The organism is Sphingobacterium sp. UBA7625 (genome assembly GCF_002484085.1).
Lineage (GTDB): Bacteria > Bacteroidota > Bacteroidia > Sphingobacteriales > Sphingobacteriaceae > Sphingobacterium > Sphingobacterium athyrii.
Genome location: NZ_DLJD01000023.1, coordinates 57,672 through 115,342, shown reverse-complemented (window position 1 = coordinate 115,342; position 57,671 = coordinate 57,672). Strand labels below are relative to the sequence as shown.

The 57,671-nt window shown below is 40.7% G+C and carries 51 protein-coding genes and 1 pseudogene (1 of these 52 only partly in view); 17 read left to right on the top strand and 35 right to left on the bottom strand.

Going from position 1 to position 57,671, the window contains the following annotated elements; genetic code table 11:
• On the bottom strand, window positions 1–1,791 hold the 5' portion of the coding sequence (locus B4G94_RS08835) for a SusC/RagA family TonB-linked outer membrane protein (protein WP_286858338.1). Its footprint begins 1,317 nt before the window's first position; 1,791 of the gene's 3,108 nt are visible here — the first part of the coding sequence; the start codon lies at window positions 1,789–1,791; its stop codon lies off the left edge, out of view.
• Between the two features lie 571 nt (window positions 1,792–2,362).
• Between B4G94_RS08835 and B4G94_RS08830 the strand changes: the two genes are divergently transcribed.
• Window positions 2,363–4,726, top strand: coding sequence for a glycoside hydrolase family 127 protein (locus tag B4G94_RS08830; protein WP_165307125.1), 2,364 nt, complete (start codon window positions 2,363–2,365; stop codon window positions 4,724–4,726).
• Between the two features lie 5 nt (window positions 4,727–4,731).
• Here the strand turns inward: B4G94_RS08830 and B4G94_RS08825 are convergent, their stop codons facing one another.
• The 7 genes from B4G94_RS08825 to B4G94_RS08795 all read right to left on the bottom strand — a co-directional run bounded on the left by B4G94_RS08825 (window position 4,732) and on the right by B4G94_RS08795 (window position 21,284).
• A complete protein-coding gene (locus tag B4G94_RS08825) occupies window positions 4,732–7,233 on the bottom strand; it encodes a sugar-binding domain-containing protein (protein WP_286858336.1) in 2,502 nt (833 codons plus the stop codon).
• Between the two features lie 33 nt (window positions 7,234–7,266).
• Complete coding sequence (locus tag B4G94_RS08820; RefSeq protein WP_286858334.1) at window positions 7,267–9,138, bottom strand: family 43 glycosylhydrolase; 1,872 nt, start codon at window positions 9,136–9,138, stop codon at window positions 7,267–7,269.
• Between the two features lie 131 nt (window positions 9,139–9,269).
• Complete coding sequence (locus B4G94_RS08815) at window positions 9,270–10,985, bottom strand: RagB/SusD family nutrient uptake outer membrane protein (protein WP_286858333.1); 1,716 nt, start codon at window positions 10,983–10,985, stop codon at window positions 9,270–9,272.
• Between the two features lie 15 nt (window positions 10,986–11,000).
• Window positions 11,001–14,090: a SusC/RagA family TonB-linked outer membrane protein gene (locus B4G94_RS08810; RefSeq protein ID WP_286858331.1), complete on the bottom strand. Its 3,090-nt coding sequence runs from the start codon at window positions 14,088–14,090 to the stop codon at window positions 11,001–11,003.
• Between the two features lie 348 nt (window positions 14,091–14,438).
• A complete protein-coding gene (locus B4G94_RS08805; protein ID WP_286858329.1) occupies window positions 14,439–18,455 on the bottom strand; it encodes a hybrid sensor histidine kinase/response regulator transcription factor in 4,017 nt (1,338 codons plus the stop codon).
• Between the two features lie 40 nt (window positions 18,456–18,495).
• Window positions 18,496–20,469 (bottom strand): glycoside hydrolase family 97 protein, encoded by a 1,974-nt coding sequence (locus B4G94_RS08800; RefSeq protein WP_286858327.1) that lies wholly within the window; start codon window positions 20,467–20,469, stop codon window positions 18,496–18,498.
• Between the two features lie 446 nt (window positions 20,470–20,915).
• Window positions 20,916–21,284 carry a MerR family DNA-binding protein gene (locus B4G94_RS08795; protein WP_108633858.1) on the bottom strand — a complete coding sequence of 123 codons (369 nt, stop codon included), beginning with the start codon at window positions 21,282–21,284 and terminating at the stop codon, window positions 20,916–20,918.
• Window positions 21,285–21,408: 124 nt separating this feature from the next.
• On the opposite strand from B4G94_RS08795, the gene B4G94_RS08790 reads away from it, so the two are divergent.
• The gene (locus tag B4G94_RS08790; protein WP_286858324.1) at window positions 21,409–22,293 is read left to right on the top strand and encodes an alpha/beta fold hydrolase; all 885 of its coding nucleotides are present in this window, start codon (window positions 21,409–21,411) and stop codon (window positions 22,291–22,293) included.
• 282 nt (window positions 22,294–22,575) lie between these two features.
• Here B4G94_RS08790 and B4G94_RS08785 read toward each other — a convergent pair whose 3' ends face one another.
• Window positions 22,576–24,690: a catalase gene (locus tag B4G94_RS08785; RefSeq protein WP_286858322.1), complete on the bottom strand. Its 2,115-nt coding sequence runs from the start codon at window positions 24,688–24,690 to the stop codon at window positions 22,576–22,578.
• A gap of 277 nt (window positions 24,691–24,967) precedes the next feature.
• On the opposite strand from B4G94_RS08785, the gene B4G94_RS08780 reads away from it, so the two are divergent.
• Window positions 24,968–25,348 (top strand): hypothetical protein, encoded by a 381-nt coding sequence (locus B4G94_RS08780; RefSeq protein ID WP_108633856.1) that lies wholly within the window; start codon window positions 24,968–24,970, stop codon window positions 25,346–25,348.
• Window positions 25,349–25,362: 14 nt separating this feature from the next.
• On the opposite strand, the gene B4G94_RS08775 is transcribed toward B4G94_RS08780, so the two are convergent.
• Both B4G94_RS08775 and B4G94_RS08770 read right to left on the bottom strand, forming a co-directional pair.
• On the bottom strand, window positions 25,363–25,725 hold the full coding sequence (locus B4G94_RS08775; RefSeq protein ID WP_286858320.1) for a hypothetical protein: 363 nt from the start codon (window positions 25,723–25,725) through the stop codon (window positions 25,363–25,365).
• Window positions 25,709–25,867 carry a hypothetical protein gene (locus B4G94_RS08770; RefSeq protein WP_165307134.1) on the bottom strand — a complete coding sequence of 53 codons (159 nt, stop codon included), beginning with the start codon at window positions 25,865–25,867 and terminating at the stop codon, window positions 25,709–25,711. Before B4G94_RS08770 ends, B4G94_RS08775 begins: the two co-directional genes overlap by 17 nt.
• A gap of 94 nt (window positions 25,868–25,961) precedes the next feature.
• Here B4G94_RS08770 and B4G94_RS08765 point away from each other — a divergent pair, with 94 nt between their 5' ends.
• Entirely contained in the window at window positions 25,962–26,345 is a 384-nt protein-coding gene (locus B4G94_RS08765; protein WP_165307135.1) for a TfoX/Sxy family protein, read from the top strand.
• A gap of 41 nt (window positions 26,346–26,386) precedes the next feature.
• Here the strand turns inward: B4G94_RS08765 and B4G94_RS08760 are convergent, their stop codons facing one another.
• The 4 genes from B4G94_RS08760 to B4G94_RS08745 all read right to left on the bottom strand — a co-directional run bounded on the left by B4G94_RS08760 (window position 26,387) and on the right by B4G94_RS08745 (window position 30,210).
• On the bottom strand, window positions 26,387–26,974 hold the full coding sequence (locus tag B4G94_RS08760) for a hypothetical protein (protein WP_165307137.1): 588 nt from the start codon (window positions 26,972–26,974) through the stop codon (window positions 26,387–26,389).
• Between the two features lie 85 nt (window positions 26,975–27,059).
• The gene (locus B4G94_RS08755) at window positions 27,060–27,623 is read right to left on the bottom strand and encodes a hypothetical protein (protein ID WP_286858317.1); all 564 of its coding nucleotides are present in this window, start codon (window positions 27,621–27,623) and stop codon (window positions 27,060–27,062) included.
• A 24-nt stretch (window positions 27,624–27,647) separates the two neighbouring features.
• Window positions 27,648–28,865: an enolase C-terminal domain-like protein gene (locus B4G94_RS08750; RefSeq protein ID WP_286858316.1), complete on the bottom strand. Its 1,218-nt coding sequence runs from the start codon at window positions 28,863–28,865 to the stop codon at window positions 27,648–27,650.
• Between the two features lie 439 nt (window positions 28,866–29,304).
• The gene (locus B4G94_RS08745; RefSeq protein ID WP_108633850.1) at window positions 29,305–30,210 is read right to left on the bottom strand and encodes an SPFH domain-containing protein; all 906 of its coding nucleotides are present in this window, start codon (window positions 30,208–30,210) and stop codon (window positions 29,305–29,307) included.
• Window positions 30,211–30,476: 266 nt separating this feature from the next.
• On the opposite strand from B4G94_RS08745, the gene B4G94_RS08740 reads away from it, so the two are divergent.
• From B4G94_RS08740 to B4G94_RS08730, 3 genes are all read left to right on the top strand, one after another.
• Complete coding sequence (locus tag B4G94_RS08740; RefSeq protein WP_286858314.1) at window positions 30,477–31,211, top strand: helix-turn-helix transcriptional regulator; 735 nt, start codon at window positions 30,477–30,479, stop codon at window positions 31,209–31,211.
• Window positions 31,212–31,284: 73 nt separating this feature from the next.
• Window positions 31,285–31,818, top strand: a complete 534-nt coding sequence (locus B4G94_RS08735) for a dihydrofolate reductase family protein (RefSeq protein WP_286858312.1) — start codon at window positions 31,285–31,287, stop codon at window positions 31,816–31,818.
• 87 nt (window positions 31,819–31,905) lie between these two features.
• On the top strand, window positions 31,906–32,133 hold the full coding sequence (locus B4G94_RS08730) for a hypothetical protein (RefSeq protein ID WP_108633847.1): 228 nt from the start codon (window positions 31,906–31,908) through the stop codon (window positions 32,131–32,133).
• A 47-nt stretch (window positions 32,134–32,180) separates the two neighbouring features.
• Here the strand turns inward: B4G94_RS08730 and B4G94_RS08725 are convergent, their stop codons facing one another.
• The 8 genes from B4G94_RS08725 to B4G94_RS08690 all read right to left on the bottom strand — a co-directional run bounded on the left by B4G94_RS08725 (window position 32,181) and on the right by B4G94_RS08690 (window position 38,617).
• Window positions 32,181–32,822 (bottom strand): hypothetical protein, encoded by a 642-nt coding sequence (locus tag B4G94_RS08725; protein WP_286858311.1) that lies wholly within the window; start codon window positions 32,820–32,822, stop codon window positions 32,181–32,183.
• A 1-nt stretch (window position 32,823) separates the two neighbouring features.
• Window positions 32,824–33,429, bottom strand: a complete 606-nt coding sequence (locus B4G94_RS08720; protein ID WP_286858309.1) for a hypothetical protein — start codon at window positions 33,427–33,429, stop codon at window positions 32,824–32,826.
• A gap of 345 nt (window positions 33,430–33,774) precedes the next feature.
• The gene (locus B4G94_RS08715; RefSeq protein ID WP_286858307.1) at window positions 33,775–34,110 is read right to left on the bottom strand and encodes a penicillin-binding transpeptidase domain-containing protein; all 336 of its coding nucleotides are present in this window, start codon (window positions 34,108–34,110) and stop codon (window positions 33,775–33,777) included.
• Complete coding sequence (locus B4G94_RS08710; protein ID WP_286858306.1) at window positions 34,077–34,595, bottom strand: ClbS/DfsB family four-helix bundle protein; 519 nt, start codon at window positions 34,593–34,595, stop codon at window positions 34,077–34,079. Before B4G94_RS08710 ends, B4G94_RS08715 begins: the two co-directional genes overlap by 34 nt.
• Before the next feature lie 145 nt (window positions 34,596–34,740).
• Window positions 34,741–35,214 (bottom strand): SRPBCC family protein, encoded by a 474-nt coding sequence (locus B4G94_RS08705; RefSeq protein ID WP_286858305.1) that lies wholly within the window; start codon window positions 35,212–35,214, stop codon window positions 34,741–34,743.
• Window positions 35,215–35,967: 753 nt separating this feature from the next.
• Window positions 35,968–36,957: a hypothetical protein gene (locus B4G94_RS08700; RefSeq protein ID WP_286858303.1), complete on the bottom strand. Its 990-nt coding sequence runs from the start codon at window positions 36,955–36,957 to the stop codon at window positions 35,968–35,970.
• A 77-nt stretch (window positions 36,958–37,034) separates the two neighbouring features.
• Window positions 37,035–37,736 carry a hypothetical protein gene (locus B4G94_RS08695; RefSeq protein ID WP_286858301.1) on the bottom strand — a complete coding sequence of 234 codons (702 nt, stop codon included), beginning with the start codon at window positions 37,734–37,736 and terminating at the stop codon, window positions 37,035–37,037.
• 245 nt (window positions 37,737–37,981) lie between these two features.
• Window positions 37,982–38,617, bottom strand: a complete 636-nt coding sequence (locus tag B4G94_RS08690; RefSeq protein WP_286858299.1) for a Pr6Pr family membrane protein — start codon at window positions 38,615–38,617, stop codon at window positions 37,982–37,984.
• A gap of 196 nt (window positions 38,618–38,813) precedes the next feature.
• Here B4G94_RS08690 and B4G94_RS08685 point away from each other — a divergent pair, with 196 nt between their 5' ends.
• The 5 genes from B4G94_RS08685 to B4G94_RS08665 all read left to right on the top strand — a co-directional run bounded on the left by B4G94_RS08685 (window position 38,814) and on the right by B4G94_RS08665 (window position 41,448).
• Window positions 38,814–39,560 carry a hypothetical protein gene (locus B4G94_RS08685; protein ID WP_286858297.1) on the top strand — a complete coding sequence of 249 codons (747 nt, stop codon included), beginning with the start codon at window positions 38,814–38,816 and terminating at the stop codon, window positions 39,558–39,560.
• Between the two features lie 67 nt (window positions 39,561–39,627).
• Window positions 39,628–39,744 carry a hypothetical protein gene (locus tag B4G94_RS27985; protein ID WP_342749295.1) on the top strand — a complete coding sequence of 39 codons (117 nt, stop codon included), beginning with the start codon at window positions 39,628–39,630 and terminating at the stop codon, window positions 39,742–39,744.
• Between the two features lie 221 nt (window positions 39,745–39,965).
• The gene (locus B4G94_RS08675) at window positions 39,966–40,499 is read left to right on the top strand and encodes an RNA polymerase sigma factor (RefSeq protein WP_286858296.1); all 534 of its coding nucleotides are present in this window, start codon (window positions 39,966–39,968) and stop codon (window positions 40,497–40,499) included.
• Complete coding sequence (locus B4G94_RS08670; RefSeq protein WP_146191024.1) at window positions 40,480–40,752, top strand: hypothetical protein; 273 nt, start codon at window positions 40,480–40,482, stop codon at window positions 40,750–40,752. The genes B4G94_RS08675 and B4G94_RS08670 overlap by 20 nt, the downstream gene beginning before the upstream one ends.
• A 12-nt stretch (window positions 40,753–40,764) precedes the next feature.
• Window positions 40,765–41,448, top strand: a complete 684-nt coding sequence (locus B4G94_RS08665; protein ID WP_108633833.1) for a ClpP family protease — start codon at window positions 40,765–40,767, stop codon at window positions 41,446–41,448.
• A 740-nt stretch (window positions 41,449–42,188) separates the two neighbouring features.
• On the opposite strand, the gene B4G94_RS08660 is transcribed toward B4G94_RS08665, so the two are convergent.
• A complete protein-coding gene (locus tag B4G94_RS08660; protein WP_286858295.1) occupies window positions 42,189–42,653 on the bottom strand; it encodes an NUDIX hydrolase in 465 nt (154 codons plus the stop codon).
• 90 nt (window positions 42,654–42,743) lie between these two features.
• Window positions 42,744–43,004, bottom strand: coding sequence for a hypothetical protein (locus B4G94_RS08655; RefSeq protein ID WP_241254750.1), 261 nt, complete (start codon window positions 43,002–43,004; stop codon window positions 42,744–42,746).
• 334 nt (window positions 43,005–43,338) lie between these two features.
• Between B4G94_RS08655 and B4G94_RS08650 the strand changes: the two genes are divergently transcribed.
• Window positions 43,339–44,916, top strand: a complete 1,578-nt coding sequence (locus B4G94_RS08650) for a Na+/H+ antiporter (RefSeq protein ID WP_108633829.1) — start codon at window positions 43,339–43,341, stop codon at window positions 44,914–44,916.
• A gap of 192 nt (window positions 44,917–45,108) precedes the next feature.
• On the opposite strand, the pseudogene B4G94_RS28080 reads toward B4G94_RS08650, so the two are convergent.
• Window positions 45,109–45,168, bottom strand: a pseudogene (locus tag B4G94_RS28080) (DUF202 domain-containing protein); the annotation flags it as partial.
• A gap of 478 nt (window positions 45,169–45,646) precedes the next feature.
• Here B4G94_RS28080 and B4G94_RS08645 point away from each other — a divergent pair.
• On the top strand, window positions 45,647–46,828 hold the full coding sequence (locus B4G94_RS08645; protein ID WP_108633828.1) for a glycosyltransferase: 1,182 nt from the start codon (window positions 45,647–45,649) through the stop codon (window positions 46,826–46,828).
• A 36-nt stretch (window positions 46,829–46,864) separates the two neighbouring features.
• Here B4G94_RS08645 and B4G94_RS08640 read toward each other — a convergent pair whose 3' ends face one another.
• Together B4G94_RS08640 and B4G94_RS08635 are read right to left on the bottom strand one after the other, a co-directional pair.
• On the bottom strand, window positions 46,865–47,386 hold the full coding sequence (locus B4G94_RS08640) for a CinA family protein (protein ID WP_286858293.1): 522 nt from the start codon (window positions 47,384–47,386) through the stop codon (window positions 46,865–46,867).
• A gap of 62 nt (window positions 47,387–47,448) precedes the next feature.
• Window positions 47,449–47,736 (bottom strand): hypothetical protein, encoded by a 288-nt coding sequence (locus tag B4G94_RS08635; protein WP_286858292.1) that lies wholly within the window; start codon window positions 47,734–47,736, stop codon window positions 47,449–47,451.
• A gap of 143 nt (window positions 47,737–47,879) precedes the next feature.
• On the opposite strand from B4G94_RS08635, the gene B4G94_RS08630 reads away from it, so the two are divergent.
• Complete coding sequence (locus B4G94_RS08630) at window positions 47,880–48,032, top strand: lmo0937 family membrane protein (protein ID WP_108633825.1); 153 nt, start codon at window positions 47,880–47,882, stop codon at window positions 48,030–48,032.
• Between the two features lie 115 nt (window positions 48,033–48,147).
• On the opposite strand, the gene B4G94_RS08625 is transcribed toward B4G94_RS08630, so the two are convergent.
• Window positions 48,148–48,519, bottom strand: coding sequence for a DoxX family protein (locus tag B4G94_RS08625; RefSeq protein WP_286858290.1), 372 nt, complete (start codon window positions 48,517–48,519; stop codon window positions 48,148–48,150).
• A gap of 93 nt (window positions 48,520–48,612) precedes the next feature.
• Between B4G94_RS08625 and B4G94_RS08620 the strand changes: the two genes are divergently transcribed.
• Entirely contained in the window at window positions 48,613–48,963 is a 351-nt protein-coding gene (locus tag B4G94_RS08620; protein WP_108633823.1) for a winged helix-turn-helix transcriptional regulator, read from the top strand.
• Between the two features lie 90 nt (window positions 48,964–49,053).
• Here the strand turns inward: B4G94_RS08620 and B4G94_RS08615 are convergent, their stop codons facing one another.
• From B4G94_RS08615 to B4G94_RS08600, 4 genes are all read right to left on the bottom strand, one after another.
• Window positions 49,054–50,151: a DUF2891 domain-containing protein gene (locus tag B4G94_RS08615; protein ID WP_286858288.1), complete on the bottom strand. Its 1,098-nt coding sequence runs from the start codon at window positions 50,149–50,151 to the stop codon at window positions 49,054–49,056.
• A gap of 64 nt (window positions 50,152–50,215) precedes the next feature.
• Window positions 50,216–50,923, bottom strand: a complete 708-nt coding sequence (locus B4G94_RS08610) for an SIR2 family NAD-dependent protein deacylase (RefSeq protein ID WP_108633821.1) — start codon at window positions 50,921–50,923, stop codon at window positions 50,216–50,218.
• 86 nt (window positions 50,924–51,009) lie between these two features.
• Window positions 51,010–51,468, bottom strand: coding sequence for a hypothetical protein (locus tag B4G94_RS08605; protein WP_286858285.1), 459 nt, complete (start codon window positions 51,466–51,468; stop codon window positions 51,010–51,012).
• 118 nt (window positions 51,469–51,586) lie between these two features.
• Window positions 51,587–53,422 carry an alpha-L-fucosidase gene (locus B4G94_RS08600; RefSeq protein ID WP_286858284.1) on the bottom strand — a complete coding sequence of 612 codons (1,836 nt, stop codon included), beginning with the start codon at window positions 53,420–53,422 and terminating at the stop codon, window positions 51,587–51,589.
• 209 nt (window positions 53,423–53,631) lie between these two features.
• Here B4G94_RS08600 and rnhA point away from each other — a divergent pair, with 209 nt between their 5' ends.
• Window positions 53,632–54,126 carry a ribonuclease HI gene (gene rnhA, locus B4G94_RS08595; RefSeq protein ID WP_165309656.1) on the top strand — a complete coding sequence of 165 codons (495 nt, stop codon included), beginning with the start codon at window positions 53,632–53,634 and terminating at the stop codon, window positions 54,124–54,126.
• Window positions 54,127–54,315: 189 nt separating this feature from the next.
• On the opposite strand, the gene B4G94_RS08590 is transcribed toward rnhA, so the two are convergent.
• Together B4G94_RS08590 and B4G94_RS08585 are read right to left on the bottom strand one after the other, a co-directional pair.
• Entirely contained in the window at window positions 54,316–55,938 is a 1,623-nt protein-coding gene (locus tag B4G94_RS08590) for an arylsulfatase (RefSeq protein ID WP_286858283.1), read from the bottom strand.
• Window positions 55,939–56,040: 102 nt separating this feature from the next.
• Complete coding sequence (locus B4G94_RS08585) at window positions 56,041–57,633, bottom strand: arylsulfatase (protein WP_286858282.1); 1,593 nt, start codon at window positions 57,631–57,633, stop codon at window positions 56,041–56,043.
• Window positions 57,634–57,671 lie beyond the last annotated feature (38 nt).

Sequence of the window (57,671 nt, the reverse complement as noted above, 5' to 3'; positions counted from 1 at the left end):
CCAGCCTGCTGATACCGAAGGAAAATTGCCGTAACGGTATTGGTTGCTAAAGTTGGCCGATCCATCCCGTCGCATATTAAATGTCAACAGGTAACGATTGTCATAATTATAGTTGATCCGACCCAACATCGAGTACATGGCCGATTGCCCTACACCTGATCCCACAAGACGGGAACTGGCCAAGGAAGCCGAATTGAGGATCAAAACATCTGGACTGGGCAAACCACGGGCACCCGCGTTTACAGCATTGTATCGCGACTCTTCCGAGGTGATCCCTGCCAAAGCAGAAATCGCATGTTTTCCAAAATTATTTTCATAAGTCAGCGTATTTTCAAATAACCAGCGGTTATTCTGACTGCTGGATATATTGAGCTCATCAGGACTATGGTTTTGATATTGACCGACCGAGTAGTTGCCGATATATCCCTCATTCCGCACACGGCTAAGGTCTATTCCCATGTTAAATTTATAAACCAGTCCTTTTATGATTTCATAGGTAGCCCAGGCATTGCCGTTTACCGAAAAATTGTCATTGACATTTTTGTTGAGATAAGCATTTGCCAAAGCACTCTGTACATCTGTTCCATTCCCTGCTCCTGCAAATCCTGTGCTGCTGTTCGCATCGTACAACGGTAATGTCGAGGACCACTTTTGTGCATCGATGATATTTTTATCGCTCCAGTTACGACGGGTATAGCCCAAGGATAGTGTTTCACCTATTTTGAGTTTTCCCTTGGTAAAATCAGAGATAAATTGGGCCCCATAATACTTGTTTTTATCCTGAATAATAATGGATTTGTCTGTAGCATAGATACCGCTCAGCCGAAAATTGGCATTTTGAGATCCGCCCGAAACCGAGAGATTATGCCTTTGGTAATTGCCAGTCTGCAACAATTCATTCATCATATTATACCCCTGCCCGATGGCGGACGGTTTGGACAAAGCGGCTAGATAGTCTTGGCGCGAAGGATCTTTATTGTACATTTCCTCATTAATCAGTTCGGCCAATTGTTGACCGTTCAGGAGGGGCACATTGTGAGAAATATTTTTGATGCCGGCGAAAGCATTGTAATCGAGCTTCACATCCCCTGCTTTACCCCGTTTTGTGGTGACCAAAATAACACCATTGGCCCCCCGGGCACCATAAATGGCACTTGAAGCAGCATCTTTCAGAACCTGGATGCTGGCAATATTATTTTCGTCGGGCATAGCTCCACCGATCATTCCGTCAACCACATAAAGCGGATCAGTTCCGTTAATGGATCCAACACCACGGATACGGATGGCACCATTGGTTACCTGCACCCCCGGCACAGCACTCTGAAGCGTGGCAATCGTTCCTCCGGGGACTTTCACAAGATCTTTGGTATCCACAACAGCAATAGAAGACGTCAGATCGACCTTCTTCTGCTTACCGTAGCCCACCACCACAACCTCATCTACCGCAATTTCTGAAGCCACAAGCGGGATACTGATTTCCGAAGAATTACCGATTACATATTCGACATGATTATATCCTACATTGGATACAATAATGGTTTCGCCTGGATTGAGCTTGAGTACAAATTCGCCTTTCTCATTTGTGGATGTACTGAGGGTTTTGTCCTTCACTTTGATCGATGCCCCGATAATCGGTTTCCCTTGATCGCTTACGATCTTTCCGTGAATGACTTTTTCTTGAGCAGACAGTCGCCCAATGGACATTAACATGGAAGCCATTAACAACCATTTTACTTTCCTGTTCCTTTCTTTAGGAAAACAAAAGAAAGAAGACACATAATTTCTGTTCATAATCTTATTTGAGATAAATGTCTTATTGCCCCTAGAGGCGAGTACCTGGTTATTTATTTACACGAATTGGTTGTTACTAGCATACTGACTGTAGGCACTAAAAGAATACAAGATGCATTGCTAAAAATCCATTGTTCCCATTCTCGGATCATTCATAAGAATGCGCTAGCGGTTCGCCAATTGGTTATTAAGCAAAGCTATAGGTTTCGAAAAAATGACCTTGCAACAAATAATTAAAAGAAGGGTAAAAATGTCTAAAACCAATAAATTAACAGGTTAATGCCAGGTGTCTTCAATACAAGTTCAGACCCTTCTTCCAAATTTCGATTCGCAGGAGGTATAATCAATATAACATCAATAAGACGTACGGCGGTATTCCTCCGATAAAATTGCTTCAAATCAAAGGATCAACAGGCATCTAAATATAGCAACATAATAAATGTTAAAAAAACATTTAAAAATAGTTTTGTAATTTATATCTTTGGTTTAACGATACAATACTTCGAATTATCCAATAACCAACTTGTTGCATACTTTGATCATGCAGCTGATTACATACCTTAAATTTGAAATGAAATTAAATAGTAGTCTTTCCCAAATAATCTTTGTATTCGCTTTTTGTTCATCTTTATTTGCACAGTCACCCAAACAGCTAAACTATTTCGATCTAAAGGATATTCGATTATTACCGGGCCCCTTTTATCATGCACAACAGCTTGATTTGCAATACCTATTGGCGATGGATCCTGATCGTCTACTTGCTCCGTTTTTAAGGGAAGCTGGCTTACCTGTCATTAAAGAATCTTACACGAACTGGGAAAACACTGGTTTGGACGGTCATATCGGCGGTCATTACCTTTCTGCACTCTCACATATGTACGCTTCTACTGACGATCCGCGGATCAAAGAACGACTTGATTATATGATTATAACCCTGCGGCACTGTCAGCAAGCAAATGGAAATGGCTATATTGGCGGTGTCCCGGGAGGTAAACGCATCTGGGAAGAAATTCATATGGGTAATATCCATTCAAGCACTTTTAGTCTAAATGGAAAGTGGGTTCCGCTTTATAATATTCATAAAACCTACGCCGGATTGCGCGATGTCTACTTGCTGACGGCTAATCAAACCGCTAAAACCATGCTTATTGAGATGACTGATTGGGCTCTTAGATTGGTTTCTCAACTGTCTGAGACTCAAATACAGGATATGTTGCGCAGTGAACATGGTGGTCTCAATGAAATTTTTGCAGATGTCGCTGCAATTACTCAAAACCCCAAATACCTGGATCTTGCGCGAAAATTTTCTCACCAATCCATCTTGGTCCCCTTAAAACAACATCAGGATAAATTAACGGGATTACATGCCAATACGCAGATCCCGAAAGTTCTGGGCTTCGCACGAATTGCAGAACTCTCCAAGGATGTGGAATGGACCGGGGCCGTACGCTACTTCTGGGATAATGTAGTATTGCATAGATCCATTGCCATCGGTGGGAATAGTGTCAGTGAACACTTTAATCCTACAAACGATTTTTCGAAGATGGTTCATAGCATCGAGGGCCCCGAGACCTGTAACACCTACAATATGCTCAGGCTCACAAAAATGCTGTACCGTACAGATCAACAGGCCAAGTATATGGATTTTTATGAAAAGGCATTATATAATCACATTTTATCTACCCAACATCCCGAACACGGTGGACTTGTCTACTTCACGCAAATCCGTCCGGGACATTATCGCGTCTACTCCCAACCACAGACGAGTATGTGGTGCTGCGTGGGGTCTGGAATGGAAAACCATGCCAAGTATGGCGAAATGATTTATGCACATACACAGGATGACTTGTACATCAATCTCTTTGTTCCCTCTCGACTAAATTGGAAAGAAAAGGGAGTCGAGATCATTCAGGACAACAATTTCCCGAAGGATCCATATACCTCGTTGATCATTAATTCAAAAAATAAACATGAATTTACTCTTTATCTACGTAAACCTAAATGGCTGAAGACTAAGCCAACTATATCAATAAACGAAAAATCTTATCCCATTACGGATTCCACGGAAACACATATTAAAATAAAACGTACCTGGAAGCCTGGAGATCGCCTGCGTATGGAATTACCAATGGAAATCCAGGCCGAACAGTTGCCTGACCAAAGTAATTATTATTGCATATCCTATGGTCCTGTTGTCCTCGCTGCACGCTCCGGAACAAATGATTTAACGGGACTCAAGGCCGACGATAGCCGGATGGGCCATATTGCATCTGGAAAGCAGGTCCCATTGCGCGATATCCCTATCCTAACAGGTGATCCCAAGGCCATCCCAACGCTTATCCATCCTGTTTCCTCCAAACCATTGCATTTTACACTCACAGGACTTCACCGAGGAAAAGACACACTAAAAATGGAACTTGAACCTTTCTATGGTATTCATGACAGTAGGTATATTCTTTATTGGCCACAAGCAACCTCTGCCCAACTTCAACAGCTGCAGGATAAAATTGAAAGGGATGAACGCGAAAGCCTTGCCCTCACTGCAATCACGGTGGACAAGGTTATTGCTGGAGAACAACAGCCGGAATCGGATCATTTCTTTCGGGAAGAAAGTAGCAAGGCCGGGAGCACTGACGATACGCGTTGGCGTGAAGCCAGCGGCTGGTTCAGTTACCAGCTAAAAAATACAGATGCTAGTGCACTATACCTGAAGTATATGACAGATACTGCGCTGCGGACCAGCGAAATCTGGATCAATGGAATCCTTGTTGAAACCCTAAAGAGCACTGATAGCAGTGCTGTTGTTAAAACCTCGCGCATAAAGCTTCCCAAAGGAAGTACCGCTATGTCGACAATAGAGGTAAAAATCAAGGGGACATCAACGTCCCCCAGTCATAAAATTTTAGAAATACGGACACTCCGCTCAGATGAATAGGCCCATCAGTTAAAGCTATAGGATACCGTGGCGGCTTTCAGCCAGGGTGAGGTCAGCCGAATGGTAATCTGGTCCCCCGATTTGCCCGTTGATTGTACATATACGATCATTTTGCCTTGATGGACCCGCTGTTTATTATCCGTATAATCACCCATATCGGCATTGTTTCCGGCCTCCATACCCAATAAACGTGCATTTCCGGTAATATCGCAGGTAATTTCATCTTCCGAAAGAACCACGGGAATGCCCTTTTCATCGACAAGCTGCACCATTAGCTGCAGCAGACCCCCCGCTTTAATCGACGGATCCCCAACAAGCACCGTCTGAATGGATGCCGGCCGTTGGCTGGATTGAATCGCATGGCGGACAACTTCTTTTCCATTGCTGTCCAGCCCGATCACTTCCAGCCTACCAGTGGCATAAGGGATATCCCAAAAGATAATTCCTGTTTTTGCATCGTATTTTTTCTCATCACCCACGGTCTGCCCATTCAGTGCTAGCCGGGCTGCAGCACTATTGGTATAGCAGACCACCCGGATCAGCTGACCGTCCTGATAATTCCAGATCGGCCAGGCATCCATCGAGGGTTTTTCGTTTTTTCGTTGTTGCTGCTCAGTTTCCGAAGCTGACCACACATCCGTCCTCGTGGTCGCTCCTGCCAATGGATAAGTTCCCAAATAAGCCATGGGTTTTTCTGCCCACAGAGATTGGCGAAAATATCCCCTGGGTTTGATAAAGCCAGCAAAATCAAGTAAGCCCGAATAAAAACCGCGTGAAGGCCAACGGCCCGATTCGCCTAGATAATCGATCCCCGTCCAAAGAAACTGTCCAAATATATGCGCATTATCGCGTACAGCCAGCCATGCAGGAAGATCATGCCTATTTTCGCTTCCAAAGATTACGCGCTTCGGGTAACGCTGATGATCTTCCTGATATCGGCTTTCGGTGTAATTATATCCCGCAATATCAAGTGCTCCGGGGTAGGCTGTTTCATTGGACATCGCCACACCCGCGAGGCCTGCCGTTACCGCTCGGCTTCGATCGTATTTTTTTACCACAGCAACCAGACGTTTGGCAATATCCCCCAAGCGCATGGCATCCGGCGCATCTGTTTTATAACCACCATATGAAGCTTGTGTAAAACCACCTTCTTTTTTTTCGCCATTCAAAATCGGATGCGAATAGGGATCATTGGGATAATCCACTTCATTGCCTATGCTCCAGGCAAATATTGAAAGGTGATTCCGGTCCCTTTGGACCATATCGGCCAAATCCCGCTCCCCCCACGCTTCAAAAAAGTCATAAGCTCCTTCAAAACCAGGTACACCGACATTCCAGCCCTGTAGCCACTTTCGCTTCGGAAATTCCCACTCATCAAACGCTTCATCCATAACCAGCAGACCAAGCTCATCACATAAAGTATAGAGTGAGGTAGCTTGCGGATTATGACTTGTACGTATAGCGTTAACACCCAACGATTTTAAAGTGAGTAAGCGACGCTTCCACACTTCGGTATAAACCTCGGCACCGAGGACACCGGCATCGTGATGCAAGCATACACCTTTCACTTTCATCCATTGGTTGTTTAAGGCAAAGCCTTTATCTGGATCAAAGGTAAAGGTCCTAAAACCGGTTTTTACTTCGGACTGATCTATCTGCTTGCCTTTTTGCCATACTGTCGTCCGCAATGTATATTGTATAGGTTGCGTTAAGCTCCACAGCTTTGGATTTGATGCTGTCAATTTCAGGTTTAGGCGTGCTTTATCGGCTGCAGCGACCGTAAGCTGCCCGGATTTTTTCTCAACAAGCCTACCTTCGGCATCGATGAGCTCCTGTTGCACGGTAACTGCGCTACGCTGGGACGAACTGTTTACAACTGTAATTTCAGTGTTTAGTATTCCTTTGCCGGCTTTGAGTTCCGGATAGGCATATACCCCCCATTGATCCAGATGAATCTGATTGGCCTTGACAACCCAAACATCCCGGTAGATTCCGGAACCTGTGTACCAGCGCGAATCTGCGCTTTTGCTATGGTCTACCATGACAGCTATGGTATTTTCCTTTCCGAATTCAATATACGGGCTGATATCGTAGGAAAATGATACATAGCCGTTGGGTCGCTTCCCGACAGATTTGCCGTTGACAAAAACTTCACTGCGGTTGTAAACACCTTCAAAATAAAGAAAGATCTTCTTTCCTTGGTCTGCAGCAGGTATGGACAGTTGTTTTCGGTACCACCCTATACCCCCGGGTAAATATCCCGTGGCGCTGGCGAGGTTTGGACTCAAAGGATACTTTACGCCCCAGTCATGCGGTAACCTGACCGATTTCCAGGCCTGCTCGTTTAGTGCTGTTGCACTTTGCGCTGCTCCTGCGGTTTCTAACTGGAACTGCCAGTCTGCGTTGATCCGCTGAGCGAACCCAAACCCCGGCTGGGCGTAGAGGGTACTCTGCCCAATTAAAACTGCCGTAGAAAGCATCGCTATATTTTTAATAATTGTTCTCATGTTATATAATGGTTTAGGTTGATTTGATTTATATTAATGGGTTGGAATGACAGGGACGATCTGACCATTCGCATCGAAATAAAGCCGATCCATGCATACTTCCCGGTGGAAACCTGCTGCATCCCCCATCCTGATCCCATTTGGGTAACTAAATCGATGGTAGACAATATACCATTCGTCGGTTCCGGGCACTTGCAAGATCGAATTATGACCAGTACCGTAGATTCCTTTCGCCGGATCTTTTTGTAAGATCAGATTGTTCTCGGGCACCCGGATCGGACCATAGGGAGAGGTTGATGTCCCATAGCGAACCCGGTAATTCTCGCTGCGGGTATCATCTTCTGACCAAAGAAAATAGTATATTCCATTGCGAAAGATCACATATACCCCTTCACGAAATGTTTTGTCAGGCGTCAATACCTTCATTGTATTCTTTTTGATGGAGACCATATCCTTATTTAGTTCGGCAACGGCAAGGTAACCGTTTCCCCAATACAAATAACTTTTACCTGACTTGGGGTCATTGAACACCGCCGGATCGATCTCCTGCCCGCCAGTTACGCCGGGAGGTTTGAAATCGATCAACGGTGTGCCCGAGTCCTTGAATGGTCCCGTTGGCTGGTCCGCTACGGCGACACCGATTTTCTGCGCCGCCGTAAAATAGTAGTAATATTTATAGTCGCCTTTGACTTTTTTCTCGGTGATCGCTGGTGCCCATGCATGGCGTGGTCCCCAGGGAACCTCTTTTTTAAGATCCAGGATGACACCCTCATCCTTCCAATGGATAAGATCGGCCGAAGAAAAGGTCTTAAAATAATAGCCGCCCCAGCCATCAAATCCATCACTTGTTGGATAGATATAATATCTTTTGGTTTTGTTGGCGTAAAGAATATCGGGATCTGCATAAAAGCCGTCCAGAATTGGATTCCTTTTCAGCGCAAGCGGTATATCCTTGGGTTTGCCCCAATGAGACGTCAACTGGGTCAGCTCATCTCTGGAAAGGGGTATGATGGTTCCATGACGGGGATGAAAATCCATATCAATCTCTTGGTCGATCACTTTAAAACGATCGAGATCATCGGATATACAGAATTGGTATTTTCCCTTACCATAAACATCATACATCAGGATATATTGATCCGACTGATTTCGCTTGAAGACGCTTGATCCCTCCACGGCCTCCTTTGTTTGCTGCTTATACCCAACCTGTTCGATCCATTTCCCCGAAGTCAGGGAATCGGTCATGGCAAGTTTGATTCCATTGCCATGTCCTTCCGTTTTGTAGAAGAGGTAAAAGAGTCCATTCTTTTTAATAATATCGCCATCAATACAAGATTTGCCGTTTTTAGGCACAAAGAGCACCTTTGGCTCCGTTTCAAAATCGGTGAAATCTTTATTGGCATAGGCATAATAAATGATATCCGGACCATTTCCATGTTGCATAGACCAATAGACCATATATTTTCCTGCTGCCGAATCAAAAATGGTCTGTGGCGCCCATACACGCTTCAGATCTTCCTGCCCAGTAAATCGCTGCTGGAAATCGATGGCCTGATGCGACCAGTGCAACAGATCCTGCGATTTTAGCAGGACCATACCGCGATTGGAATCCCAGCCTTTGGAGGAGGTCATATCGGTCAGTACCATATAGAATGTCTTTCCATCCTCAGCACGGAGAATATGCGGATCCCTAACACCTCCGGTTTTACTGATGGTCTTCGAATCCAGTACCGGACGATTACCGTTCAACGCACGGTAGGTATAACCATCGGTGCTGATGGCAAAACAGACAGCTTCATCTGCCACAGCATTGCCCTTAAAATAAGCGAATAAATAACCGGCAAAATCCTTTTCGGTCGGGCCCTGCCTATATTCCTGTGCGTATGCCGATGCCACAATATTCATCAATAAAAATGCTATAACCGTAAATCGCATGTATAAAATAATTTAGTAAAGGTTGCTTGATCTGACAAAGATGCGCTGGTTCCGAAAAGGGTCCCAGCGCATCGAGTAAGTCTTTTTTTTATTAACTAACATTAATAACCGGGATTTTGTTCCAGTTGTCCGTTCGAGGACAAAATCTCTGCACGTGGTATCGGGAGCCAATAATGTTTCTCTTCAAACCGGCGGCCCGATAATGCTTCTTTTCGCGTATAGGTAAGCCCATTATTTCCTTTTGTCACCGTCATTCCGGAGGCTGGAACATTCTCTGTTATGTTGGCGATTTTCCATCTTCTTACGTCATAAAAACGATGTTCCTCGAAGGCCAGCTCTATCCGGCGTTCGTAACGCAACAGTTTTCTAAATTCATCTTTTGATTGCCCAACAGGTATTTCAGGCATCTCTACAGAAGGTCTTGTCCGAACTAAATTTAATGCCTGTCTAGCTGTAAGACTACTACCTGCGGGTAGCATATCCGGACCGTAGGCCTCATTAGCCGCCTCTGCAAAATTTAACAGGATCTCAGCATAACGAAAATAATTCCATGGTTGAAATCCCGCATTTCCCCAAGGATTTTCCAACGGATACGCATCATTCATAAACTTACGCAGATAATAACCGGTTTTCGATGTGTTCCAATTATCCCTTCCCTCCCTGCTATCCTGTCCGCCCGGTATAAATGTTTCAACCGCGCGCCCTCTGTACATCGAACCATTATGTAGGATTGTTGCATCAAAGCGTGGATCACGATTGACATAGGGATTATTGGGATCGTATCCTGAAGCAGTGTTTACAGTTCCATCCTCATTCAACGGAGCTAGACCATTTTTCATCTGATAAGCGTCCACCAGATTCTGGTAAGGCGTATTTCCACCCCACCCCCCATAGCCGTTCGGTCCGTTTGCAATCTCTAAATGCACATGATTGGCATTTTTGGTATAATAACGGGCAAAGATAGTTTCCGGATTCCGGTCAGTCAAAAATAGAGACTGGTATCCGCCCGTATACAGGCTGTATTTATTTAACGAAATCAACTCTTGTGCTGCCTGAGCAGCGTCAGCCCAAGTACCCGCGTTATAGAGAGGGCTCGCTGCATACAGCAGTAGTCTTGATTTTAATGCCATTGCGGCAGCCTTGGTAGCCCGGCCGGTAACCCAGCTGTTGTCATTGTTATCCAGCGGCAGTTTTTCAATTGCTTCGTCCAATTCTCTTATCACATAATCCATTCCTTCCTGAATAGACTTCCGCTCAAAAAGGCTTGCAGTACTTAAGTCATCTTTCAAACCATACACGGTATCGCCCATCAAGACAACCCGGCCAAAGTTCCGAATGAGATCGTGATACCGAAATGCCCTGATAAACTGCAGTTCACCTTCAAGATGCCGTTTATGTGAAGAACTCATCTGAATTGTAGTCAGTACTTTCTTTGCATAATTACATTCACGGATACTGCGGTAGCTACGGGCCCAAAGCGATCCGGCGGCGCCTAAATTTTCAGGCGATAACTGCCCCCGGATAATGAGCCAAGTATTATCATCATTGGTATACATGGATTCATCAGAGAGTGAAGACCAAAGGGCGTATTCAAATCCACGTCCAAACCCCGGATTAGTCCCGTCAGCCTCACTTGATATAATTTTTTCACCGATGTATCTGTTGATAATAAAAGCTTCCAAGACAGCTGTATCTGACTCAATTGCTTCTGTTGATATCCGGTCTGTCGCCGTTACATCCAATAGATTTTTGTTACAAGCCGAAAAAACGGTCAATCCCAAGGCCAAAGGCACTATATATTTAGTTATAAATTTCATCGCTTAGGTTCCTCCTTAAAATTTCAAATTTGCACCTATATTAATAATACGTTGTTGCGGATAGAATTGACCACTACCGCTATTCCCTTCCGGATCGTAGTCCTTCACTTTTGTGATAGTCAAGAGATTAAATCCGTTGACATAAAATCGAAGTCCGCCCAATTTCAGCCTCGATAAGACCTCACTAGGCAATGTATAGCCTATCTCAACATTTTTCAAACGCAAAAAGGACGCATTATTCAACCAAAAGGTGTTATTATACAAGCCACCGCTCACAGCTGAAGAGGCGCGTTCAGGTACTTTCGGATAGTTTCCGTTCGGATTATTGACTTCATTAAATCGATTGTCGGCCCAGGTACTGTAGAAGTTTCCTACTGTTCCGGATTCCGGAAGCACGTGCTGGCTTACTTTAGCCTGCCCAGCAAAAAGAATGGAAATATCTACATTTTTATAAGCGGCATTCAGATTAAAGCCATACGTAATTTGAGGAATATTACCATATTTTGTCCGTATCATATCATCTGCCGTTATCTTACCATCTTGGTTATAGTCCTGATAAATTAAATCCCCAACCTGTGCTCCCGGTGCCTGTGGGGCCGCAGCGAGATCTGCTTCGGTCCGGTTTAATCCAATGGCGTTATAGAGCAGATAGGTTCCCAGCGGTCTCGATGTCTGGCGCTGATAATCCAGCGTACCGCTGGCCTCATCAATAAAGATAATTTTACTTTTGGCAAAGGTAAAATTACCGGATACTCCCCAGCTGAAATCGCCCGGTTTTTGATACGACAAAGTTCCTTCAAATCCTTCGCTATTCACCTTGCCAATATTCTCCGAAGGGACCAGCGGTTTGGAGCTGTTCTCTTTGTATGGATTGACAATACCTGAAGTTGCCGGAATCGACGCATTTCTTTCCGTCAGAATATCCGATCTCTTTTGTTTGAAATAAATGGCCTCTATCGTAAAATTCTTGAGAAATTGTGCATTTAATCCGACATCTAGCTTCTTGGACACCTCCCAAGTAATCGCCGGATTTGCTAATTTTGCCAATTTAACATTGGGTTCTATCTGGCTTTTATCATTTAGAAGCGCGACCAGACCATTTCCTACCAACGTATAGTTATCGTAGAATTGGAATCCGTCGACATTATCGTTACCAAGGGTACCATAAGAGGCGCGAAGTTTTAGATCATCTAAAAATCCGATCTTGTCTGCAAACCAGTCTTCTTTGCTGATACGCCACCCGGCGGATATGGAAGGGAAATATCCCCATCGCTTGCCTGAGGGGAAAATGGAAGAACCATCTGCCCTGAGCTGTCCTTCAAACAGGTATTTTTCATTATAATTATAAGCTATCCGGCTAATGATACTCTGTCTCGTATAATTAGAACTATAACCTGAATTAAGATAATCTGTCGCAGCGGATCCACCTTGTGATAATTCAGGCAGCTGGTTGGAGAGATAATTAAAACGCTGCGCGTCAAAATATTCCAAATGCCTTTTACTTTGCTCATAACCGACAAAAGCATTGATTGCGTGGGCACCAAAGGTACGTTCAAAATTCAGTTTTATATTGCTTGTGATTAAGGATTCATTGGTATGCGATTCGGTCAATGTAGCCTTATTGTTATTTCCGCCGACAATAGATTCTTCGTACGTATTTTTTGCCTGGTCATAAGCATTTAACACGTAGGGCACACTGAAGTTTTTGCTAAAATTTGCGGATTTGTCCACCGAAAGAAAACCATCTACGGATAGCCCTTCTACCCAAGGAAGCTGATAGCTTGCTTTGAGTATGCCATTGAAAACCTGTTTGGGATTATTCACGGTCCCACCGATATCCGTGACCATTAAGGCGGGATTGGATCCTTCAATGCCCCGCGTCGGTAAGCCATTTGGATAATATGCGCTTACCGTAGGATACGCTCTATACATGGAGCGAAAAATATCTCCGGCAGATGCGATGGGGAATTTACGGTCTTCCTGTCTTCCCGAGAGAGAGAGTCCGACCTTAAAGCGATCAGTTACATTGGCTTCAAGATTTGTTCTGAAATTATACTGCTTATATTTTGTTACCCCCTTTTGGTATAAGCCATCCTGATAAACCGAACCCAGAGACATAAAATATCGCACATCCTCGGTTCCACCAGCGACAGACAGATTATGCTGACTTTGTATTGCCGCTTTTTTCAAGGTGACATCTGCCCAATCGGTATTGGGGTATAGCAGTGGATCAGATCCGTCTCTAAATTTTTGAATCTGTTCTGCTGAATAAATCTGGTTCATTCCTCCGGAAGAACTATTTCCATAAGCAATTTCGTTCCTTAAAATAGCATAAGTAGCGGCATCAGCCATTTTAGGCAACCGTGTTGGTGAACTGACACCGAGATTTCCGCTATACGTGATAGAAGGTTTACCGCTTTTTCCACGTTTGGTCGTGACTAAAATAACCCCATTTGCTGCCCTGTTACCATAAATTGCCGCTGAGGCATCTTTTAAAACCGAAATACTTTCAATATCGTTTGGATCCAGACGCTCCAGGCCGCCTATTTGTCCGGGTACACCATCTACGACAACCAATACATCATTACTACCTGTAGTTGCCTGTCCACGCACCGTAATGGATGAACCGTCATAACCGGGCTCACCGCTCCGATTGTTGATTACCACGCCAGAAAAACGTCCAGCGAGTGAATTGGATAAATTAGGTTGTGGGCTTTTCACGATATCTTTGCCCTTCACTTCAGAAATAGATCCGGTTAATGTCGCTTTTCTTTGTGTGCCATATCCCACCACCACGACATCTTCCAGAACGCGCTCATCTTTTTCAAGCCGAATTATCAGATTTGTGGTTTCGTTTAGTGGGACTTTGTAGGTCATGTAGCCGATGAAAGAGACAACAAGCACACCTTTAGTGGCATTCAGTTCAAATTTTCCCGATTTGTCTGTTGAAGTTCCCTTACCTCCGCCCTCCATAATCACAGTCGCACCTGCGATAGGCTCGTTGGCCTTATTCAAGACCTGTCCCGAAATTTTCCCCTGGGCGTATAACAATGTTGGCGCAACGCTCAACACCGTATACAAAGAAACAATTTTTAGGTTGTTCATAAATTTCTATACGAATTAAACAGTAAATAATACAATCTGGCCAGAATAGACAGCGAAGATGATAAGCGATGGTTTACATAGGTTACATCAGATGCATTGCTACTTCCTGCGAGATTTATAATTGATTATACTGTCAAACTTAGGGGATTTTAAAGCTTCAGACCGTATACAAATCCGTCAAATACCATATAGTTTTCGGTCAAAAAGCGGCTTTTCAACAAAAATAAGTATGTTTTTCGGTTCATGACCTCATCCGTTAGCCCTGGTCACGATCACTTATATCGCGAATGTCCCACAAGATATTTGTTGAGTAATTAACATCAGAAAGAAGGTCAGATGATGCGCCCCTTAGCTCTTCGCTCCCGACTTTTGATATTCAGAAGGAAGCTGTCCGAACTCTTCTTTAAAGCATTGCCGAAAGTAAATAGCGCTATTGATGCCGACCATAAAAGAAACTTCGGTCACATTGTACGCTCCCGAACGTAACAGCTCAGCAGCTTTATGTATCCGTATTTTACGCACAAGTTGATTGATATTCCTCCCCGTAATACCTTTTAGTTTGCGATATAAGGTTGATTGGCTCATATTCATTTTTTCTGCCAGGGTAGCGGCATCCAATACCTCATCTTGCATATGTTGTTCTACGATTGCCACAAAATCCTGAACAAATGCGTTTTCACGCCATAACTCATCTTTTTCGGTTTGCCGGTTTTCTACAAAATCCGTTGGCTGATCCAATTTGATTTTCTGTAAAATAGCATTGTTCATGGCCTTCTGTTTGCGCAACAGGTTATCAATACGTTTGAGCAATAAAGCTGTACCGATCGGTTTTGTGAGATACGAATCTACTCCGAGGTCATACCCCCGTTGCCTGTCCAGATCCGTATCTTTCGCCGTCAACAGGATTAATGGTATATGGCTTGTCGAGCGCTCATCCTTCAATTTTTCAGCTAGTAGAAAACCATCCATATCAGGCATCATAATGTCGCTTATTAGAAGATCGGGTATCCTATTTTGTGCAATGTCCAATCCAACTGCTCCATTTTCAGCAAGCAAAACTTCGTAATTTGGGCATAAGGCATCTCCCAGATAGGCGCGTAAATCAGGATCATCTTCGACCAAAAGAATCAATGGGCGACTGAGATCCATAGCTACCTGATCAGATTCCGCGATCAATTCCACTGCTTTTGGAGTATCAACGTCGACTCTATTTGCTAAAAACCGGACTGATACCGTCGTTCCCATTCCCTCTGTGCTTTTAATTTCGATCTTACCTTGATGAATCGCCGTCAATTCTTTGACCAGGGCCAGACCTATACCCGTTCCATGGATTCCCCTGCCGGGAATCTGATAGAACTTATCGAAAATTCGATCCATTTGGTCCGCCGGAATCCCGCGACCCGTGTCTTCAATGGATAAAACTGCCCAATGGGTTAAATTTGATTGTTCATACTTAAGGCCCAGCCTAATATGGCCCGAATCGGTATATTTATAGGCGTTAGAAAGCAAATTATCTACGATCAACTGTATGATCTCTGCATCAAATAAAGTACGGTAATCTGTTTCGGGCAAATTTGCATATATCTCAACGTTTAGTTTGTTATTTAAGGTTCGATACTTATCCACGATATCAACAAGCATGTCACTCAAGGTCCCAGCTTCAAGTACAAGCGGTTTAAACTGCGATTCCACCTTCCTGAACTCCAAAAGCTGGCTAACCAAAGTAAAAAGCCGGTTGGCACTTTTTTGAACCGTATACACTAATCCTTTGTTTTTAGGAGATAATTGTTCATCGTGAGACAAATCGTCCAGCGGCCCCAATATGAGCGTCAATGGTGTACGGAGTTCATGCGTGATATGGGTATAGAAATTCATGCGCTCGTTATGCAAGCGTTCATCCTGAAGGTGCTGGCGTTCTTTCAGCTTCAGTTCAGACTCAGCCTTTATTCTTTTTATGTAAAAGAAAATAAGCACATAAATGACCAGCATAAAAATCAGAAAATAAGTAACTTTTGCGGGCAGACTTAGATAAAAAGGTGGTTTGATCTTAATCAGTAAACGTTGACAGGTTTGAGACCATTGCCCATTTTTCATGCGTGTGCGAATCAAAAGTTCATGATCTCCATAGGGTACATTCCGAAAATCAAGATTAGTTTCGTTGCCTAGGAAAATCCAGTCGTTATTAAGTCCCTGAAGCCGGTATCCAAACTCAACCAATCCATCCAGCGCATAGTCCATGACCGCAAGCTCGATACGAAAGCTATTCTCGTTATGATCAAGCCTGATCTCATCGGATGATGTAAGATATTTGTCTTCCTGTGCATTCGATTCGCCGGAGCGGAAAACAATAAATCGGCTCAGCCGAATCGGAGATTTTGGCAGTTTTGAGGGGATTTCATTCGGATCAAAATAACATATGCCGTCTTGCATCCCGAAATACAGGCGTCCTGCCAAATCCCGCCCCACACTTCCATTTATAAAACCTCCCAGTGGTAGGCCGAATGACTGATCGTATTGTAAAAAGCGGTTTTCTTTGGGTAAAAAGCGCAGTATACCTGACTTTGTAGAGCACCAGATATGCCCATTTTGATCTTCTGAAAGGCCATTGACAAACAGCCAGGCATCGTCACCCGGAGGCATTAAAGCTTTCAGTTCACCTATTCCGCGTTGAGCTTCCTGTAAAGCTATTCCCTGATTTGTCGCAATCCAGATATTATTATTTTTATCGCATAGCAAATGGTTGACAGTATTATTTCTCAATCCATTTCCGCTATCCATTTTCCGAATCAGCTGCCGACTATCATTATACACATACAACCCTTGTCCATACGTTCCTACCCACATATTATGCTTCCCGTCCTCGACAAGCGCTCGAGGAGCATAGTCTCCGAGCATCGGATTGTTGATCAGCAATTTTTGCACGCTATGATTGTGCGGGTCATAGATAAACAGACCCTGGTATGCAGCAATCCAGATTACACCGCTGTGATCTTCATAAATTGCGCGAACCTCCGACACTGGCTCTCCAAGATCTATCGTATGCCATGTTGTGGATCCGGCATAGCAAACTGCAACACCGCCTTTTCGTAAACCTAACCAGACATGCTGCTTATGATCCTTAAATGCAGCCAATATAAAATCATCAGGACTGCCGTTCTTTTGTGTCATCCATTTGAGTAATCTGCCATTTTTGCCCATCTCTACGATTCCGGAGCCTTCTGTCGTCAACCAGACCGCGTCTGTACCCCTGACGATAATATTACTCACTGTTGCCAGCTGATCCGGCAATAATGCGCCTGTTGGGAAAACATTAAAAAAGGGTTTGATATGGCTGATCACCCCCACACCACCGCCGTATAGCGCGAGCCAGAGATTCCCAAATTTGTCCGGTGTAATATGTTGGACCATTGAATTATTTCCCTTTCCCAAGTCAAAAAGCTGTATTTGCCGGACACCCTCGACCCTTTTGTCGTATCCATAGCCTGGTTGTATTACAAAAAGCTGAGACGATTCTGCTCCTATCCAAAGCTTACCGCCAAATTCCTTAATTGCATAAATAAAGGGCTCATTTCCATTTTTAGACGACGCAGACAAAGATATATGCTTTAGCTGACCACTCGAGGTATGGTAGACGGCAAGCCCTTTCCGGGTGCCGATCCAGATATTGTCATATTGATCACAAAATAAGACTTTAACCTCGTTGTCAGGTAATTCAGCACCGGAATTTTGGTAAGTCAAGCGTTTTAAAGATCGACGTATTGGATTCAGGATCGTCATTCCCTCTTTGACATGGCCGACATAGAGCATTCCTTTTCGGTCTTCGGCTAATGACCATATACTGTTTTCAGGGAAATCCGGTAAATTACTTTTATTGAGGTGTTGAAATTCTTTTCTGACAGGATCGAAGTGTTGAATCCCCTGGTGATAGGTCGCTAACCATAGGCCGCCATCCCTTGCACGAATCATATCTGTAATATCATTTGTAGCAATGGATTTTGGATCAGCTGGATCATGCACATAATAGCTGAATTTATTTGTCGTTAAATCAAGGACATTTAAACCATCAGCGCGCGTACCGATATACAACTTTTTATCGTCATGGAGCAGCGTATTGATCTCGTTGCTATTGACAGTGTGCCCGTCTTTCCTTTTAGAAGCATAGTAATGCTTAAATGACTTTCCTGCAAATCGGTTCAATCCAAGTTCTGTCGCAACCCACATGAAGCCTTCGTCATCATGTACAATATCAAGTACCTGCTGGTTTGTAAGGCCTTCGCGTAGCGAAAAAAAATGAGTCCGATCCGTTTGTCCAGATACTGGTAGGCATTGCCATATTAAGATGAGAACTATCAGCCATTTCTTCATAGGACAACAAAAAAAGGCAAAAAAAAGAGAAATAAAAAACCTATTTTCCAATCAATATGGCCCCACCACTCGATTGCAAGGTTAATCTGACTGTTTTCTCGCGGCTTAGGCTGATCGTTTTCTGCTCCGACCCGCGCAACTTATTGTCACTGATGCATTGCACCACGTTTTCAGAAAGCATGGGCAGGGTCACCTCAATCGTCTTTTCCTTCCCTTCGGCATTCACAGCAGCAATATACCACTGCTCTTTTTTGCGTCTCGCCAGCACCACATATTTTCCAGGATAACCATCCACAAACCGCGTCTCATCCCATACGGTGGGGACCTGCTTCATGAAGTCGATCACATGCGTGGGCATCTCAAGTAGATTGTTGGGTGTTAGTCCAAAATTCTGTACGGGAGTCTGGAATAATACCGCCGTGGCCAACTGAAATGTTTCTGTTGTCTTACGGACCGTGCCCCCATTGTTTTCACGATTATGTCGTTTGTTGAGCAGCACAGGACCGAAATCCATGGCCCCTACAGCATTACGTATAAAGGGATGCAAAGTAGCATTGAAAGCTTCGTTATCATTGGCGTCTTGTGTAAAGATGAGGTTCTCGGATGCCAATACCGCTTCACTTCCCACGAAGTTAGGATACATGCGTTCCCAACCACGGGGCAAGGTACATCCATGGAAGATCACGGTCAGCCCATAATCATTTGCATCCGCAAGAATATCTTCATAAAGCTGCAGTGTTTCCTGTTTGTCGCCACCAAAAAAATCGACTTTGATTCCTTTGATTCCGACAGCTTGCATCCAGGCCATTTCCTTTTTTCGCGCAACACCCGTATTCATCCGATTTTTAGGTGTCTGTGGTGCGTCGTTCCAATACCCGTTTGAGTTGTACCAAAGGCAGAGTCCCACACCTTTCTCTCGGCCATAGGCCGCAAGCTCTTCGATTTTACGGTGCCCGATCTCCTTGTCCCACCAATTGTCCACCAGGACAAATTCGTAACCCAAAGCAGCAGATAGGTCAACAAATTTTTTCTGATTTTCGAAATTAATACTTCCGTCCTGCCACTCCAGCCAGCTCCAAGTGGCACGTCCAAAGGTATAAGGCTTACTTGCCCTGTACTGCGGTTCGACTACATCGAAAGGAATCGTGGTCTCCACAATAGGTTTTAACGTACTGCCCACAGTGATTGTACGCCATGGTGTAAAGCCCGGTAGCGCCAGCGTTGGCCCCCGATCGCCAATGCCATTATTTTCACCTTGCTCGGGAAAGGCAATTTTGTAAAAACCCGATTTTGTGCCTTCGCTGAGCTTGGTGCCGCAGTAACTGCCATTCGATCCAGTTTCCGAAAGCAGTACCCAACCTCTGGACCCTACATGAAAAAGCGCCGGAAAGGTGTAACCAACGCCGTATTTCGACGGTACGCCCATCGCCTGATCCGGTACATAGGATTCTTCATAGCTCGGTTTTGTCTTCTTCCAGCCGATCATCGGTGTAGCTTGTGAGGTGAGAAAGGTGGTGGTTGAATGGGGAAATTTAAAACCGCTTATTTCTTCCTCGACCCGAAAATTTGCGGGTTCAGCCACCTGCGGGATACAATAGCGAAAAGCGATATCATTATTGCTGACCCTAAAAATCACAACAAGCTGTTGTTTTAAGTTATTCTCCAATGTACAAAGCAATTCGTTTGCCTGATAACGTACCAGTCTACGTTTGATTTTAGGTTCCTCATACTTTTGGTCGATTGTCTTTGTGTCGGAAGCAACCAAATGGAGATGACTGGCAAGATCCACCTTGTCGCCCCGTAAGCCCAAGGGCGAATTTTCTAACATCCCCTGTCCAGCTAGGTTCACGCGATAATAAAGTTTGCCCTTCTCTAACGATAAGTTTACTTCCAATTTCCCGTCTGGCCCAGTTACCCGCAGTTCCTGTGCACGCAGCCCCGAAAATAGCATTGTCAACAATGCACTAAGAGTTATTAGTTTCTTTATGGTCAATAAATTAATTTTATATTTCATACCTTTTATCAATCTATTTCATTAAAAGGACCTTCCGTGGTTGTATTAATCCATCTTATAGTACCATCTGCGCGATACTCCAGGTTGTTTATAAAGGTCGATCGGCTATAAATTTTCCCATTCGTATTGATGCCTCCATTATGGTAGACAAAATTAATTAGTGTCAAATTAACGTTTATTTTTTAAAATATAAAAGAATATTTTAATGTTTTAAAAATTGCACTGTCTTTCTCTCATCCAATCACGACAAATGCAATATGGATAGGTACGGGGTTAGTTAATAAAAGATATTCAAATCATAAGATCTTTTCCAAAAGGAAATGCAGACTTCGGAACAACTTGACATCCTGCGTGATGATCTGGCAAAAATTTTTATGGCGCAACAAGGGATAATGTGAAGTATATTTTACATAATCAGATCACGGCCTTAGACCGTTACAACCAAGTTATTGACTTAGGCCATTTTCGATATTGTATTTACATCGTGCTATTTGTTTTTTCATTGCCTTAAGTTCCCCTATCTTGGTGTCAATCTGTTCCAATTTAAGATTAAGCACTTCCATTTTACTGGCTTTAGTAAGCTCCTTTTGATACCATGCATCAATAACCTGTCTAATCTCTGCTAAGGTAAAGCCTACAGCCTTGGCCATTTTTATAAACCTAAGTTTTTCGGTTACTTCATCGTCATAATAAACGTAGTTATTGGATGTAACACCCTGCTTTGTCGTCCCCGAAATAAGGCCACTCTTTTCATAAAAGCGTATAGTTCCAATAGGTATGTTTGCTTCCCGAGACAGCTGACTAATTAATTTCATTGATAATCAATTATTTACAACAAATAACACAAGTGTATAGTATACTTCATACTTGTGGGTTGTAAAAATACAGGTTAAATTTGTCAATAGAAAATCAATCGCAATCACAAGTTATCTTTTCATCATGAAAACAGCATATTCAGACAAAGAGCTTATTAAACTAGTACCCGGCTTCACAAACAATTATACGGTAATAAATGATATATCCATGCATTATGTTAGCGGAGGCAAAGGGGAACCTTTAATACTCATCCCCGGTTACCCGGAAACATGGTGGGCATATCATCATATCATGCCGATATTGGCTGAAATTTACCAGGTAATTGTCGTCGAAATCCGGGGAATGGGCAGTTCGGATAAACCGGAAAATGGTTACGAAAAAAAGAACATAGCAAAGGATATATATGGACTAATCAATTATTTGGGTTTTGACAAAGTTTCTATCGCCGGTCATGATATCGGTGCACATGTTGCATTTAGTTTTGCCTGTAATTACCCTAAAGCAACCTGCAAATTAGTACTGCTAGATACACCACATCCAGACCCAAACATGTATCAGCTGCCCATGTTACCTGTTTTGGGGACCAGTTATCTATATCCCTGGTGGCTCGCTTTCAATCAGGTAAAAGAATTGCCCGAAAAGTTACTTGAGGGGCGCATGTCAATTGTCATTTCTTGGTTATTCGACAACCTTCTTGTCAATAAAGATAGCATAAGCCAATTTGATAAATCCGTTTATAGTGAGGCTTATGACAATAAAGATGGTACTCGTTGTTCTAATGCATGGTATCAGGCCTTTCCGCAAGATATTAAAGACTATGAGAGCTATAATAAATTGGAAATGCCGGTTCTGGCAATCGGTGCAAGTGGCTATGACTTACTTCATCATTCATTACCAGAGATCACAAGTGACTTAGTATTAAAAAAAATCGAAAACTGTGGCCATTTTATTCTTGCTGAAAAACCAATTGAAACAGCTGAATTGATCAAAGAGTTTTTAGCGAGCTAAAATGATATCAACTATCAACAGACTTGTTATATCGAAGGATGCAGATTCAACAGCATTATCTTTTTAATTTTCCTTCTTTATCGTACTTTAATGGATAAGTGTTAGGAACTGGCATCATATTTATCTCCAATCCGGATTGCTTTTTTGCAAAGGTCAGATCTTTTTACTTGCTACTTTTTCCATGCTACGTCTTTTGAATAACGACAAACAATATGCGATTTCCATAATGTGTAAAAAACAAATAGCCGTGCTTTCAAACGGCTATCTGTTTTATGCTAGATGTTAGGAAGGTACCTTTCTTGATTTTTCCCTCTCCCAAACACGATGCTCTTTCATGATCGCTATAAAATCCTCGGTGAGATTATCCTTGCTTTCGAAAATAACACCTTTATCTTTTTTAATAAATGATCGTTCAGCTAACTCTTCAGCATCTTGTGCAAATGCAAGCGTTTTACAGTGCCGGTAACCTTCATTGATAAATTGGAGGTAATCGGCATTTTGCGCAAGGGCTTTTACCGATTCACCTGCTGGTGTAAAGAATGCATCGTAACAAACGGATGCTTCAGTAAGATATGAATGCTGAATATCTTCTTCTGTTCCTTCCTTGAACCGGATCTTTCCTACATGAGATGAAATCAGAACGGCTTGTGCCCCTTCCCTTTCAAGTGCAGTTTTCATTTTATCTATGGATGATTTGCTAGCTCCATTATCAACAAGGAAAGCAACCTTTCTGGTTTTGATTGTTCCCTCGCCATCTTTTACTTTCATGCTCAAAACTGCAGACTTTTCAACTTCTGGCTCGACCGGTTTAAGAGGATATCCGGGGTGGTTCTGACGTGCAAATTTGAGAGTTAAGGGATCAAGTTCTTTTGGTGGGATAAGTCCGAGGTTTGTACCGACATTTTTTGCTAGTTCTTCGTCGATCTGATTCAAAATTGCCAGTTCTCGCGTTCGTATATTAACATCGTTCACTTTCGAAAGCTCAAAGCTCAAGGCATTAACCATATGGTCCTGTTCTTCTGGACTCTGTGAATTAAAAAACAGTCTTGCTTGTGTAAAGTGGTCTGCGAAGGAATCTGAGCGAGCTCTAACTTTTGAACCATTGATAGGCTGCTTGTGGGATTCAAACCCTACACCATCATTAAGCATTGCATGATAAGGACAGCCCACAGCCTTACTGTTAGGAAAATAACTCACAGCACCTTTGGGGATCTCAGTCCGCGCAAAACCATCTTTTTGGTTATTATGCTTACCCGTCACTGGACGATTGATAGGAAGCTCATGGAAATTAGGACCACCTAATCGATAGTTTTGGGTATCCATATAGGAAAATATCCGTCCTTGCAATAGCGGATCATCCGAAACATCTATACCCGGCACTAGCCTTCCGGGGTCGAAAGCGGCTTGTTCGGTCTCTGCAAAAAAATTCTCCGGGTTGCGGTTCAGTGTCATCGTTCCGATAATCTGAACTGGCACCAGCTCCTCTGGAATAATCTTGGTCGCATCAAGAATATCAAACGAATATTTCAGCTCATCTGCCTCTGGAATCAACTGAACACCGAGATCCCATTGTGGAAAATTTCCGTTCTCAATAGCTTCATAAAGATCCCTTCGATGAAAATCAGCATCAAATCCTGAAATCTTTTGGGCTTCGTTCCATGCGACCGAATGTACACCTAATCTCGGCTTCCAATGAAATTTAACGAATGTACCTACTCCTTCGGCATTCACAAATTTAAATGTATGAACGCCGAAACCTTCCATCATCCTGAAACTTCGGGGTATCGCACGATCTGACATAGTCCACATGATCATGTGTGCAGACTCGGGCATCAGCGATATAAAATCCCAAAAGGTGTCATGTGCCGATGCCGCCTGCGGCATTTCATTGTTCGGCTCTGGTTTTACAGCATGGACAAGATCTGGGAAGTTCATCGCATCCTGAATAAAAAAAACTGGAATGTTATTCCCCACGAGATCGTAATTGCCTTCTTCGGTATAGAATTTAACAGCGAAACCTCTTACATCTCTGGCAAGGTCTGTAGAGCCTTTGAAACCCGCAACAGTAGAAAATCTCGTAAAAAGAGGAGTTACTGTTCCTTTTTTTAAAAATGCTGCAGTTGTATATTGGGATAAGTCAGCAGTGGCTTCGAAAATACCATGGGCACCTGATCCGCGGGCATGAACGACACGTTCTGGTATACGCTCTCGGTCGAAATGCATCAACTTATCAAAATAAATATGATCCTGCTGTAATGATGGTCCCCTCTCACCTGCCTTCAATGTATTGTTGTTATCAGAAATAGGCACACCATCATTGGTGGTCATAATCTGTTCAATATTGTCTACTAAACGCTGATCAATCTCAGCAGTTTTTAAATTCTTTTCTTTTTTCATATCCGATTGTTCTCTGGTTTATACTATGTAAGGGGAAAAAATATCAATTCGTACAAAAACTAAATTTGAAATAATACTTCTATATTAGTGTAAGAATGAAATCACAACAATATAACTTACGGCAAACCACCCTGTGTAAATCAAGTTTTTGATTAATTGCATGCGGTAGAAAATATTCGTTCAGTAATTTCATATTTAAAACAAATGGTATCTTAAAAGCGTTTGAATTTTGCTTAAAAAAGATCAATAAGAGCGTAATTTCTTAGTATATAAAAACATGATAAAACGTATTGGATTAACAAAAGATTCAGGCTGGCAGTTCGGAATCAGAAAAACATTCCCATCAAATTTAGAAAGTATATGGAAACTCTTCTTTTCAGAAGAGGGCTTAAAATATTGGTCCGAAGGAGTTGAACAGGATTTTTCAACTTTTAAGGAATACTCTCATATACGCACAAAATGGAAACACGTTGGGTTCAAGGAACGCGCAAACTTGCAAATCAGGTTTATTCCTTCCCAAAAGAGTGATAAAACGACAATTTCTATTCATGTTGATCAATTAGAAAATGACAATCAACGTGAGGAGGCTAAGAAATATTGGACAAAAATAATTGAAAATATTCCGCTATTGCTGGCACCAAAGGTCGTAAAAGTATAATAATTTTAAATTGATTAACATTTTACATTTGGCTCTCCGTTTTGACGATTTAAAGATATTCTAAAAACAATCATACAAAATAGTGATCCCGCAAACAAACCTGCCAAGAGATAGAACTCTAGATGCATATCCTGAAAGCCAACACCGGGTATACCGCCATCCACAGCCAACTCGACTCTTCTCAAGAGGTCTCTTATTTGAGCAATTTCATATTTTAGATAAATCGCTCTCATAACACAGCCTATAAGTCCACAAGCAATGATAGTTAACAATGAAAGCAGTTGCTTTTTTGCGGAAGTGATTTTACAATAATTCTTGACAAACAGGTAAAGAAAAGGAATATGCGCTAGCGTCTGAAAATCATTTATAGTATTCAATTTTGGTCAATTCTGTATTCAGAAGTTTACCATTTTTAAACTCTTTCTTTTCAAATTCATCATACACGTACTCATTGGAATATGTATTCTTATCTTCAAATAAGATGAATTCCGATAGAAATTGACGTCCTTTCCAAAACATTTTTATTGTAGCGATGTTACTCCAAGAAATACCAAGAATAATCTGTTAAAAAGGGAAATGGACTTAGATTGTAACTGATAGAAAAACCCAAGAGATGGCTTATAATAATGAACTTGTCAACCGTGTCCGTGAAAGACTTTCAATAGAAGACAATATGGAAGTTGAGGAAAAGAAAATGTTCAGTGGATTATCTTTTCTTGTTAACGGGAAAATGTGTATCAATATTAGCCACGATAATCTGATGTGCCGTTATAACGCTGAACTAGAAGATGAGGTTTCCGAAAAAAAAGGCTTCTTGCCGATGATGATGAAAGGAAAGCAGCTCAAAGGATATTGTTATGTAGAACCCAGCGGATTTCAGAAATCTGATGATTTTGAGTACTGGATCAAAATATGTCTTGATTATAATCCGTCAGCAAAAGCGTCGAAGAAAAAAATTACAGGATCTCGTTTAAAAAAAATAAAAAACAGATCATAATGTCAGTTTTTTATTCATTGTACTTCCGTTTAGGATTTATCTTAATCCGCAGATGTTTGGGGAGAATGCAATCCCGGAGAAGTACTGTAAGTCATGATTTCCGTTCCGTTAGACTTTTTTACAATTTCTTTTGTATTTCTAAGTATTAAAGTATGATCACCAAGTTTGCTATAGGATACAAATTCTCCATCTGGAGTCTGTTTGCAGATGACAAACATATGCCAGCCCGCGTCTGCCGGAAGTGAAATAATCACTTTTCTCCCAGACTTCAATTCATTTTCTACCGTTTGAAAAAGGCTGTCTATCGGAAAGTTTGTATCCCGAGGCAAAACAAATTTTTGGGAGAAAGTAATGCCGTATAATTTTTTATTGTCAAAGTTGCGGAAAGAACCATCAGTTTTGTTCTGCCATTCATTTTGTAAGTCATAAAAATCAAAATCTACCAGGTTATAATACTTCAGTACCATTTCGACAGCCGATGGAATACAGGACATTTGAAAGATTTGATGATGATTATTTACCACAGTGTCAAAAAAATCGTCCTTATCATTTTCTTGTGTCTGAGCCTTCGCATGAAAAATAAGCGATGTGAATATTAATATGACTAAACTGAAGAGAATCTTTTTCATAATTTAAATTCTTTGTTTATAAACAAAGCCAACAATACAGTGTTTGACCGTCTGAACCTTGCTACAGAAAGCTGCTTGTATCCTGCTACGAACGAGAAAGAATGCTGTACGTCATGATTTCTGTACCGTTAGACTTTTTCACAATTTCTTTTGTATTTCTAAGTATCGTTGTATGGCTTCCTAGTTTACTGTAAGAAACAAACTCTCCATTCGGAGTCTGTTTATAGACGACAAAAATAGACCAGCCTGTTTCGACCTGAAGTGCGATAATTACCTTTTTACCAGATTTCAATTCATTTTCTATCGTTTGAAAAAGACTATCCATTGGAAAGCTTTCATCCCGGGGCAAATTAAATTTTTGGGAAAAAGTAATTCCGTATAATTCCTTCTTGTCAAAGTCACGAAAAGAACCATCCGTTTTATTTTGCCATTTAATTTGTAAGTTATAAAAATTAAAATCCACTGCTTTGCAATATTTCAGCACCATTTCGATAGCTGAAGGAATACCTGAAGGCGGAAAGATCTGGTTATGGTTGTTTACCACAGTGTCAAAAAAATCATAATTATTGTTTTTTTGCGCTTGAGCTTTCGCGTCAAAAATAACCAATGTGGATATGAACATGACCAAACTATAGAGCGTCTTTTTCATAATTAACTTATTTTCGATCATTCATCATATTTTCTTTAAAAGAGGCATCCCAAAACCTGCTGCTGGCGGTGGGATCAGTTTGCCGCCCTGGATCTTATAGCCTGAAAGATCAACCTCCTCTGACGTGCTCGTTACCCCTTCTATGGTAATCGTATTGCCCAGCCCTCCTGCCAAATGCGCCGTATAGTAAGACTTAAGCAGTGAGCCCCAGGCATGTGGGGAAGCTTGGACCCCGAGTTTCTTCAACTCTGGCATCAATCTTCTCCAGTTCGTGAAACCCAGTCCTTCGATATCTGTCAGATGTACGTCCAGTAGCTTCTTTTCAAAGAGTTCCTTAAGCAGAGCTGGATCGGGATCAGCTTCACCATCTGCCAATAAAGTGCCAATACCTGCTGTTTTTATGTAATTTCTCAATTTTTCATAATCGGAAACGGTTTCATGAAAAGGTTCTTCTATCCAGAATAAGTTGACCGATGGAATACCTTTTAGATATTGAATGAATTGATCCACTGTAAAGCCGTTATTCCCATCAACTAAAATGTCACAGTCAGGGAAGGCCTTGGCCACTGCATTGGTTACGTCAATATCACGCTGGAGCCCTTCCTTGAACGGCATCCATTTATGTCCCCTACCGATCTTAAGCTTAAATTGTCTATACCCCACCTCATAATCATATCGACATTCTTCCAGAATCCTGGCTATCCCCGATGGCTTTTCTGATGGCTCCAAATCGTCGAAATAGATCATACCGCTATAATAGTCAGTGACATAAGGTTTTTTACGGCCAAGTAGTTCATAAACTGGCTTCTGCAAGATTATCCCTGCAAGGTCGTGAAGAGCAATATCAAAAGCTATATACCTGTCATTCAAAGTACCAAAATTGGAAGCAAAAAGTTCAGATACTTTTTTACCGATGAGTTCCACTTCAATCTGCTCCGCATCTTTTCTGGACCCTCGCAACGAAGCCCAGCCCATGGCACCTTTGTCCGTTTTGATCACACAGATTTCTACATTGGGCCCATAGCCGTGCAGGTCCAGTCGGGCATTTTTCCCCACAAGGCGGGGATATTTCATCTGAACGGTTGAATATTTTATTTCCTGTATTCGGTGATACGAGAGTTCCCTATCCTGAATGTTGCCGCCCAAGATAGCTGTTAAGGACATTGCATTTCCCGCACCATGATATAATGTCGCTGATGCTATACCTAAATTTAAGGCCTGTAAAAATGTTCTTCTTTTCATTTTCGGCTTATGTTGATATTATTTGATTATCAATGATTTTCCTTTTTTTATTGCCGGGACGAGTTCTTGCTTACCCATCAACCTTCGCAAAATAATGTGCTCAATCCATAAAAACTGAATTGCCTACTTTTAAATTTTTAGTGATTATTTAATGCTTTTCTTAAGCATTATGGAATATAATTTAAAGGTTTACACAAGTTCTCGAAAAGTACGTCAAAAACAGAAAAAACACTAGCCTTTCTGTTTCAATTTACTGTCGAATTTTATCATTATGCAAAAAAATATCGGTTGCTTCGCCTCTCCTCTTTTATAATCGTAACCAAACGAATCCCATCAAGCAGCAAGCCATATAACACTATGACCTAAAGGAACTGGCAGATATCATTCGGCTTCATAAAAACAATAACATGTAAAAAGAGCAAAAGAAAAACAGGCATAATCATTTTATCTGCTCCTTATCAGATCCCATTTTTTGTGCTGCCGCCATTGAAACGACCAAATCATTCAGCATGGAGCTTGCTGCTGTTGGCGAGTTGGGAAGTAAAACCAAATTGCTTCTGCTATTGGCTCCGATAGCATTCAGTGTGTCATAATGTTGGGTAACCACGATTAAGGCAGAAGCTTCCTGAGCGTTGATATTGGCAGCGTTAAGCATTTTTACAGATTCTTCCAATCCTTTTGCAATCTCTCTTCTTTGGTCCGCAATTCCCTGTCCCTGAAGCTTCTTAGATTCAGCCTCGGCTTTTGCAACAGCAACAATTCGAATTCTTTGAGCTTCAGATTCGTATTCTGCAGCGGTTTTTTCACGTTCTGCAGCGTTAATTCTGTTCATGGCGTGTTTTACTTGTTCATCAGGATCAATATCTGTCACTAAAGCTTTGATAATATCATATCCATAGCTTTGCATCGCTTCCTGCAGTTCACTTTTTACAGCAATTGCAATATCATCTTTTCTTACAAAAACATCATCTAATTTTGTTTTTGGAACTTCAGCACGTACAACATCAAAAACATAAGATGTAATCTGGTTTTCAGGATTTTCCAAACGATAGTAAGCGTCTTTTACATTTTCTCTAATGACCTGATACTGAACAGAAACTTTCATCTTTATGAAAACATTATCCAATGTTTTAGTATCTATAATGACATCCAATTGCTTTATCCTTAGATTCAGACGTTTAGAGATCTGATCCAAAAACGGAATTTTTAAATGCAGTCCGGCGTGGCTTACTTTTAAAAATTTGCCTAGCCTTTCGACCACAGCTGCAGATTCTTGTTTTACGGTATAAAAAGAAGCGAATAATGTAATAAGTCCGAAGAAAATTAGAATTCCTAAATATATCATAACCTTAATTTTAGTATTGGTGAATCACAAACTTACGTCTTTACATTGTCATTCCTATAGCAATTCCTTTAATTTATCAAAGTTATTTTTTTGCCAAATTTACTCAAATTGAGGTGAGTCCGTTAATATTGTCAATTGCACCTAGAGCCTTCCGCTCAAGAGTAGCACAAAGAAATAAGAATTTGCCCTTTACAATATGCTTTAGTAATTTCACAAATAATGATCTGCCGGATGATCATCGGCTGACGAATCAATTGTAATAGTAGATGGAATACAAAAAAAGCAAACCTCACAAAGAATTAGAACCCTTCATCCATTTCTACTGGGAACTGAAAGGAAGTGAACTGGGCAAACAATGTGAGCGGGTCTTTCCCGATGGCTGTGCGGGTATTTTCTTAAATTCGGGAGAAAACTGTTTAACAGACAACGGCTCAGTTTCGATAGAATTTGGAAAAACGTATGTAGTGGGTGCGATGACTACTTTCAAAGACAGCTTCATCGAAAGCGACAGCTATTTAATCGGTGTTTGTTTTAAACCGGCCACTTTTGGCAACTTCTATAAATATGAGACACAACAGGTATTAACCAATAATACCATTGAATTTGAAAAATCCAGTTCATTTGACGTTGATAAGATCCTCCATAATCCCTTCGATTACCTTAACCGTTTTTATTTGGATAGAATAATAAATAAGAATAATCAATTACAAGCCACCATCAATGATATACATGCATCAAACGGGCGAATTAGCGTGCCTGACCTATCCAGACGCAATTTTACTACTGTTAGGCAACTGGAAAGAAGTTTTAAGAAGCATGTTGGATTATCACCGAAAGAATATTCAAATATTATTCGTTTTCAACATGCCTTGTGCATGATCAGAAATTCAGATGAAAATCGAAGTTTATCGGATATCGCTTTTGAATGTGGTTATTATGACCATTCACATCTCAGCAATGAAATCAAGAGGAATACAGGAATTCCGCCCTCACAAATTTAATTTTGTCGCATTTTTACAAGGAACGGGTGTCTGTTTAACACTACTTTTGTAGTATCATTAAAATTTAAGATAAATGCGAAAAATATCAATTTTCATTGCAATGAGCCTGGACGGTTACATTGCAAAGCCCAATGATGACCTCAGTTTTTTAAACCTTGTGGAAAAAGAAGGTGAAGATTATGGCTATGCCGAATTTACCGATTCAATTGACACAATAATCATCGGTCGGAAAACCTATGAATATGTCCTTAAAAATATCGGCTCCTCTCACTATGACAACGGAAATCGTGACGTTTATGTCATTACAGGAACTGAAAGACCAAATGTGGGAAGAACCGTCTTTTATACGGGAGATCTGACAAAATTGATCGAAAGGCTAAAATCCGAAAATGGAAAAAATATTTATTGCGACGGCGGAGCAGAAGTAATAAATGAATTGCTAAAGCAGGATTTAATAGATGAATTTGTAATTTCTGTAATACCAATCTTATTAGGTAATGGAACAAGGCTATTCAAAGACGGTAGACCTGAACAAACACTTAAGCTAATAACGGCAAAAGCTTTTGAAACAGGCCTTACACAATTACACTACAGTAAAGAAAAATAAACGATAAACAGGCCAATGGCGATCTTATTATGAAAACGGACAATTAAGCAAAACTGGAAATTCAATCAACGGCAAATCGATCGGAGGATGGAAATATTACTACGAAAATCGTCATCCGGAAGCAGCCGAAAATGGTATCACAACAATGGGCAAATAGAAATCACCGGACAATATGCCAACGGCGATAAGACCGATCAATGGAACTGGTATGGTAAAAATGGAAAGTTATTAAAAAAGGTCGGTATACTCGCGGAAAAAAACGGTAAATGGCGAGTCTACCGCATCGAAACGGAACAGTTAAAAAGCATTAGATAATTATAAAACAAATGATAGCTCCTTTGGACGAAGAAGATGGATCATAATCAATACAGATCTTTATCTGAAAATTTAAAATCCTGTATTTTGGGTAAAGGTCTTATTAAAACTCTTTTCTTCCTTACTTTCAATGCTTTATCCAAGCCTAATCTTTCATCGGTTTCAGTTCTAATCCCTGTAATCAGGTCAAATTTAGTTTCTGTAAATATGGTATTTTCATCAATGTAACCTTTAGTTGCGTCGTATGTGAGCTTATCAATATAGATCAATTCAAAACTGCCCTTATTATATTTGAAGTGGTAGGTAATATTTCCGCCTTTAATCTCGCTCCACATTTTTAAAATTCCTTTTTCTATAAAAAAATTAGGAATTTGAAAACCATTAAACTTGCCCCCGTTTTCAGCAGGATACTGTGGTTCGATGATTTTATCTGAGGATACCGCCAATGTTAACTTTCCACTTGGTTGAGACAGGAAAATTTGCAATCGTAACGGCCTTGTTTCAGTTACGGTATCCATTTTCACGGTTACTTTGTCCATTTTGCCATCATGATTTAGATCCCCACTTTCTTCTCTAACCTGATAAGTATAATTGTTTTTATTTTTAATACTCTGAGAGAATAGCATCATTGGGACTGAAATTAAAATGAATATAAAGCAGCGATAAAAATATTTATTAATTCTATTCATATTATTTGATTTTGACTTGCTTTCCCAATGCATTATATAGGCTGTCAAGAAACTTTTGCTGTCTATTATCTTCCTTAAAATAACGCTGATAGTTCACACTGCAATCGGCAATATCAGTAATGTTCTTCGTATTAAAAGTCCAGTCATCTGCGTCTTTGACCAACACGCCCAACTCACCCCCACAACGCCGCCATAATTCGGAAAATTTGGTTCTTTGTTCATCTCTCAATTGGCTAAAATCGGCGAAAACCGAGTATCCCGTCATTTCAGAATTGAAAAATTTAGTAATCGTATAAACAGGCACACCTCCCCACTCTATAGTTTTTCCTTCAGGTAAATGGATATCGGTAAGTTTTTTTTCATTCATTATTTTGTCCTGTTGTCCTTTCTTAAAAAACTGTTCTTCGTAAATCAGCTTTGTTCCTTTAGGAACAGCAATTTTTTTGACCGTTACTGACTCGGTTGTAATAAAATAAGGATAATCAGGCCCTCGTCCTCCGGTCGGGTTTCCAATTCCGCTCAAAGCACTGAGAAAAATGAGATATCCTATTCCTAATGCAGCGATAAATACTAAAACTCCTATGATGATTATGTATTTTTTCTTCATTAAATTTTATGATGTGCCTGACATTCTTTCTACTCTATTATTAATTACCAGCTGAAATTACCCTGATTACGGCTCTACTAATTTAATTTATTTTTATGATACAGCACTCACTATTTGAAAGTAAACCACGATTGTGCATTTCTCGCGATAAATATATCAGTATAGGATTCTATAGATTCCCAAAGGATTTGGCGACACAGAAATCAATTAAAACGATAAATGACTGTCTCAAATCCGATACATCAATCAAACAAATCACAATACTTTGTTTTGATGATGAAAACCTCAGGCTACTAACAGTTATTTGAGCTAATAAATACTTGTGATTACAGTATAAAGAGGCGATTAATTTTGGCGATATGCCGCAAGATCCTTTAACACCGACAGTGTTATCTCTTTCCTACAATTGCCAAAGGACGGCTTATTATTTTTACGATATTGTCGCAGTCTGGTCGCAAAGAAATAAACATTGTCATTCGTTGTTAAATAACCAATCCACCAGCCAGTATTGATTCGGTCCTGTCTTGTCCATCCTGTTTTGGACCGGATACTGTATCCTTTCTGTTGCTCGGTGAGCATGACCCGCCTCACAGTATCCATATTCCTTTTCGAGATAGGGATCCGTTTAGCGGAAAAAATCTCAACAGTTATTGATTGATAACATGAACTCCTTTTTTCCATTTTTTTATCCTGTTCCTCGCATTTGAATAAGGAGAGGAGGTATTGAACTGTATCATTCTACCGAGCGTCCATTTTTCGTACCAAGCGGTTTCATAAAGCTCATCATTTGATTTCTGAGCAACCAAATCTAAAATAGCAGATACGGTTTTATCAAGTTCTTGTAGAAGCATCTTAAAATCGAAGTCTTTATAATCCTGATAAAATTTTTGAGCTAGCTTGCCGAGTTCATTCCATTTATAGCCTCTTTCGGGGAAGTACACCACTTCGTTACTATCTTTGTCACGATTCCATTTTAGGACAAGTTCCCCCCACCCAATCAAATAGGCCAACAGATTATTAATGCTCATCCATGTACCCTTGCTATGCCCTTCCAGTTCAACTACCATAGTCTGTTGGTGAGGGATTGTAATTAACTCCTTCACTAATTTATCATAATTCGTTTTGATTGCCAATTGCAGTTCTGATTTATTTGTTGGTACAGCCATAGCGTATACTCTGGATAATTTGAGATTAATATATTCCTAATATACGAAATTATTGATGGTTGCCGAATGGTCTCGCCATTAAGGTACTTTTCAGCCGAACCTATTTTAGTGAGGCCTCATGAAAATAGCAAGATGTAATAAAACGCTATGGTTTGCTTTTCGTTTGATTAAATAATTCTTCCAAAACTCGATAACGATAGTCAAAAATTCGCCCTAACTTTCTTTTAACAAAAATTCCATGGGCAACAGTCCCTAAAAGTCCCATAGGCAGCTCATAATCGACCGTATCTTTCATTAATACTCCATTTCCATTTGGAATAAATTCATGGAAATGGTTCCAGTATGTATAAGGACCATGAACTTGAAAATCCGTAAAACTTTTATTTTTTTCGACCTGTGTTATTTTTGTCCTCCATTTCAACCGAATTCCGAGGATCGGTGATACAAAATAATCAATGATCAGACCTTCAACAATTTCATCCCGACCAAGGTCGGAGACCACAACAAAGCCCATCTCTTTTGGCGTTATTTCAGAAAGGTTCATCGGGGAAGAAAAAAAATTCCATGCAGTTTGGATATCGCACTTCAGTTGCTGTTCCCTATATAATTTATATCTCATTTTATCAATCAAAGCTTAGACCAATTTGGCCATCTGATTTGATAACAGTTTCACCATAATTTTGGTTTATTAAATACGCAAAAATAGCCAATTACTTTACATAACAACTATAAAACGGATTGCTTATTTAACAGAATAACAATTTATCCCACATACTGTTCTGAAGATCGAGCAGCAACAGATCATCATAACCATCATCGTTAACATATCATTTCTGATAAGAAAACTGGACTAACCAGCATCTATTTATTCGGCACAAAATAACAATTGGTTCATACCATGTTTTATAATAATAAGGTAATTACTGGGAGTTAACAGGGGGTTAACAGGGGTATAACAGGGGTAAATCCGTGCTAACTCACTACTATATCTCTGTTAAATTACTTTTACAACTCATCTAATATCGAATATGCTATTCAGTTAGTAGGAAGTTGGTTACCAGCAATCCATAAACAATACTGTCCAATCCTGATAATGATAAGCTGCTGTACACGACTCTTGTCGAATCTTGAAAAATTAAAGCAAAATGACATTTGGTGAATTAAGTGGGAAAAAGAAAGAAAAGATCAATTTTTATAGTCTTGCACAGTTTTTCAAGCAATCAGGGTGCGTAAATGCCCTATAACTAGACGGATACGTATCCAGAGTTTATCTGCCTGAAAAAAACTGGATCTAAAGCGATGGAAACTTAGGAGTTATAATTGCTGTCATTACACCTGCGCAATAATTGCAGATAACATATTCAGTTTTTGATTAATCCTGAAATTCCCGTTTTTCCAACAGCCCTTCCCGGTACACTTCAGTATAAATCAATTGTCCTTTTTGGCGTGTGTTTAATATGGACAATCCGGTCTCTTCATTATATTTCTGCAATAATTTATAAAATTTCCATTTCCCAACCGGCAAACCATTTTTATAGGTTGCTTCCAAATAGGTATATGGATCCGTAAATGTTGGATAATTTTTTAAATCGATACAGCTGTTTAATTTAAATTCTATCCACCTCCCTTCTCTACTATGATTTTTCACCATGCCCTGTTCTTCGTCATTTTTATAGAAACCATCATGATCATAGTATCTGGAAAATTTTCCTGAGGGTAGAATCCTGTATTTATGCAATGCTTTTATACGAAACGGATCTTCGCTAAATTCATAATCTCGAAGAGAAATAATATAATTCTTGTCTATATTAAATAATGTATAGTTTGTATTTCCCATTTCTCCCTCATGATGTAGAAAGATTCTCTTTATATCAATAAGTTGGCCTTCCTTCGTTGAAATTAAATACATCTTTTCAATAAATGGGTCGGTGTAGCGGACGGTATTATAAACAGCCATAAAATACATTGAATATGTTCCATAATACAGAAAACGGGAAGAAATTTTAATATTGTCATACTTTTCATTGACATGTTTGCTAAATGGCAGAAAAACATCGTATTCTTCCGGAAGCAACACAAGGTCTTTTTTGACTGGCTGATCAAATCTTAATGCATTGATTTCCTTTATCATATTACCATTTTCTACCATCGACAGAATGGAGTCGATGTTTAGTTCTTTTGAAATCGCTGAGTACCCAAACGGTAATGTTATACGATCCGCTTTATTTGTATTAAAGAAAATTGCTTCTTTAACCGCGGCATGTACCACAGTATCTAGTACGTTCCTTTTTGTCTGAGCTTTACTGTAACTAGAGAAAAGGAAAAGCAAAACAGCAAAACAAACGATATTAATTTTATGCATATACCCTAAAATAGTATTCTATATTACAATAAGTGAAAACAACGAATCCATAAACTACTGAAATGGCCTTATAAACTTTACTCTTGATGAAAACTATCTCTGGACCTATGCTTCTTGGTTAAATACCTGATCAGATAGGTACGAATATCCTTTGGAAGGTTTTTCAGTGTGGCCTGTAGTGTTCGCACGGGTTTACATTCCACGCCCTCTCCACAATAGTAATCCAAGTGGAAGATATAGCTTTTGTTTTCATAAAGAACGATATACGACACCTTCATGTCATAACTTTCATATCCCCCACAGTAGTAGAAAGGAACGATCACCGCCTTACGTCCATCAAGATCTTTAATATGTATTTCTTCCTGTATAAATTGGATGAGTGACATTTGGGGATAGGGATGCTTATAGGTTACCGAAGTCTTGCCTTTATTGTTTTTTAGTTGGACCTCGATATGGCTAAGTAGACCATCAAATCTGGACGAATCTGCATTACAAGGATTGGTGACTTTTACGTGTAGCATATTTTTGCCGTATATGTCCTGATAGCCCCGTTCTGTCACGATGGAATCAAGAGGTACCATCTTCACATAAACACTCGCCAATACATGGGATTGCGTATTTTTTTGTATACTCCTGTGATCGATCGTCTTCCGTGATGCACTGGCCGTAAATGCATATAAAATCAGTACTATAAACAAAACAACAATAGACATGGCAGTAGCACACTCTTGGTTGATTGCCGTAGCCCGCTTCATAGCTATATTTACCAGTCTAGTCATGTGTATAGGTTTATAAAAATATATGTTCAGTTATCAAAATAATAAAGCAAAAGTTGTTCCAGCATAACAGTTTTTTTTACTCCTGCTATTTTAGCTTATCAAAAAAGTTCGATACTTCTTTTTTTTCACTATGGTGACACGATTGTAAAAACATAACTATCGGTTTATATCAACAATTTCCGAAGCGTCGAAATCAATTCTCATCAACATATTTTGCTTGATCTTTTCCCGCGGAGATAACTTTGTTACCGGTTTTTAGCAAGTCGTCTATTTATTAAAATTAAAAGTAATCCGATAAACACAAAAACCAGAGCTACGATTAGGCTATTTGTCAGTACATGGTTCATTCCCAACACGGAAACATCAACAAAGGGATAGGGGTAAAATCCAGAAAATGAGCCATGCCACAAAGTATATAGCAGGTAAAAGAATGGATAAAGTAACCAGCTAAAAACAGATCGCCATTGTAGGACAGCTTTATCAAGCGAGCGCCACCAATGAATTAAAACCAAGATAGGAATAATGGAATGAAGCATTTCGTCAACAACCCTGGTTATCCCTACCGGTTGCCACAAGTAGCGCAAAACTGTATTATAGATGAGTCCGACAATCAGAATATATAATGTTATCGCTGTAACTACTGCTGGTTTGGCAAAAAATCGTCCGATGACATTCTGGGGGAAAAGTACGGCACTGCTGCAGCAAATTGCGACCATTAAATTCGTCAAAATGGTAAAGTAGCTAAAAAATCGTACGACCAGATCACCGATCGAAACCGTAGCATCACGCATACTAATCAAAAACTGCGCAATAATCGCAATCCAACTTAACAGCGCGATAAAAGCTACAAGGCTTTTCTTGGGTAAAATCATCGTATCCATTTACTATAGTAAAAATAGACAATTTATTAAACAAAGTCCAGCCTATTCTACCAAAGCATGTTTCTCGAACATTCAAGCATACTATTCATTTCTTCGAAAGTAGATATAGCCGTGATGCTTCATTTCCCACGACAATTTTGTAAATTCAATGGTTATAAAAGATCAATTCATAGCGTACCCTAAATTAATGCGACCTATGTCCAAAATAAGCGTAGCAATAACGATCATTTTTCTCCTTTTAATAAGAACCGCTTTGGGTCAAGCAGATAAGGAATTTGCTGTTGGCTATGCTGACAACTATGATAATCTTCCTACGATTCATTTTAAAACAGCTAAGGAAAAAGATTATAAAAAGTCAAGTGCAGTAAATCAGCTTACCCGCTCTATTCCCACTATCAATAGGAACAACATTATTATTCCTACAGGGAAAGGAAAGATCAAGCTGCAAAAATACAACGATTCTCCGAATCAGCCGGATGGATTCCGTGGCTGGGAGTACGAAGGCTATTTTCCCATCCTAAAATGTTACGCCCTGATCAGCCATAGTGTTTCGGAACATTTAGATTTCAGCGACTTGGTATTGATAGACAGCAATAGTGCGGTACAAAATACCATTATTTCCGTCGGTGATGCCGCAGTTGAGCTCCCTATTCCCTCTCCTAGCGGCCGTTTTTTGACTTACTACTACAATTATGACTATGAACGCAATAGCTGTTTTATAGGGCTTCTTAAAATACAGGATGGAGGGAACCGAAAAAAGGGACGTCTTTCAGAGCTCATGAGCTTTCAAACCAAGGATTGGGCTGTCGATGATATCAGGTGGTTAGATGATAATTCCTTTATCGTAAAAGCCTATGCCATGCAGGGCCAAGGCAATCAAAAAAAGAAGCGGGTTATTTACTACCTGACAAAGCTGAATACCGTCGTAAAACAAAACGATTGACAACCCTGAAGCATATAATTTAGCAAAAGGAGGAAAAATTCTGGTTGCTCTTAATAATAATGAGCCGTTGGGCGTTTGTTTGCTCATCAAAATGGATCACCCTGCATTTGATTACGAATTGGCAAAAATGGCAGTTTCCCCGAAAGCACAAGGTAGGTACTATACTGGGGCGCGCGATTATTGAGGAAGCGAAAACCCTGGGAGCGGCGAAATTATACCTGGAGAATCAACGCTGTAAGATCCAAGTGGTACTTGACCTTAGAAACAGCTAGTCAAGAAGAACATTGCTAAGACTAAAGCCTCCAAAGCTTCCTCTAAGGGGAAGCTGTTATTATTTGAATTATTTTTGAAAATAAAAGGTGATACTTTGACCATAATTGGTACATTGTTATAAAAGATAAATATATGCAAGGTGTTAGTAATTCAAATCAAGCAATGAGGCGACAGGCACTTTTTATGGATCTCTATAAAAGTGCGTTTCCTACGGTGGCCAAATATGTAAGCCGTATGGGGGGCGACTTTGACGAAGCGAAGGATGTATTTCAAGATGCTTTGATCATTTATTATGAAAAAGTTATCTTAAGTCCTACGGCATTGAAAAATGATATTGGTTACCTTATCGGTACGGCGAGGAATTTGTGGTTAAAACGTTATTACCAAACAAGCCAACATCTGCCATTGGACCATCTGGAGATCCCTTTAACCGATGAAGAGTCTCCGTCCAGCGGGCGGCTGTTGCGCTTTTTGGAAACTGCAGGGCGCAAATGTATGAATTTATTAAAAAGCTTTTATTATGACCGACTATCGCTCCAGGAAATCGCAGATGAATTTGGCTATTCAGGAACACGGAGTGCCACCGTTCAGAAGTATAAATGCCTGGAGAAAGTAAGAGAGACCATCAGAGAAAAATCGCTAGCATATGATGACTTCATGGAATGAGACCAAACAGATAGAAACCCATCTCTTGGGGACAGCGAATCCTGGCGAAGCACTGTTATTTGATGCACATTTGTTGCTAGACAATGAATTGGCTGATAAAGTAATCGCACAGCAAAAAGCTTACGAAATCGTAAAACAGTTTGGTCGCAAACAATTGAAACAAGAAATTGAAGCAATACAGCAAATACTGTTTACACAGCCACAACATATCCGTTTTAGCCAAAAAATAAGGCGGCTATTCAAAAAAATATAAATCAAAAAAATCATGAATATTGATAAAAATGAGTTCCGCAAATTTGCGGTCGGGCACTGCTATGTCCCAAAAGATCGGGTAGATAATTATTTAAGCAGCGTTGAACGCAATAATGTCCCTTTAGCGATGACGCCCTACATTACTGAGGAACGCGAATTAAGGGTATCGCAAATGGATGTATTTTCCAGATTGATGATGGATCGTATTATATTTATGGGGGCACCTGTCGAATCCAATATCGCCAACATTGTACAGGCTCAATTATTATTTCTACAATCTGTCGATCCCAAAAAAGATATACACATGTATATCAATTCTCCAGGAGGCGAAGTTTATGCGGGGTTGGGCATTTATGATACCATGCAATTAATCAGTCCTGACGTCGCAACAATCTGTACGGGTATGGCACTCTCCTTTGGCGCAATCTTATTATGCGGTGGTGCTGCGGGCAAGCGGAGTGCCCTGGCACACGCACGGGTCATGTTACATCAGCCTTTAGGCGGTGTCCAAGGGCAAGCCTCAGACATTGAAATTACAGCCAATCAAGTTTTGAAAATAAAAAAAGAACTTTATGACATTATCGTCAAACATAGCGGACAAGCTTATCAGAAGGTCCATGATGTCAGCGATAGAGATCATTGGATGGTTGCGGCTGAGGCAAAAGAATTCGGCATAATCGATGAAGTGCTGACCTAAGCGCCGATATGCTCCCGGCAGTAAACAATCGCTATTGATAATGTGATATCAATAGCGATTTGTTGGTTTGCTAAAAAAATCAGCTATATGTCTTTTCTACTTTTTTCCTGAATAACAAAAATTCGACAACTGTGCATGTTAAATAAACTATTGAAAAGAGCAGCAGCAGCTTTAGCGGCGGAAGTATGATATCATATCGATAATAGTTGATCAAAACCTCAGCTCCCAGAACAAGAACGCAGAAGAAGGGTATCCCTGAAAATGTCAAAAACGACAAAAGATAATTATACCTGATTTTTTCAATTTGATTGAGAAAAAATGATAGGGAACTAAAAACGATCACAACAAGGTACACCGTTGATAGCCCCAGATTTATCAATAGATCCAATATACTCATAAACCTTTCAAAAAGGGTATTATCAGCGGAGTTCAGGTCATTGATAACAATTCTATACAGAACGGATAGGGTAATGCTTATCAGAATATTGACCAGCCAAAATTGAAAGATAGTTTTTTTCATAACGTATAAATGCGCGACCTTTTATTATTTAACATATTATTTTAGCTCGGTTCAATTTCCTTCCCTACCCAAAAGATCTTATCTCGCAAAAATGATAAATTCCAATCTTCGGTATAGATATTATTTTTAAGTTCCGCGGACCAACCATCTGTAGTATCCCTCTTTCCTTTCCCCAAACATATTCGATACCGATTTCTGATTCGGGTATTCACCCCTTATTTCAACAAAAAATAGCCGCTATTTGTTCAAGGAAAGAAATTTGCTGCACATTGATTTTCCTCTTGGCCTCTTCCATTGTAAACCAGGCGCCACTGTCTATTTCCGGATATGTCTGTATCCTACCCGATTTTGGTGGCCATTCCAGCTCAAAATTATTACTGACAAGACCGTTTGTGTCGATGTCGCCCTCAACAGCCCAGCACTGTACAATTTTTCCACCTTTTTGCTTAACAGGATTTAATCGTATAAAATTCCCGTGGGGCAAATACCCAGTTTCCTCCTGAAACTCTCTCTTAGCTGCCTCCAGGTCACTTTCATTGTCTTCCTCCTCCCCCTTGGGCACGGTCCACCATCCTTCGTCTTTTTTTGCAAAAAAGGGACCGCCGGGATGAACCAGAAAAAAGGAAATTTCTGTTCCCTGAAATTTATACAGTAATATTCCAGCACTGAATCTCGTTTTTGTCATTTGAATAAGCGCATTATAAGCAAAGCTTTACCATTATTACTAATTTTCAATTTTCAGAATGCCGTTTCTTATTTTACACAAATATTCGACCTAATCTTCTTCTAAGTAGATCTTGTGAACGACAAACCTAACATTTTTACTAAATAATAGCATATCATCCACATCCTCAGAACCTATGGCATAAAGCGTATCTACCTCACCACCATCCAAAAGTTCAGCATCGGGTATCAGCTCAAAAAAAGTGATCCCCTCTATTGTAGATAGTTCCTCAACCTTAATATAGGATACTCCTTGATTTTTCCAGATGGACAGAATCCCGTCGGAAAATAATTGATACGTATTTGCTTGCATTGACATGTCGCAAATTAGGAAAAAAAAAGTCTTAATTGCTTTGTCGTTCCTAGAATTAATTTCGAGCATCTTTTTTTAACGCTGCTTCGCCTTGTCTTTCTGGCCGGCTTTCAGATAAGCTCGAGCTAAACTATCATATAGATTTTCGCTCGCAAGCAATCTATGTGTGCAGCCCGCCTGTTTTGCCTGTTGATAGGCTGTTACTCCAGTTTCAAGGTCAATTGACCATTGCTATCGAAACGGGTTGAACAACATTTAGGGTCGGCCTAAATTTTAGAAAGCCCCTACATGTTTTTAAAAATTTAATATATATTTATGTATCTAAAACTTATACATGTTAGAAAATTTCGCATTCTATCTTTTTTTGGTTCTATTGATCACCATGCTTATTATGCTGGCAAAAAAAATTCGGGTCGCCTATCCTGTTTTGCTTGTGGTGGCTGGACTTTTAATAAGTTTTATTCCGGGAGTACCACCCATAAAAATAGAACCTGAATTAATATTTATTATTTTTCTGCCACCTCTACTGTATGAAGCGGCCTGGTCAACCTCCTGGAAGGAGCTTTGGCGATGGCGCAGAATTATTTTCAGCTTCGCTTTTGTTGTCGTGTTTTTTACAGCATTATCGGTAGCGATTTTCGCAAACTATTTTATCCCCGGATTTTCTTTGGCCTTGGGCTTTTTATTGGGTGGAATTGTTTCTCCTCCCGATGCAGTAAGTGCAGGTGCAATTTTGAAATTTGTAAAAGTGCCGAAAAGATTGGCTTCCATTCTTGAAGGAGAAAGTTTGCTGAATGATGCTTCTTCGTTAATAATTTTCCGTTTTGCGATGATTGCAGCCGCAACAGGACAATTTGTATGGTATGAAGCGGCAGGAAACTTTGTGTGGATGTGTGTAGGCGGCGTAGGTATAGGAATCACAATGGCCTATATTTTCCTTAAAATGCACAAGATTTTGCCTACCGATCCAAATACAGATATATTATTGACTTTCATTGCGCCCTTCTCCATGTATTTGGTTACGGAAGAATTTCACGCTTCTGGGGTCTTGGCGGTAGTAAGCGGTGGCTTGTTTCTATCTTATCGAAGTCACGACTTTTTGAGTAGCGCCTCCAGAATTCGTACTGTAACGGTTTGGGAAAGCTTTTGTTTTCTGCTTAACGGAATTGTTTTCATGCTTATCGGTTTGGATCTACCCGAAATTGTTAATGGATTGGGCGACACTGATATTTATACAGCAATCGGTTATGGCCTGGCGGTTACCGCTGTACTAATTATTGTACGAATTCTCGCTGGTTATGCGGCGGTAATTACCACATTAATTATGAGAAATTTCATCACTGTGGCGGATGCGCAGTCTCCCGGATGGAAAACTCCCCTGATCATTGGCTGGACCGGAATGCGGGGTGTGGTTTCTTTGGCCGCCGCACTTTCAATACCCTTGACTTTGGCTGACGGCACACCTTTTCCACAAAGAAATCTGATTCTCTTTATCACATTTGTCACCATTCTTTTAACATTACTTGTCCAAGGACTTACCCTTCCCTTTTTATTGAAAAAATTCCCGCTTGTAGACCGGGATTTTGTGAGAACGGAAAAGGAAATAGATTACGAAATTCAAAACAAGCTCGCTCAGGTAGCAGTGGATAAAATCCGTCAGGACTATGCAGACAAAGTAGATAGCTTCCCTACATTGAAGGACCAATTGCAGAAATATGAAAATCAATTGATGAGTTCGGAAATCATCATTAATTACGCTGAATATCGAAAAATCTATATTGACATTCTGGAAACTCAACGGGTATGGCTGATCAATAAAAATCGTGAAGAGCTTTTGCTTGATGAGGAAATTATCCGAAAACACTTACGTCTGCTTGACCTTCAAGAAGAAAGAATGAATATGAAAAGCTAGTCAGCTGAGGCAAGGCCTGCACTAAATTTACTATTTTACCAAAAATTTCGCAAAAAAAACTTGAAGAAGGCCAATAATGAGAAAGCAGGATGTACGCCAATACTACGGTAACAGAACCGATAATAACAATCGAAATACCAAAAGCCCCAGAATTCTTATGTTCAATATCCATTGTCATTTTTGAATTGTGCATTAATGGATGATACCCAAACTCGTGGTTATCCAGGCTAAGAATGTACGCTCGTTGGCAAATGATCATTGATTTTATTTAGAGTTATTCTTTTCCATCATATTTAATAAAATACATTTTTAGGACTCTTCATAAGGCCCTTGTTATAATTCCGTAGATAAACCATAAGCCGGCGCATATTGTTTAGAATGAAGGCAAAAATAAATAGCTGTGGCAAATACTTTTTTAGGCGATGGAATAAATTTCTTTACTCGGGGAAAAATACCTGGTCAAAAAGTTTTTTTGCGGCAAATACACCATACTATACGGATTACGCATTTGAAAACTACGGTTATGTCATAAATACGGTCTTTTGGGTACAGCTTTTGATTTACGAAAGGAAAAAAAACTATAACACCTTAATCATAATACTTAATATGGAAAATATAGATCAAAAAGCAAAAAAAATGGGATTAGAAAAGGGATATTATCTATTATTGATGGCTATTTTGGATATTCCTGTTGATAACGAGAAAGAAGACAGCAAAAAAGCCTAAGTGTATGAGAAGAATCGTTATTATAAGTACCTATCCGCCCCAGGAATGTGGATTGGCAACTTTCACAAAAGATCTTAAACGAGGCATGAGTGCGGACGGGAATACCATCATAGATGTGATCGCTGTATCCAGATCCGGCGTTGAAGAATTCGATCCGTCTGTTCGCTTTGTTATTGACAAGGAAAGATTGGATAGCTATATTCAAGCCGCTCATATTATCAATGAAGAATATAACTACTGTATTATTCAACATGAGTATGGTATATTTGGTGGCGCTGACGGCCTATTTATTAATCAGCTTGCCAATAGTTTAAATATACCCTTGCTAACCATCTTTCATACCATATTGCAATCTCCCTCATTGCGTCAAAAGGAGATTATGGAATCGCTCCTCATAAAATCGCAGGCTGTGGTGTCCTTATCACCAAAAGGAAGTGAATTGTTAATGGAACTGTTCCCTATGGTTGACGATAAAAAAATTAAAGTGATTCCTCACGGCGTGCCACAATTTGATTACAACCAAGGATTAGCAAAATACAGATTAGGTTTTCAAGATAATTTTGTGATGATGACTTTCGGCTTAATTGGTCGAAGCAAAGGACTTGAATATGCAATCCGCTCCCTGGAAGGATTGGATTTAGCAAATTTCAAATACCTGATCGTGGGCAAAACACATCCGAATGTTCTTGCTCACGAAGGTGAATCCTATCGTTTTGAATTACAAAGCCTAGTGGCTCAGTTGAAATTACAAGATAAAGTAGTTTTTGTAGATGAATTTCTAAGTGATGAGCAACTTAAAGAATACTTAACAGCTTGTGATATCTATTTATCCCCCTATCAACATGAACAACAAATCAGTAGCGGGACATTATCATTTGCTGTCGGTGCGGGTGCTGCAGTCATTTCGACACCATATTGGCATGCAACAGATCTCTTGACAGACGAGCGGGGAATTCTCACTCCCTTCAACGATATTCAAACAATGAGCGAGAATATCCAATTGCTTTATAAATCTCGAAGACTGCTTGCTTGGCATCGTTTCAAAGCGCGTAGTTACGGCGAACAGACAACCTGGAAAATGGTTGCAAAGGTATATCTAGAGGTACTATCCAACTTATCAACGCCGATACGATCCTTAGTACATTACAAGAATTACCGTTCTTTTGATTTAAAACAGGAAGCATAAGGAATAGCGTCTCTCCAATTAGAGAGACGTTTCTATTTATACGCTGATAATTTCCGATCTACTCTGATTCTTTAGAGCCAAGTAAAATGCCCGAAGTGCCCTAATGACATAAATCCTTTGCGCCTCCTCGGCTTTGGTATTTGCTTCTAATTCCACTTTTTCAGTATGAACAATCCGTTCATGGTAAGCGATTGAAAAAAATGCGTATAATTTCCCTTTTGATTCGGGCACGATAGTCGCATAACCCGTCGTCGCGATTCCCCATTCCGTATGAAATAAAGTCGCTATCCTTACCGCCATTTGTTCAGCGATAAGCGGAGACACACAGTCATACTTTTGGGCTTCCTCTGCATCAACATCCAATAGACGGATTTTTTCTTCTAGAGTGTATGCTGTCATTCCTCCCCCATAGACATCCATCGCACTTTCCATTTGTGCACAGGCAAACTGTAGCAGGCCAGCAGTAACGCTCTCTGCTACTGCTAAACGTTCACGCTGAATCAGGAGCGAGTTTCTAATCTGTTTAAGTTGTGCCTTGAAAAATTGTATTTTGTTCATATCCTTTAGATTTGCGCTCCCTGAAATACAGATCCTATTTCGTTGTTTCCTTAAAACTGTTACTATAAGACAGCATATATACTGACCTGAGGTGTATCGACCATTAGGGATTTCAGGGCAAAAAGAATGTTATTATTATACAACTCCGTTGATAAAAATGCGTGTGCGTCTTCAACCGTATCAAAAACATGTAATAATTGGATATAACCATCCCCAATTAGCAATTCTATCGAAGTTGCACCTTTTATCTGATCAATAAATGAGTCCCGAAATTTGTCATATATGCCTGATACGGCACCTTTATCGCTATTATTAATTTTTAAGGTTACTTGTAAATAAGCTTTTGCCATGGTATTAGTTTTTATAATGATTAAACTTTCTCACAATGGTGATCTTTAACAGGCTAACAATAGCCAACAGAACATTGTTTGTTTTTTATTCCAAAACAATCATTAAACAGCTATTGTTATTAATAAAAAAATACATCAAAATTATGGGAAATTTATTATACATTATCGCCGTTATTTTAGTCATCATTTGGGCAATTAGTTTTTTGGGAGGGTATGCGACAGGAAATATCATTCACACATTGTTGGTTATCGCAATTATAGTGGTATTGTTGCGCGTTATCCGCGGTGCGGCATAAACGATTGTTTTCATAAAAGTTTTTCCTTCTATAACTATAAAAAGAATTAAAAAAATAGCACAGACCAGGAATATTTCAATAAAATAAAACATTCCTGATCTGTGCGATCAAAACGCTAAATAATAATTTTAAATTTTTTGTCCGTTGCCAGTAAAACAACGCTAAGAATACACATCACGAATGAATTGTAAAAATGTTGGTATTCTCCATGAGCCATATGTGCCGTAAAAGCGCCTATTGCAAATGGAAACAAAAGTAAAATCCCTACGGTTTTGAATTCTGGTTTATACAAACCAATCAGAAGGAGTAAAACCCCTAGCAACTCGCCTACGCCGATACCTAGTGTCCAGGTTTTATTAAAACCTAAAGAGTCCATGCTTTGCATCATGGACTGCTTCTGAAAAACTTTGAATAATGAGGCATATCCAAATACATAGAGGTAATAGGCATAACTCAACCAATGAACGACAAATTTTATAGTTTCCATTTTATACTTTATGAGGTGAGCTACAAATTTCTTTATTAAATTGCATGAATAACAGTACGCACGAAATTGTATGATACGAACAGAAAAGTAAGTATGAATAACAGAAAAGAAAACTCCACCAACACGATCAACGAAAGCTACTGGAAGGATCATTGTGGCATTGCTTTCACTTTATCTGCGATTGGAGGAAGATGGAAAATAAATATTCTTTCTTATCTCTTGCATGAGGACAAACTACGTTATGGTGAATTGCGAAAAAGGCTCGTCGGCATTTCAGAGCGTATGCTCATTGCTAAACTGAAGGAACTTGAACAGGACAAACTGGTCAACCGTATTGTCTATCAACAAGTCCCCCCGAAGGTGGAATATGAACTAACAGCATTGGGACGCTCATTGGAAAATATTTTAATCCTTATGGATGAATGGGGTGAGACAAATATGTAAAATAGAGTCCCTGTGTTTGAATATACAGGGACTCTATTTTGTTATTGTTACTCCAGACCTCAGTTCACGGCTTTCATTTGATTGTGGGCATTAATTTTTGGAAAGTGCATAGAGCGCAAAAGTACCCAACCAATGTGAACCCATATAATCGTCTTTGGAAGTAATATTGGGCAGTGAATATTTTAGATGTTTATTGGCTAAACCATGCAGATGATTTAGCTCAGGAAGTGCCTTTGCAATACCATTTAGACAAGTCGCCCGGCTAAAATTTAATCCATCCAGATGAACCAAGTGCCCGTCTGTACGGTCTTTCACAATGCCGGGTTCCAAGTTAAAATCCGGATTGAAAAGATCAGGCAGAAAATCCTTCAGCCATTTTCGATATTCATCCTGTCTTAAAACCGCACTCATGCAAAGTGCCTCTTCAAGACAGGGTGAAAGGAAGTCGCTTCCGCTAGGCTCAAAGGAGATATTACAATTTTTGTCATGGCTATACAGCCTTACAGCATTTGTCATTAATGATTTTTCGAAAGCAACCTGATTTGTTCCTCGCGCAAAATCCAATGCCAGCGATAGGCCAAAAGCAGAATTATCATGATAGCCGGTTCGAATTGGATAAACCAATTTTGGCAAATATTCCTGATAGGCTTTCATGATATGTTTTACCATCGGATCGAGAATTTTTGCCCAGCGTTCCGCATCTGGATCTTTCCAGGTTAGTAGTTCTTTCTGCAATTGTAATAACCAGGCCCAACCATAGGTGCGCTCAAAGTTTTTATTATTCTTATCCTGAAAAAAAGCTAATTCAGTTGCCGCATTTTCTGCAGTGATATTCCTGTTCAGCTGTTTCCGGATTACGCCGGACTTATCCAAATCAGGAAATTGCTTTAAAATTCGTACGATTGACCAATAACCATGGACTGAGGAATGCCAGTCAAAGCAACCGTAAAAAATCGGATGTAATGTACGCGGTCCCTTCAAATCCTGGTCACTTCCGAGTACTTGTCCCAATTTGTTCGGATATTCTATTTCAATACAATGCAATGGCAATGTAAGCAAATGTCTTGCTTGGGCACTATCCAATTGTATCGGGGCATTATTTGTACTATTATTTACCTTGATCTCTGCGTTATTGTGGCAAGAGATAGCCAATACTGAACTACAAATCAGTCCTATTATTCTTTTCATTTTTTTTGTTTTAATTCCATTTTTCAGGATGAGGTTTATTTGAAGTTTATAATCCGCTGCTACATTAATCTTTAACTGAAGCCTCCTGAAGCAACTGTTTGACCAAGATCGGAACCGCTACGGTGGCTGCTTCCTCAAAACACTTTATCCGACCTAATGTTGTACTGTTCGGAATTTGCTTGTCGATCAAAAAAGACCGGCAATAATGAGGCGCAAATTGCCGCAGCCCGGCGGCTGGATAAACCTGTAAGGAAGTTCCGATAATAATGAGGATATCTGCTCTTGAAACATAGGACATTGCGCGTTCAATCTCCGGAACAGCTTCACCAAACCACACGATATTCGGTCGCAGTTGACTTCCTTTTTCACAAAGATCTCCCATTTTTATTTCTTCGCCTTCTACCTGGTAAATCAAACGATCGTCAATGGATGACTTGGATTGATCCAACCGACCATGTAAATGTATAATCTTTGTAGAGCCAGCCTGCTCGTGCAACAAATCGACATTTTGTGTGACGATCGTGACCTGATAGGCCGATTCCAACTGGCGTAACGCGAGATGCGCCGCATTTGGCCTTGCAGCCAGCGCAGCCTTCCGCCTAAGGTTGTAAAATTCCTGAACAAGCGCCGGATTTTTTTTCCAGCCTTCAATAGAGGCTACAGCCATCACATCATGTCCCTCCCATAGTCCATTTGCATCCCTAAAAGTAGGTATGCCACTTTCGGCAGAAATCCCAGCTCCTGTTAATACAACGATATTTTTCTTTTCCATGTACTTGCTTAGTCCCTTAAAAATAAATAAATCTGATGAATCTATTGAGCTCAAAAGGATAACTTTTTTAACAAGAGACGAGTTCACTACTCGTTTATCAATTTAATAGCGTAGTTATCAGGAAGCTCCAGCCGAATGGAATCTTTGCTAGCGGCGGCCTTTCGGTTCATCTCATCGAAAGAACGCTGGTAATATACAAAGGCCTTATTGGGTATATGCAGATCTTTTGCCTGTTTTACTGCAAAATGATAACGGTTATCCGACAGCTTGACATGCTTATAAATACGATAGGTTACAATTTGAATCTGTACCTTATCAAACTTCGGTATCGTTTTCAAATCAGCCGCCTCGTGAAAGTATTTCTCATTGAAATACATAAATTCATCTGAATTGGCCAGCCATTCCAGATTTATTTTTCCCTCAACCACTTTATTCGCTAGCGAATCCGCACGTTGTCGTTCCATTTTATTTCCATCTCCGGCAGCACAGGACACGCTTAGTGCGACCACAGACAGGGATGCAAGAAAAATATGCAATAGACTCATCCGCCTAATTTAGTATAAAAATAATTCCCGCCATAACGGCGACATCAAAAATTATTTTTGATCGACAAAAAAGCCCGGGATACTAGCATCCCGGGCCAAATAATTTATTTGGCTACCATTAAAGATTATTTTCAATGGCGCCAACTTTCTCGCGATGCAATGCCAAAGGCGAATCCAATAACACCGCTATAACAGTCATATTTTTATCCAAGCGTTCCTTTGGTGCCTGAATATAAACAATCCCCGGAATACTGCTCCAGTAAAGTTTATTGAAAATCTCATGATTGATCATGGATCCTTCACCCACCAGTCGAATCCGAGCAATACCGTTTTTTATTCCTTTGAGCGCAATAGGGCCTGTTGGCGTCCCTTCGACAAAAAGGTAAAGGGTCTGACGATCCTTTGAAAGCGCACTTAAACCTTCATAATGTCCTTCAGGTAGTCCCTTTCCGGTATCATAAAGTGCTTCCGCATGCTTCTTAACCCAATCTAAAACAGCTGGATTTGTCAAATTTCCCACAGGCAGCTTTGACTCCATACCATCTATAGTTAAACCGGAATGATCGAAGATATTTTTTCCACTATGGAGCACTGATGCGATTTGATTTAATGCGGTATTGGTTTGCTTGTTATCAAGTACAGCTTGTAAACTAATAGCTTCTTCACGAGGTGTGTGCCACTGTACCTTGTCTTTGAATGTCAGGGCCAATACCGTGACGTCCTGATCAAAGTTAACTTTTGTCAGGTCCAATTGGACTTTTTCATCCAACGATACTGCAGTTACCTTAGACGTAGCATCTCCAACAACAGAAACCGTCTGAATAGCATCATTCAGCACCCCCTTTAACTGCAATTGTGGTTTTTGTTCATATAGGTAGAGATAGAGGGTTTTTCCATCTTTTGACAAAGCGGACTTCCCGTTGTAATTTTCGAATGGAATACCTGCTCTTGTACCATATATTGCCGAAGCGTGTTTATTCGTCCATCTTCCCAACTGCTTCAAAATATTCATCTGCTCTTCGGGGATGCTACCGTCAGCTTTTGGGCCGATATCCAGGAGGAGGTTTCCACCCATGGAAATACAGTCTACCAAAGTACGGATAATCATATTGGGTGACTTGTATTTCTTGTCAAAAGGCTGATACCCCCAAGAGTCATTCATGGTATAGCAAAGCTCCCAGAATTTAGCATCTGGCCGGCTTACAGGAATCCCCTGTTCAGGAGTCTCGTAATCGCCATGGTGGTTCAAGCGCGAATTAATAATGATATTCGGGTTGTATTTACGTAGAAGTGACATTGTTTCCTTGGACTTCCACTCTTCGGCGCTATGCTCCCAGTCGCCATCAAACCAGATCAATTCAGGTTTATATTGCTGGGATAATTCGCTGAGTTGTTTTTGATAATATTCGACATAGCGGTTCCAACGATTTGGCTCTTTGACAAGTTCGTAACGTTTTCTTGCACGTGTAAATACATCGTAATAAGGATGGCTCCAATCCGGCAGAGAATAATAGAGACCTGTATGCAGTCCCTCCTGCTGAATAGCCTGAACAAATGGTGTAATAACATCCTGTTCGGCAGCGGCATCTTTTAGGGTGGTAATCGCTTTATCCGCCTGAGTATTCCACAAGGAAATCCCATCATGATGTTTCGTTGTAATCACCGTATACTTTGCACCTGCTTGTTTAATCAGTTTAGCCCACTCCTTTGGCTTATAATTTTTGGCCGTAAAACCATCGAGCTGTTTGATGTAATTATCGTGGTTAATATAATTATTGAAGAATGACCAGGACTCGGAGATCCCGTCAACGGAGTAGATTCCCCAATGAATAAAAATCCCTAGCTTGGCGTCTTCAAACCAATCCATTTTTTGAGCTGAAATAGTGTTCTGAGCGCTGACGTTGAAACATGCCGACGCTAAAAGAACAAAAAGAGAAACCTTTTGAAACTTCATAGAGTTAAATTATCGATTACATAACGAGTTTAAGCCAGCAAAATACATATAAATCATTAGAATTTCATTGTGTAAGCGATAAATTACAGCGAAGACGCTCTTGCTAAACCGAATAACTCCTTGATATGATAGGCAGATTCTCAGAACATAGCATTGCAGCGCACAATTATAATTGTATTTCAACGCAAATTTATCTAAGTTTGGCGGGTATGATCGAATTATATACAGACGGGGCATCTAGTGGAAATCCAGGTCCGGGAGGGTATGGAACTATCTTAAGGACTATCTATACAGGCGACAATGAGGCGTTCAAGGGAAAATTAATTGAAAAGGAATTTTCAGGAGGATATAGAAAAACAACAAATAACCGTATGGAACTGATGGCCGTCATCGTAGGGCTCGAAGCATTAAAAAACTTAAACCAACCGGTTACAGTATACTCTGACTCCAAATATGTCATTGATGCCATTGACAAAAAATGGGTATACGGATGGATCCAAAAAGGCTTTGCCGGCAAAAAAAATAAAGACCTGTGGATGCGTTTAATGAATGTTTATAAACTACATAAAGTCAAATTGGTTTGGGTAAAAGGCCATGCTGGCCATCCTTTGAACGAACGTTGTGACCGCTTAGCTGTGGCCGCATCCAAAGATAAGTCCAATTGGAAAATCGACACGGTATTTGAAGTCGAAGAAAACAAGTAGCAAGATAAAATTCAATGGGCGATATTGAGAAATGAGGCAGATAAATTTGGATATTGCTCCAGTTAGCGAAAAGGCACCCGATTCATTGGAACTTGGTGCCTTTTTTATAAAATAATGTAAAGTAAAACGGTTCAACCGTAATCAATCCGAAGCCTAAAACGTCTGTTTCATTGTAAAAGGGTTTGCTTCTTAAAAACGAAATGCTGGTGCGGCGATCTCCTGCACCTTACTTTCCCGAAACTCCTTCATACTACTCGGTTCCTTGCTTTCTAATTCAGCAAAGTCCACCACCCCGTTATCCTTGGCCCAACGAAAATAAGCGGTAGATAGGCGCGATACTACATCGTGATGTTGTGCCGCAATATCTTTTCGTTCGCTCGGATCTAGTTCCAGATCATATAGTTCCCACTTGTAGGATGGCCAGGTGGACACCAACTTCCACTTCCCTATCCGTGCAGCACGGTTTCCAGCCCGCTCCCAAAAAAGACCTTCTTCACGCGTTACGGTATCCTGCTGATTGAACAGCACCGGAAGTAAACTTTTTCCGGGAAGCTTATTTGCCTGATGGCCTTGATATTCCTTGGGATAAATGGCTCCGGCAAGTTCATAGAAGGTTGGCGCCAGATCGATGATATGGCCAGTTCCTTTTTTGATGCCACGGGCGATTTTCCCTGGAAACCAGGCGATAAATGGAGCATTGATCCCACCCTCGTAGGTGTAATCTTTAAATGCCCTGAACGGCGTATTTGATGCATAAGACCAATTTTTACTTTGTGATTCAAATGAACCTACCGTACCCACTGGCCCACTGTTCAATCGGGCGCCATGGAACCAACGGACGAGGTCCTCTGCAGGTGCACCATTATCTGACAGAAACACAATTAAGGTATTGTCTAACTGGCCATTTTCTTTGAGTTTTTGCAACAATTTACCGATTGTCTGATCCAGGCGGTCGACCATCGCAGCGAAAACTTCCATTTTTCTGGCCCACTGCTGTCTTTGATCAAAGGATAAGCGTTCCCAGTCGTAGATATCTTCGTCAGCAATGGAAAGTGTGGTCGTATTGTCAACTATCCCCAGTTCTTTTTGGCGCTTAAACCGTGCCCTACGGATGCTCTCCCAACCTTTATCATAGTATCCCTTATACTTGGCAATATCCTGTGGTAGAGCTACTAAAGGCCAATGCGGTGCCGTATGCGCTAAATATAGGAAGAACGGTTTATCCTGACCCTTGATCTGATCTAGAAAACCTTCGGCCTTCCGATTGATCACTTCCGTAGAAAAAGAACTTTCCAAGGGGTAGCCTGCAGCATCTGTTGCTTCTTTAAATGTCGGGGCTCCTGAATCTGAATTCTTTTCTTCTCTTGGAAAAACGAAATCAAAACCACGGTCCCAAGGCAGGCTCTTGCCTTTACCAGACACATGCCATTTGCCTGATGTCGCGGTGACGTAGCCGTTGGCACGAAGAACTTCGGCAATCGTCAATGATTCAGCATTGAGATAACCTTGGTAAGCCGGTAAGCCCAAATCATTGGAAAAATACCCCACGCCAGCTTTATGCTGGTACTGACCTGTAATCAGGGATGCGCGTGTTGGCGCACAGATGGAGTTATTATAAAATTGTTTTAACCGTATTCCCTCGCTGGCCAGACGATCCAGATTGGGGGTTGCGATCTCCGATCCATAAGCACCCAAATCGGAGTATCCGAGGTCATCGGCAAGAATCAAGATAATATTCGGCTTGTTGCTTTGTGCCACAAGAGCACTTGCACCACCAAAAATAAGGGCAATACATAGTGTTAGTTTTTTCATTTGATAAGAATTTTTATATGTGTTTAGTCTCCACGATAAAGATGAACTCTCTTCACTCGGTACGAATACATCATCAGGGTTTTCATAGCCTATCTTTTATGCCTAGCGAAACTGACTGTTTATTTTCAGCAGTTTATAGTCCACTACCCCATTCTCTTTTGCCCAAAGCTTATAACGCGCTTCGAGATCTTCAACAATTTCCGGGTATTGATCTGCGACATTATTGTTTTCACCCCTGTCCGCATCGATATTGTACAGCTGTGGTTTATTCCCCTCTTTGAATAAAGACACGAGTTTCCATTTACCATACCGTACGGCTTTGTTGCCGGCTCGTTCCCAAAATAATGGAGTCGGACGCTCAACCTGATTTTTATCGGTATGCAATAAGGCTCTCAGACTAATGCCTGGTAAGGGATTGATGGGTAAGTTGCCCTCTTTTGACGGATATTTTGCCTGGGCAAAATCATATAATGTCGGGGCGATATCAATCAGGTGTCCCGTACCTTTCTTAACAACATTGGCTTTCACTTCCTTTGGAAACCAGACAATAAACGGCGCACCGATACCACCTTCATAAGGATTATCTTTATAGCTCCGCAGGGGCGAGTTGCCCGTTTGTGACCAATTGCTATTTTGCATATCATAGGAACCAGGCAACCCTACAGTCTCCGTATTCCGCGAGGTATAGATGCGGTTGCGATCACCGCCTTGTGCGCCGTTATCGGACAAAAAGATGATAATGGTATTCTTGTCTTTTTTCAGTTCCTTCAAGGTTTTTCGCACTTTTCCGATACTCTGGTCGACGCGATCGACCATGGCAGCGAACACCTGCTGTCGACGTTGCCAGTATTGCTGTTCGTCATAGGTGAGCTTGTTCCATTCCTGTACACTTGAATCCTTTGTCGAAATAGGCTGTCCTTTCGGAAAAACTCCACTTTGAACCGCATTTTCATAACGTTTCACACGCAGGCTATCCCAGCCCTGCCGGTATACGCCCTTGTATTTTTGGGTTTCTTCTTCCGGAGCCTGTAAAGGCCAATGTGGTGCGTTAAAGGCGAGATACAGAAAAAACGGTTTTTTATCCTGCTCTTGTTCACGCAGAAAGCCAATTGCCTGATCAGTAATCTCGTCCGTGAGGTAACGTCCTTGCGGTAGATAGAAAGGTTTATTATTTCGATACAAAGGCACGGTAGGATTTTCAGGTCCATTGATTTCATAAAAATTGGAAGCCCCACCCACAAAATTAAAGGAGCGTTCAAAACCACGTTGCGCAGGCCATTGGTCATAATCATCGCCAACATGCCATTTTCCGGAGATAATGGTAGAATAGCCCGCTCCTTTTAGTACTTCCGCCAGCGTCAGCGACTCGTGGTTTAAAAAGCCCTGGTATGCGGGCAGGCCAAGGTTAACATTAAAATACCCCATACCCGCGCGATGTGCATATTGTCCTGTCAATAATGTTGCTCGCGTCGGCGCACAGATCGAATTATTATAAAACTCCTGGAAACGTGTACCCTGTTTTGCCAGCTCCGTCAAATTTGGGGTATGAAAATCTGTTCCGCCATAAGGCGCTATGTCTGAAAAACCCAAGTCGTCAACCAGAATTAATACAATATTTGGTCGTTTGTCCTGTGCAATACTCCTGTTCAGCGCCCAGCTTAGACAAAGTGCGATAAGAATGTATATTGTTTTCATAATTTATGATGTTTTGTAGTACGAATAAAAATAGAGTG

Excerpts from the sequence above, each read along its gene's own strand:
- B4G94_RS08830 (WP_165307125.1), top strand. The coding sequence starts at position 2,363 with ATGAAATTAAATAGTAGTCTTTCCCAAATAATCTTTGTATTCGCTTTT.
- B4G94_RS08825 (WP_286858336.1), bottom strand. The coding sequence starts at position 7,233 with ATGAGAACAATTATTAAAAATATAGCGATGCTTTCTACGGCAGTTTTA.
- B4G94_RS08820 (WP_286858334.1), bottom strand. The coding sequence starts at position 9,138 with ATGAATATTGTGGCATCGGCATACGCACAGGAATATAGGCAGGGCCCG.
- B4G94_RS08815 (WP_286858333.1), bottom strand. The coding sequence starts at position 10,985 with ATGAAATTTATAACTAAATATATAGTGCCTTTGGCCTTGGGATTGACC.
- B4G94_RS08810 (WP_286858331.1), bottom strand. The coding sequence starts at position 14,090 with ATGAACAACCTAAAAATTGTTTCTTTGTATACGGTGTTGAGCGTTGCG.
- B4G94_RS08805 (WP_286858329.1), bottom strand. The coding sequence starts at position 18,455 with ATGAAGAAATGGCTGATAGTTCTCATCTTAATATGGCAATGCCTACCA.
- B4G94_RS08800 (WP_286858327.1), bottom strand. The coding sequence starts at position 20,469 with ATGAAATATAAAATTAATTTATTGACCATAAAGAAACTAATAACTCTT.
- B4G94_RS08795 (WP_108633858.1), bottom strand. The coding sequence starts at position 21,284 with ATGAAATTAATTAGTCAGCTGTCTCGGGAAGCAAACATACCTATTGGA.
- B4G94_RS08790 (WP_286858324.1), top strand. The coding sequence starts at position 21,409 with ATGAAAACAGCATATTCAGACAAAGAGCTTATTAAACTAGTACCCGGC.
- B4G94_RS08785 (WP_286858322.1), bottom strand. The coding sequence starts at position 24,690 with ATGAAAAAAGAAAAGAATTTAAAAACTGCTGAGATTGATCAGCGTTTA.
- B4G94_RS08780 (WP_108633856.1), top strand. The coding sequence starts at position 24,968 with ATGATAAAACGTATTGGATTAACAAAAGATTCAGGCTGGCAGTTCGGA.
- B4G94_RS08770 (WP_165307134.1), bottom strand. The coding sequence starts at position 25,867 with ATGTTTTGGAAAGGACGTCAATTTCTATCGGAATTCATCTTATTTGAA.
- B4G94_RS08765 (WP_165307135.1), top strand. The coding sequence starts at position 25,962 with ATGGCTTATAATAATGAACTTGTCAACCGTGTCCGTGAAAGACTTTCA.
- B4G94_RS08760 (WP_165307137.1), bottom strand. The coding sequence starts at position 26,974 with ATGAAAAAGATTCTCTTCAGTTTAGTCATATTAATATTCACATCGCTT.
- B4G94_RS08755 (WP_286858317.1), bottom strand. The coding sequence starts at position 27,623 with ATGAAAAAGACGCTCTATAGTTTGGTCATGTTCATATCCACATTGGTT.
- B4G94_RS08750 (WP_286858316.1), bottom strand. The coding sequence starts at position 28,865 with ATGAAAAGAAGAACATTTTTACAGGCCTTAAATTTAGGTATAGCATCA.
- B4G94_RS08745 (WP_108633850.1), bottom strand. The coding sequence starts at position 30,210 with ATGATATATTTAGGAATTCTAATTTTCTTCGGACTTATTACATTATTC.
- B4G94_RS08740 (WP_286858314.1), top strand. The coding sequence starts at position 30,477 with ATGGAATACAAAAAAAGCAAACCTCACAAAGAATTAGAACCCTTCATC.
- B4G94_RS08735 (WP_286858312.1), top strand. The coding sequence starts at position 31,285 with ATGCGAAAAATATCAATTTTCATTGCAATGAGCCTGGACGGTTACATT.
- B4G94_RS08730 (WP_108633847.1), top strand. The coding sequence starts at position 31,906 with ATGGAAATATTACTACGAAAATCGTCATCCGGAAGCAGCCGAAAATGG.
- B4G94_RS08725 (WP_286858311.1), bottom strand. The coding sequence starts at position 32,822 with ATGAATAGAATTAATAAATATTTTTATCGCTGCTTTATATTCATTTTA.
- B4G94_RS08720 (WP_286858309.1), bottom strand. The coding sequence starts at position 33,429 with ATGAAGAAAAAATACATAATCATCATAGGAGTTTTAGTATTTATCGCT.
- B4G94_RS08715 (WP_286858307.1), bottom strand. The coding sequence starts at position 34,110 with ATGGAAAAAAGGAGTTCATGTTATCAATCAATAACTGTTGAGATTTTT.
- B4G94_RS08710 (WP_286858306.1), bottom strand. The coding sequence starts at position 34,595 with ATGGCTGTACCAACAAATAAATCAGAACTGCAATTGGCAATCAAAACG.
- B4G94_RS08705 (WP_286858305.1), bottom strand. The coding sequence starts at position 35,214 with ATGAGATATAAATTATATAGGGAACAGCAACTGAAGTGCGATATCCAA.
- B4G94_RS08700 (WP_286858303.1), bottom strand. The coding sequence starts at position 36,957 with ATGCATAAAATTAATATCGTTTGTTTTGCTGTTTTGCTTTTCCTTTTC.
- B4G94_RS08695 (WP_286858301.1), bottom strand. The coding sequence starts at position 37,736 with ATGACTAGACTGGTAAATATAGCTATGAAGCGGGCTACGGCAATCAAC.
- B4G94_RS08690 (WP_286858299.1), bottom strand. The coding sequence starts at position 38,617 with ATGGATACGATGATTTTACCCAAGAAAAGCCTTGTAGCTTTTATCGCG.
- B4G94_RS08685 (WP_286858297.1), top strand. The coding sequence starts at position 38,814 with ATGTCCAAAATAAGCGTAGCAATAACGATCATTTTTCTCCTTTTAATA.
- B4G94_RS08675 (WP_286858296.1), top strand. The coding sequence starts at position 39,966 with ATGCAAGGTGTTAGTAATTCAAATCAAGCAATGAGGCGACAGGCACTT.
- B4G94_RS08670 (WP_146191024.1), top strand. The coding sequence starts at position 40,480 with ATGATGACTTCATGGAATGAGACCAAACAGATAGAAACCCATCTCTTG.
- B4G94_RS08665 (WP_108633833.1), top strand. The coding sequence starts at position 40,765 with ATGAATATTGATAAAAATGAGTTCCGCAAATTTGCGGTCGGGCACTGC.
- B4G94_RS08660 (WP_286858295.1), bottom strand. The coding sequence starts at position 42,653 with ATGACAAAAACGAGATTCAGTGCTGGAATATTACTGTATAAATTTCAG.
- B4G94_RS08655 (WP_241254750.1), bottom strand. The coding sequence starts at position 43,004 with ATGCAAGCAAATACGTATCAATTATTTTCCGACGGGATTCTGTCCATC.
- B4G94_RS08650 (WP_108633829.1), top strand. The coding sequence starts at position 43,339 with ATGTTAGAAAATTTCGCATTCTATCTTTTTTTGGTTCTATTGATCACC.
- B4G94_RS08645 (WP_108633828.1), top strand. The coding sequence starts at position 45,647 with ATGAGAAGAATCGTTATTATAAGTACCTATCCGCCCCAGGAATGTGGA.
- B4G94_RS08640 (WP_286858293.1), bottom strand. The coding sequence starts at position 47,386 with ATGAACAAAATACAATTTTTCAAGGCACAACTTAAACAGATTAGAAAC.
- B4G94_RS08635 (WP_286858292.1), bottom strand. The coding sequence starts at position 47,736 with ATGGCAAAAGCTTATTTACAAGTAACCTTAAAAATTAATAATAGCGAT.
- B4G94_RS08630 (WP_108633825.1), top strand. The coding sequence starts at position 47,880 with ATGGGAAATTTATTATACATTATCGCCGTTATTTTAGTCATCATTTGG.
- B4G94_RS08625 (WP_286858290.1), bottom strand. The coding sequence starts at position 48,519 with ATGGAAACTATAAAATTTGTCGTTCATTGGTTGAGTTATGCCTATTAC.
- B4G94_RS08620 (WP_108633823.1), top strand. The coding sequence starts at position 48,613 with ATGAATAACAGAAAAGAAAACTCCACCAACACGATCAACGAAAGCTAC.
- B4G94_RS08615 (WP_286858288.1), bottom strand. The coding sequence starts at position 50,151 with ATGAAAAGAATAATAGGACTGATTTGTAGTTCAGTATTGGCTATCTCT.
- B4G94_RS08610 (WP_108633821.1), bottom strand. The coding sequence starts at position 50,923 with ATGGAAAAGAAAAATATCGTTGTATTAACAGGAGCTGGGATTTCTGCC.
- B4G94_RS08605 (WP_286858285.1), bottom strand. The coding sequence starts at position 51,468 with ATGAGTCTATTGCATATTTTTCTTGCATCCCTGTCTGTGGTCGCACTA.
- B4G94_RS08600 (WP_286858284.1), bottom strand. The coding sequence starts at position 53,422 with ATGAAGTTTCAAAAGGTTTCTCTTTTTGTTCTTTTAGCGTCGGCATGT.
- rnhA (WP_165309656.1), top strand. The coding sequence starts at position 53,632 with ATGATCGAATTATATACAGACGGGGCATCTAGTGGAAATCCAGGTCCG.
- B4G94_RS08590 (WP_286858283.1), bottom strand. The coding sequence starts at position 55,938 with ATGAAAAAACTAACACTATGTATTGCCCTTATTTTTGGTGGTGCAAGT.
- B4G94_RS08585 (WP_286858282.1), bottom strand. The coding sequence starts at position 57,633 with ATGAAAACAATATACATTCTTATCGCACTTTGTCTAAGCTGGGCGCTG.